A 57,671-nucleotide genomic window follows, 5' to 3' on the forward strand; every position below is an offset into this window, starting at 1 on the left:
CGTCACGCCCGCACCTTCATCGACCGCATCCTGCCGGAGCTGGCGAACGAGGGGATCTCGGTCATCCGGTGGTCGGAGGTCACCTCCGACGAGCGAACCCGTCTGACACGGTATTTCACCGAGCAGGTGTTCCCCGTCCTCACCCCGCTGGCCGTGGATCCCGCCCACCCGTTCCCGTACATCTCCGGACTGAGCCTCAATCTCGCTGTGACGGTGAAGGACTCGACCACGGGCGGCGAGCACTTCGCCAGGGTGAAGGTCCCGGACAACGTCGATCGGTTCGTGCAGTTGCACCGAGGCGACGTCGGCGCCGTGCCCGCGTTCCTTCCCATGGAAGAGCTCATCGCGGCGCATCTCGACGTTCTGTTCCCGGGACTCCAGATCGTCGAGCACCACGCCTTCCGCATTACGCGCAACGCCGATTTCGAGGTGGAGGAGGATCGGGACGAGGACCTCCTGCAGGCCCTCGAGCGCGAACTCGCGCGCCGCCGTTTCGGATCGCCCGTGCGCCTCGAGGTCGCGGACGACATGACCGACCACATGCTCAGCCTGTTGCTGCGCGAGTTGGACGTCGATCCCGGCGATGTCATCCAGGTGCCGGGACTGCTCGATCTGTCGTGCCTCATGCAGCTCTACGGCGTCGACAAGCCCGTCCTGAAGGACGCACCGTTCGTGCCGGCGACGCACCCCGCCTTCGGAGAGCGCGAGACGCCCAAGTCGATCTTCTCCACGCTGCGCGACGGGGACGTGCTGCTGCATCACCCGTACGACTCGTTCTCCACCAGCGTGCAGCGCTTCATCGAGCAGGCGGCAGCCGATCCGCACGTGCTCGCCATCAAGCAGACCCTCTATCGGACGTCGGGCGACTCCCCCATCGTCAACGCGCTGATCGCCGCGGCAGAGGCCGGCAAGCAGGTCGTGACTCTCGTGGAGATCAAGGCGCGCTTCGACGAACAGGCCAACATCGCCTGGGCACGCAAACTTGAGCAGGCCGGCGTGCACGTGGTCTACGGGTTGGTCGGCCTGAAGACCCACTGCAAGACGTGCCTCGTCGTCCGCCGCGAAGGCGACACCATTCGCCGGTACTGCCACATCGGCACCGGCAACTACAACCCCAAGACCGCCCGACTCTACGAGGACGTGGGTCTCATCACGGCCGCCGACGAGATCGGCGCCGACCTCACCGACCTGTTCAACTCGCTCACCGGTTACTCGCGCAAGGAGCAGTACCGGAACCTCCTCGTCGCGCCGTTCGGTGTGCGGGCGGGAATCGTCGAGCGCATCGAGGCCGAGGTGCGGGCGCACAAGGACGGCGCGAAAGCCCGAATCCGCCTGAAGGCCAACGCACTCGTCGACGAGCAGGTGATCGACGCGCTGTACTGGGCGTCCACCGAGGGCGTCCAGGTCGAGGTGGTCGTGCGCGGTATCTGCGCTCTCAAGCCGGGCGTACCCGGTCTCAGCGAGAACATTCAGGTGCGGTCGATTCTCGGACGGTTCCTCGAACACTCGCGTGTGTTGCACTTCGAGGCGATCGACGAGTTCTGGATCGGCAGCGCGGACATGATGCACCGCAACCTCGATCGACGCGTGGAGGTCATGGCTCAGGTGAAGGACCCGAAGCTGTCCGGTCAGCTGAACTCGATGCTCGACTCGGCCATGGACGTCACGACCCGCTGCTGGGTACTGCAGTCCGACGGCGCCTGGACGGCGTCCCCCGCGAGCGGCGAGACGGTGCGGGATCACCAGGTGTCCCTCATGCGCCAGCGTCGCTACACCGGATCGTGAGGTGGGTCGATGACCAGCTCACGCGCATCGAAGACGCCTGATCCGGTCCTGGCCGCGGGTGCGGTGCTGTGGCGTCCGGGCCCCGAGGGCGACGAGCCGATGGTGGCGCTGGTGCATCGACCGCGCTACGACGACTGGTCCCTTCCGAAGGGCAAGGTCGAGGCCGACGAGGTACCCGCTGTCGCCGCCGTCCGAGAAGTGTGGGAGGAGACCGGTTTCCGGTGCGTTCTCGGACACGGTCTCGGAACCACCACCTACCCGCTCCCGCGCTCGAAGAAGATCAAGCAGGTGGACTACTGGGCCGCTCGAGTCGTGGACGGCGAGTTCGCCGTCAACGACGAGGTCGACGAACTGCGGTGGCTCACACCCGCCGAGGCTCGTGATCTCGCGACCTACGAGGCGGACCGGGACGTCGTCGGCCGTTTCGCGCAGCACCCGGTCCCGACGAGTACGGCTGTGCTGGTGCGCCATGCGCGGGCGGGGAGCAAGGCTCGCTACAAGGGGGACGACGCCGAACGGCCTCTCGACAGCGTCGGGGTCCGCCAGGCGGCCGCACTGGTTCCTCTGATCCAGGCCTACGGCGGCACCGACGGATTCACCGCCGAGCGTGCTCGGTGCGTCCAGACCATCGCGCCGTGGGCCGAGTCCGTCGGAGTCGATCTGGCCCTGGAGCCCACGCTGACCGAGGAGGGGTACGCGCAGGATCCCGACAAGGGACGTCAGCGCGCACGCGAGATCATCGCCTCGACGTCCGGCGTCCCGGTGATCTGCAGTCAGGGCAAGGTGATTCCGAACCTGATGGAGTGGTGGGCCGAGAGCGACGGCGTCGAACTCTCCCGCACCCGATCACGCAAGGCCAGCGTCTGGGTGCTCAGCTTCGTCGGTGGTGTGCTGGTGGCAGCGGACTACACCGATTCGCCACTCCCGCGTAGCCGGCACGACTGAACTGCCGGTACGGCCGACACGAACACGAAGGAGCCCCGGACCGATGGTCCGGGGCTCCTTCGTGCCGAACGGGAACGTTACTTGCGTGCAGTACGTTTCGCCGGCGCCTTCTTGGCGGGCGCCTTCTTCGCGGGCGCGGCCTTCTTGGCCGGGGTGGTCTTCTTGGCTGCGGTCTTGGCCGGTGCCTTCGTCGCCGTGGTCTTCTTCGCGGCGGCCGTGGTGGTCTTCTTGGCTGCCGTCTTGGCGGGTGCCTTTGTGGCGGTGGTCTTCTTGGCCGCCGTCTTGGCCGGTGCCTTGGTGGCCGTGGTCTTCTTCGCCGCCGTCTTGGCCGGTGCCTTGGTGGCCGTGGTCTTCTTCGCCGCCGTCTTGGCGGGAGCCTTGGTCGCCGCCTTCGCGGGAGCCTTGGCCGCGGTCTTCTTCGCCGCTGCCGTCTTCTTCGCTGCCGCAGTCTTCTTCGCGGGGGCTGCGGAGGCGCCACGCTTCACGGCGGGGCCCGTGGCGGACAGCTTCTGGCCACCGGCGATGACGGCCTTGAACTGAGCACCGGGACGGAACGCGGGAACGGACGTCGGCTTGACCTTGACGGTCTCGCCGGTGCGCGGGTTACGAGCGACGCGGGCCGCACGGCGACGCTGCTCGAAGACACCGAAGCCGGTGATGGTGACCGACTCGCCGCGGTGCACGGCGCGCACGATGATGTCGACGATGTTCTCGACAGCGTCCGTGGCGCTCCGGCGATCCGCGCCTGTCTTCTCGGTCAGGGCGTCGATCAGTTCTGCCTTGTTCATCGGTGATTCCTCCGCATACTGATTGGCCCGTCGTCGGACCGACTGAGTACCACGGTAAACCGGAAATGCGCACGAGTCCACGAGCCACGCCAAAACAGTCTGTTCGGCTGTAATCGTCGCAGCCACAATGAGTGTCGCGGGAAGGACCTTTTCGGCCCGGAATCACCGAGCCTGATCGGGCGCCGGAAGTGTCTTCGGCTTCCATTCCGGACGCGACTTCTCGAACTCGGAAATGGCCTCTACCTGGCGTAACGTCAGCGCGACGTCGTCCAGCCCCTCCAGCAGACGCCACCTCGTGTAGTCGTCAATATCGAAGCGCACCACCAGTGTTCCGGCGCTGATCGTCTTCGTCTCGAGGTCGACGGTGAGTTCCGTCCCGGGGCGCTCGTCGAGCAATTTCCACAGCAGTTCCACATCAGATTGCTCGACAACGGCGGCCAGCAGACCCGCCTTTCCGGCGTTTCCGCGGAAGATGTCGGCGAATCTGGACGCGATCACGGCCCGGAATCCGTAGTCCGAGAGTGCCCACACGGCGTGCTCCCGAGAGGACCCGGTGCCGAAATCGGGTCCGGCGACGAGAACCGAACCCTTGTCGAACGGCGGGGCGTTGAGGACGAAACCGGGATCGGTGCGCCACCCCGCGAAGAGCCCGTCCTCGAAACCCGTTCGGGTCACGCGCTTGAGGTACACGGCGGGGATGATCTGGTCGGTGTCGACGTTGCTGCGGCGCAGCGGGACACCGATTCCGGTGTGCGTGGTGAACGATTCCATGACGAGCTCCTGACGGGGCGTACGAGGGACGGGGCGGACGGATTCTCGGTCGACTCAGCCGAGATCGCCGGGAGCCGACAGCCGTCCACGCACCGCGGTGGCGGCGGCGACGGCCGGCGAGACGAGGTGCGTACGGCCGCCCTTGCCCTGACGCCCTTCGAAGTTGCGGTTCGACGTCGAGGCCGATCGCTCACCCGGAGCGAGCTGATCGGGATTCATGCCGAGACACATCGAGCACCCCGCCTGGCGCCATTCCGCCCCTGCGGCAGTGAAGATCGCGCCCAGTCCCTCGTCCTCGGCCTGTGCGCGCACGCGCATCGAGCCGGGAACGACGAGCATCCGCACACCGTCGGCAACGGTACGGCCGTCCAAGATCTTCGCTGCCACACGGAGATCCTCGATCCGACCGTTGGTGCAGGACCCCAGGAAGACGGTGTCGACCGCGATGTCGCGCAACGGCGTGCCCGGCTCGAGACCCATGTAGGTGAGCGCCTTCTCGGCGGACTGACTCTCGCCCTCGTCGAGGATCTCGGCCGGATCGGGTACCGACGCACTGAGGGGGGCGCCCTGGCCCGGGTTGGTGCCCCACGTGACGAACGGAGTCAGCGCCGACCCGTCGATCCGCACTGCCTTGTCGAAGACGGCACCGTCGTCGGTGACGAGCGTGGACCAGTCGGCGACGGCCTGCTCCCACAGCTCACCGGAGGGAGCGTGCGGCCGACCCTTGATGTACTCGAACGTGATCTCGTCGGGGGCGATCATGCCCGCGCGCGCGCCCGCCTCGATGGACATGTTGCAGATGGTCATCCGCGCTTCCATCGACATCTTCCGGATGGCCTCGCCGCGGTACTCGATGACGTAGCCCTGCCCACCGCCCGTACCGATCTGTGCGATGACCGCCAGGATCAGGTCCTTGCTGCCGACGTCGTCACCGAGCTCGCCGTCCACCGTGACCGACATGGTCTTGAAGGGGCGCAACGACAGTGTCTGGGTCGCCAGCACGTGCTCGACCTCACTGGTGCCGATGCCCATCGCGAGGGCGCCGAACGCGCCGTGCGTCGAGGTGTGGCTGTCCCCGCACACGACAGTGGTTCCCGGCTGCGTCAGACCGAGCTGGGGCCCGATGATGTGCACGATGCCCTGCTCGATGTCGCCCATCGAATGCAGGCGGATGCCGAACTCCTCGCAGTTGCGCCGCAGGGTGTCCACCTGCGTCCGGGAGACGAGATCCGCGATCGGCTGGTCGATGTCGACCGTCGGGACGTTGTGGTCCTCCGTCGCGATCGTCAGATCGGGCCGGCGCACGGGCCGACCGGCCAGACGCAGTCCGTCGAACGCCTGCGGGCTGGTGACCTCGTGCACGAGGTGGAGATCGATGTAGACGAGATCCGGCTTGGTCGCGTCACCCTCACCACCGCCGCGAACGACGACGTGCTGATCCCAGACCTTCTCCGCCAGGGTCTTCGCTGCCATGACTCCACCTTTCGACCGACGACGATCACCATCTCACGTTGTGAGACGCTAGTATCGCTACATGGGACAGCATAGCGGCATCGGCGTTCTGGACAAAGCAATGAGCGTTCTGCAGGCTGCGTCACTCGAACCGTGCAGCCTCGCCGACCTGTGTTCCGCCACCGGACTCCCCCGCGCCACCGCGCATCGGCTCGCCATCGGACTCGAGACGCACCGCATGCTGAGCCGTGACGCCGACGGACTGTGGCGACCGGGGCCGGCGCTCGCCGAACTCGCGCACACCGCCGAGGACCCCCTTCTCGACGCCGCGGCCACGGTGCTGCCACGGCTGCGCGAGATCACCGGGGAGAGCGTGCAGGTCTACCGCATCGACGGCACGGTGCGCGTGTGCGTGGCCTCCATGGAACCTCCCACCGGGCTGCGCGACACCGTGCTCGTCGGCGCCCGCCTCCCCCTCACCGCCGGCTCCGGCGCCAAGGTGCTGTTGGCGTGGGCCGACCCCGCACTACAGCGCAGCGTCCTCCCCGACGCCGCCTTCGGTGAGCGGGTGCTCGCCGAGGTACGCAAGCGCGGCTGGGCGCAGAGCGCCGCCGAGCGCGAGCCCGGCGTCGCCAGCGTCGCCGCACCGATCCGCGGACGCGACGACCGCGTGGTCGCCGCGATCTCCGTGTCCGGCCCGATCGACCGCATGGGGCGCCGCCCCGGAGCGCGCTGGGCCGCCGACCTTCTCGCGGCCGCGGACGCCGTGCAGAAACGCCTCTGAGGCGGAGCGTCTCTGTCGGGCTACCGGAACTCGTGCACCGTCGGCTGCGGCGTGGACAGCCAGTTCCTCACGTTGCCCCGGTGCAGGCGCAGCACACCGCCCACCATGCCCACCGCGGACTTGGCGAGGTACTTGCGGTTGCCCATCATCGCGATGGCCGTTGCTCGGCCGAAGTGGTTGATGAACGCGCGCTCGGTGACATAACTGCCGAATCCTTCTGCTGCAGCACGGATGCAGAAGTCGACGTCCGCACCCCACCCCGTGGACCCGAAATTGCGTTCGTCGTATCCGCCGAGCGCAAGCCAGGTGTCCTTGGTGATGGTCATGGCGGTTCCGTCCACGGCGTAGCACGTGCGGTACCTGTCGACCGGAACGTAATCCTCGGCCGGCCCGGAGTACGTCGTCTTCATGTCTCGGTGGCCGTACGCGTCGTCGTAGACGGGCACGACGATGCCTGCATCGGTCGGCAGTTGCGGATCGGTCACCGCGTCGAGGAACCCGCGGGACAATCGCGTGTCGTTGTTCAGCGTCATCGCATGGGTGTGGCCGTCGCTGAATGCGATGCGGAACCCGAGGTTCGATCCGCCGGCCCAGCCGAGATTGCGGCCGGGCGTGACGACGCGCTCGTCGGCGAGCGGGACGTAGTCACCGCGGTTGTCGATGATCACGAAGGTGGCGTTCTCGCGTCGCAGATCCTGGACCACAGCGTGGGTGTAGTCGATCTGGCCGTAGACGGGAACAGCGATGAGTAGTGAGGACACCCAGTGAACCTACGACACACCGACACGGCCTCACCACCGGAGCGTGAGGGCACAGCTTCCCCGGAAACGACTCGAGGACCACCGCATCGCGGTGGTCCTCGACTGTTGTAGCCCCGACGGGATTCGAACCCGCGCTACCGCCTTGAGAGGGCGGCGTCCTAGGCCGCTAGACGACGGGGCCAGGATCTTCATCTGTGAATCAGGTGGAGCAACCGGACGAGCATAACCGGCCGAGAGCATCCGACGAAATCGGGTGTTTCTCTGCTGGGGTACCAGGACTCGAACCTAGAATGGCGGTACCAGAAACCGCTGTGTTGCCAATTACACCATACCCCAATGGCCTGGTCCGGCCGCGTTCTCCGGGCCGTTTCGAGCCGTGGAGAACACTACCAAACACCATCCCGCATTCACCAAATCAGCTGGTCAGCGGGCTGAGTCGGTCGACTGCGACCCGTCGGGCTCGCCGAAGGTGACCTCGATCTCCTCGAAACCCTTGCTTCGCTGCGCCTCCGCCTGTGCCGTGTACGCGTCTCGATCACCGTCGGTCAGTTCGACGTTGTCCGTGAACGGGGTGAGCAGAGCGCGCGGGTGCAACCTGTCGGTCCGCACGACGTTCACCTCGATGCACAGCACCAACACCAGCGAGGAGATGTAGAGAAACGCGAGCAGCCCGAGGACGATCGCGAATACACCGTTGGTGGTGTCCGCACCGCCGACGACGCGTTGGACGTACAGCCCACCGAAGGACTGCAGGGCCTGCCACAGCAGCGCGCCGATGACGGCTCCGGGAAGCACGTCGCGCACGCTCACCGCACGCGTGGTCCCGAGCCGGAACGCCACGACGAACGTGGCGGTGTTGAGCACGATCGCCGCGATCGTGACGAGCACCTGTGCGACCGTGCCGAAGAAGCCCGCCGCGTTGAAACCGTTCAGGACCGTGACGCCGATGACGGCCGTCCCGACGGTCAGCAGCAGGCCGAAGCCGCGCACCCGCGCCCGGACGGGATCGGGGCGATCGTTCTTCGGGACGGACCAGGCGACGTTCATCGCGTTCTGTGCGGCCACCGCCACACCCAGGCCGCCGTAGAGCGATCCCAGGACACCGATGACGATGGCCCCGGTCCCCCCGCTCAGCCCTTCCGGTTGGCCGAGTTGTTCACCGATCAAGGGGATCTGGCTCATGGCCGAATCGATGATCCGTTGCTGCAGTTCGGGATCACCGGCCAGGACGATGCCCAGGACGGTGGAGAACAGCAGCAGCAACGGGAACAGCGAGATGAAACCGAAGTAGGCGATGAGCGCTGCCAGGTAGCCACCCTGGTCGTCGAAGAACTTGTAGAACACGGCCAACGGGAATCCCATGGCGGGATGCCGCTGCTGAAATCTGTCGATCCGATCGGTGAAGCTCATCACCGCACCCTTTCGCCCGAACTGCCCCGAGTCACCTCAGACGATCGACGCACGGGCCGACCGCAATCGGGCCAGCGTCAGCTCCCGGCCCAGCAGCACCATCGACTCGTACAGCGGTGGGCTGATGTGGGAACCGGTCACCGCCACGCGCACCGGCGCGAACGCCTTACGCGGCTTCAGCTCCATCTCGTCGATCAGCGCGACCTTGAGAGCCGACTCCAAGGCCTCCGCAGTCCACTCCGGTGCGCCCTCGACCGCGCTCACCGTCGCGTCCAGAACGGGTGCCGCGTCGGCGCCCAGATTCTTGGCTGCCGATGCCGGATCGACCGTGAACTCGTCGGCGGGGGCAAGCAGGAACTTCAGCAGTCCCCAGGCGTCGGACAGCACGACGATGCGCGTCTGCACCAGTTCCGCGGCCTCGGCGAACGCTGCGTCCGACACCCCGATCGGATGGCCGTGCGTCTCGAGATACGCCCGCAGGCGCGCGGCGAAGTCGGCCGGCTCGAGCAACCGGATGTGTTCGGCGTTGATGGCGTCGGCCTTCTTCTGATCGAAGCGGGCCGGATTCGAGTTGACCGTCGAGATGTCGAAGGCACCCACCATCTCGTCGAGCGAGAACACGTCCCGGTCCTCAGAGAATCCCCACCCGAGGAGAGCCAGGTAGTTCAGCAGGCCTTCGGGGACGAACCCGCGCTCCCGGTGCAGGAAGAGATCGGCCTCGGGGTCGCGCTTCGACAACTTCTTGTTGCCCTGCCCCATCACGAACGGGAGGTGCCCGAACTGCGGAATGCGTTCTGCCACACCGATGCGCACGAGGGCTTCGTACAGCGCGATCTGACGCGGGGTCGAGGACAGCAGGTCCTCACCGCGCAGGACGTGCGTGATCTTCATCAGCGCGTCGTCCACGGGGTTCACCAACGTGTACAGCGGGACACCGTTGCCGCGCGTGAGCGCGAAGTCGGGGACCGTGCCGGCGCGGAACGTCGTCTCGCCGCGCACGAGGTCGTTCCACGACAGATCGTGATCGGGCATACGCAACCGGACGACGGGCTTGCGTCCCTCGGCGCGGAAGGCCTCCCGCTGTTCGTCGGTCAGCGTGCGGTCGTGATTGTCGAAGCCCAACTTCGGATCCCGGCCGGCCGCGAGATGCCGCGCCTCCACCTCCTCCGGTGTGGAGAAGCTCTCGTACGCCTCCCCCGCGTCGACGAGCTGCTGCACCACGGCGAGGTGCTGATCGCGGCGCAACGACTGCCGGTACGGCTCGTACGGCCCACCGACCTCGGGACCCTCGTCCCAGTCGAGTCCGAGCCACCGCAGCGCGTCGAGCAGCGCCTGGTACGACTCCTCGGAATCACGTGCGGCGTCGGTGTCCTCGATGCGGAACACGAATGCGCCGCCGTGATGGCGGGCGAACGCCCAGTTGAACAGCGCCGTGCGCACCAGCCCGACGTGCGGGGTTCCGGTGGGCGACGGGCAGAACCGGACGCGGACGTCGGATGCGGGAACGCTCGCGGCGGTCACTTGTCCACCACCGGATTGGTCAGCGTGCCGATGCCCTCGATCTCGACGGACACGCTCTCGCCCGCCACGATCGGCCCCACGCCTTCCGGGGTGCCGGTCAGGATGACGTCGCCGGGAAGCAGCGTCATCACCGACGAGATCCACTCGATGATCTTCGGCACGTCGTGCAGCAGGAGCGACGTACGGCTGTTCTGCTTCACCGCGCCGTCCACCGTGGTGGTCAGAGCGAGATCCGAGGCGTCGAGCGAGGTCTCGATCCACGGGCCGAGTGGGCAGAAGGTGTCGTAACCCTTGGCGCGGGTCCACTGACCGTCGTGGCGCTGGTTGTCGCGGGCCGTGACGTCGTTCGCAACGGTGTAGCCGAGCACCACGTCGAGAGCGCGTGCTGCCGGGACGTCCTTGCACGGACGGCCGATGACCACCGCGAGCTCACCTTCGAAGTGGACCTCGGACGACGTCGGCGGACGCACGATGTTCGCACCGGGTCCGACGATGGACGTGTTGGGCTTGATGAAGATGACCGGGTCCTCGGGTGCGTCCGAGCCCATCTCCGCGGCGTGCGCCGCGTAGTTCTTGCCGATGCAGATCACCTTGCTGGCCAGAATGGGCGCCAGCAGGCGGACATCGGCCAGGGACCAGCTCCGGCCGGTGAAGGTGGGTGTGCCGAAGGGATGTTCCGCGATCTCTCGCGCCGTCCTCTCGTCTCCGTCGCCTTCGATGGCGACGAATGCAACACCGTCGGGACTCGCTACTCGACCAAGACGCATGGCGGAAGTCTATCGAGCGGCGTCGAGCGGACACCGGCGGGCGACGAACGACGATCACGTACGGGGTAGCATCGGCGACCGGGAGTTCAACAGGCGAGAATGTTATCCCATATAGTGAGAACGGAGCCGGTATGAGTCGCGCCCAGCGCTACACCACGTCCACGGCGGGTCGGTGGGCGATGCTCGTGATCGGCATGCTCGCGACGGCCTCCACGGCACTGCTTCTCAACGGCGCCGCCTTCCTCATCCCCGCACTTCGGGATCAGCGCGGACTCTCGCTCGCGTCGGCGGGTCTGGTCGTGGCGATGCCGACGGCCGGCATCGTCCTGACTCTGTTCGCGTGGGGCGCCGTCGTCGACCGCGTGGGCGAACGGCGATCCCTGATCGCTGGTTCCGTGCTGACGTCGATGGCCGCCTTCTGCGCCGCCGCGACGGAGTCCACGGTGGCGCTGGCCGTCTTCCTGCTGCTCGGCGGCATGGCCGCCGCCAGCGTGAACTCCGCCACCGGACGCGTGGTGGTGGGGTGGTTCCCTCCCCACCGCCGCGGCCTGGCGATGGGAATCCGGCAGATGTCACTCCCTCTCGGAGTCGCGCTGTCCGCGTTGCTGATTCCCGGTATCGCCCGCGATCACGGAGTGGGAACCGCGATGCTCCTTCCCGCGGTCGCGTCCGCCCTCTCCGCTCTCGCCTGCCTCGTCGGTGTGTTCGATCCGCCGCGGCCCTCCCGATCGGCCGCCTCGAGTGCCGATCTCCTCGCCAACCCCTACCGCGGGCGTCGCGATCTCTGGCGCATACACGGTGCGTCGGTCGCGCTGGTGGTGCCGCAGTACGTGGTGTGGACGTTCGCCCTCGTCTGGCTCGTGGACCAACGGGCCTGGTCCCCGGAGGCCGCCGGTGTCCTGATCACCGTCTCGCAGATTCTCGGAGCGGGAGGACGCATCGCCGCCGGCGCAGTGTCGGACCGGGTGGGCAGCAGACTCGGACCGATGCGGTGGGTCGCCGTCGGCGTCGTGGCCGTGATGGCCGCGCTGGCGATCGCGGACGCCGCCGGCCTCGCGGTATCGGTGGTGATACTCGTGGTCGCGTCGGTGGCGACGGTGTCACCCAACGGGCTCGCATTCACCGCCGTGGCCGAGCGGGCGGGTCCGTTCTGGAGCGGGCGAGCACTCGGCGCGCAGAACACCAGTCAGTTCATCGCCGCGTCGGCGGTTCCCCCGGTGTTCGGCGCCCTGATCACGCACACGTCGTACGCGGTGGCGTTCGGGGTGTCCGCGGCGATCGCGCTTCTCGCGGTACCGACCATTCCGCGAGAAGCGCGAGACCGACTACACCAGTGAGGCGATCCGATCGCCGATCGTCGCGGTCGTGCCCGGGTCCCCGGCGGTGCGCGTCGCCAGGTCCTGCGCGACGGCGGACTCGACGCGCGCCGCCGCCTCGGTCTCGCCGAGATGTGCGAGGAGGAGCGACACCGACAGGATGGCGGCCGTCGGATCGGCGATTCCCTTGCCGGCGATGTCCGGCGCACTGCCGTGCACGGGCTCGAACATGCTCGGATTCGTCCGCGTCGCATCGATGTTCGCGCTCGCGGCCAGACCGATACCACCGGCGACCGCGGCCGCGAGATCGGTGATGATGTCGCCGAAGAGATTGTCGGTGACGATCACGTCGAAGCGGCCCGGGTCGGTCACCAGGTGGATCGTCGCCGCGTCGATGTGCTGGTACGCCACCTCGACGTCGGGGAACTCTGCGGCGACCTCGTCGACCGTCCGCTTCCACAGCGATCCCGCGAACCCCAGCACGTTCGTCTTGTGCAGCAGGGTCAGGTGCCTGCGACGACCCATCGCTCGCGCGAAGCCGTCACGGACCACGCGCTCCACACCGAACCGCGTGTTGAGGCTGACCTCGGTGGCGACCTCGTGCGGAGTGCCGACGCGGATGGTGCCGCCGTTGCCCGTGTACGGGCCCTCGGTGCCCTCCCGCACGACGACGATGTCGACCGGCTTGTTGCCCGCCAACGGACCGACGACACCCGGGTACAGCTTGGACGGGCGCAGGTTGATGTGGTGATCCAGCGCGAATCGCGCGGTCAGCAACAATCCGCGCTCGAGCACACCGCTGGGCACCGACGGATCACCGATGGCGCCGAGCAGGATGGCGTCGTGGCCGCGGAGCTCCTCGAGAACCGACGGCGGCAGGATCTCCCCCGTCGCGTGATAGCGCCGTGCACCCAGGTCGTACTCCGTGGTCTCCGCACCGGGCGCGACCACCTCGAGCACCTTGAGCGCCTCGGCCACCACCTCCGGTCCGATGCCGTCTCCGGCCACGACACCCAGCTTCATCGAAGTCCCCTCGTTCGGCGTCGACATCAGGACAGGTCGACCAGCTCGATGGTCGTCGCGCCCACGGAGGCGGCGATGGCGTCCCGAACGTCCTGCGCCACATCTCGATCGACGCGCAGCAGGATGGTGGCGCCACCGCCCTCCGCGTCCTGGCTGAGTGCCGCGGCGGCGATGTCGACACCGGCGTCGCCCAGGGCGGTGCCGATGCGTCCGAGCGAGCCGGGACGGTCGTCGTACGTCACGATGAGGTTCTTGCCCTCGGCGCGCAGATCGAAGTTGCGGCCGTTGATGTTGACGATCTTCTCCACGTGCTGGGGACCGGTGAGGGTGCCCGCGACGTTGACGACGGTCCCGTCGCCGTAGACCGCTCGGACGTCGACGACGCTCCGGTGGTTGGGGCTCTCGCTGGCCTTGGTCACGTCGGCCGTGACACCACGCTCCTCGGCGAGCGACGGTGCGTTGACGAAGGTGACCGCGTCCTCGATGACGGCGGAGAACAGTCCCCGCAGCGCCGACAGCTTGAGGATGTCGACGTCCTCGGACGCCAGCTCACCGCGCACGTCGACGGACAGCGACGTCGGGAGCTCGTCCGACAGGGCACCCAGCAGGACGCCCTGCTTGCGCACGATGTCGAGCCACGGCGCGACCTCCTCGCCGACGGCACCGCCGGAGACGTTCACCGCGTCGGGCACGAACTCGCCGGCGAGGGCGAGCAGGACGGACTTGGCGACGTCGGTGCCGGCGCGGTCCTGGGCCTCGGTGGTCGAGGCACCGAGGTGCGGGGTGACGACGACCTGCGGGAGCTCGAACAGCGGGCTGTCGGTGCAGGGCTCGCTCGCGTAGACGTCGATACCCGCGGCGAAGACGTGGCCGCTGGTGATCGCGTCGGCGAGAGCCTGCTCGTCGACCAGTCCACCGCGGGCGGCGTTGACGACGATGACGCCCTTCTTGGTCCGGGCGAGCGCCTCCTTGCCGATCAGACCCTTGGTCTCGGGGGTCTTCGGCAGGTGTACGGAGAACATGTCGGCACGCTCGAGAAGCTCGTCGAGGCTGACCAGCTCGATACCGAGCTGCGCGGCACGAGCCGGCGAGACGTAGGGGTCGTACGCGATGATGTGCGTCTCGAACGCGGCGAGACGCTGCGCGAAGAGCTGACCGATACGGCCGAGCCCGACCACGCCGACGGTCTTGCCGAAGATCTCGACGCCGTTGAACTTGCTGCGCTTCCACTCGTGCTGACGCAGTGTGGCGTCGGCGGCGGGGATCTGGCGAGCAGCCGAGAGCAGGAGCGTCACCGCGTGCTCGGCGGCGGTGTGGATGTTGGACGTGGGGGCGTTGACGACGAGCACGCCGCGCTCGGTGGCTGCGGGGACGTCGACGTTGTCCAGGCCGACGCCGGCGCGGGCGACGATCTTGAGCTTGGTTCCGGCAGCGAGCACCTCGGCATCGACCGTGGTCGCGGAGCGGACCAGGATGGCGTCGGCATCGGGGACCGCGGCGAGGAGGGCCGGACGATCCGGACCGTCCACCCACCGGACCTCGACTCCGTCGCCGAGAGCCTCGACGGTGGACTGCGCAAGTTTGTCGGCGATGAGGACGACGGGGCGGCCTGGCTGGCTCACGTGGAGAACTCCCTGATCAGGTGACGGAGAAGAGGTGTGGTTCCGGATTCGTGCGGGCGTCAGCCTAGTGGCCGAGCCGCGACCCGACGCAGGGCACCCGAGGTCGAGGAACTCGACCGCGGGTGCCCCGTGTCAGGAATGCGAGAGTCAGGCCGTCTCGGTGATGGGACGGTCGACCCAGCTCATGAGGTCGCGCAGCTTCTTGCCGGTGACCTCGATGGGGTGCTCGGCGTTCTGCTTGCGCAGGCCCTCGAGCTCGGTGTTGCCGTTCTCGACGTTGGCCACGAGGCGCTTGGTGAACTCGCCCGACTGGATGTCGGCCAGGATCGCCTTCATGCGCTCCTTGGTGCCGGCGTCGATGACGCGCGGCCCGGAGAGGTAGCCACCGAACTCCGCGGTGTCGGACACCGAGTAGTTCATGCGCGCGATGCCGCCCTCGTACATGAGGTCGACGATGAGCTTGAGCTCGTGCAGCACCTCGAAGTACGCCATCTCGGGCGCGTAGCCGGCCTCGACCATGACCTCGAAGCCGGTCTTCACCAGCTCCTCGGTACCGCCGCACAGCACGGCCTGCTCACCGAAGAGGTCGGTCTCGGTCTCTTCCTTGAACGTGGTCTTGATGACTCCGGCACGCGTGCCGCCGATGCCGCGGGCGTAGGACAGCGCGAGAGCCTGGCCCTCACCCTTCGGATCCTGGTCGACGGCGATGAGGGCGGGAACACCCTTGCCGTCGACGAACTGACGGCGCACGAGGTGGCCGGGTCCCTTGGGGGCGACCATGCCGACGGTGATGTTGGCCGGGGCCTCGATGAGCTTGAAGTGGATGTTCAGGCCGTGGCCGAAGAACAGCGCGTCGCCGTCCTTGAGGTTGGGCTCGATGTCGTCCTTGAAGATCTGCGCCTGGGCGGTGTCCGGAGCGAGCAGCATGATGACGTCGGCCCACTCGGAGACCTCCGCCGGCGTGCCCACGCCAAGGCCCTGCTCGGCAGCCTTGTCACGCGACTTGGAGCCTTCCTTCAGACCGATACGGACGTCGACGCCCGAGTCGCGCAGGCTGAGCGAGTGCGCATGGCCCTGGCTTCCGTATCCGATCACAGCGACCTTGCGGCCCTGGATGATCGAGAGATCGGCATCGTCGTCGTAGAACATCTCGACTGCCACTGTGGTTTCCTCCTACATCTGTCCCGGTCGCATGTGACCGGGTAATCGAAACTACTGGGTTGGGTGACTAGCGGGACGCGGTGATGGACTTCGGTCCACGACCCACCGCGACGACGCCGGACTGGACGATCTCGCGAACACCGTACGGGTCGAGCATCCGGAGCAACGCCTCGAGCTTCGAGCGGGTACCGGTCGCCTCGACGGTGACTGCCTCCGGCGAGACGTCGATGACCTTGGCGCGGAACAGGTTCACCGTCTCTATGACCTCGCTCCGCACGCTCGCGTCGGCGCGGACCTTGATGAGCACGAGCTCACGGGCGACCGACGAATCGGCTTCCTGCTCGACGATCTTGATGACGTTGACGAGCTTGTTCAGCTGCTTCGTCACCTGCTCGAGCGGGAACTCGTCGACCGTGACGACGATGGTCATGCGCGAGATCTCGGGAACCTCGGTGCCGCCCACCGCGAGGGAGGCGATGTTGAATCCGCGGCGCGAGAACAGCGACGCCACGCGTGCGAGCACGCCCGGCTTGTCCTCGACGAGCACGCTCAGGGTGTGACTGGTGCTCACAGGTCGATGCCTTTCGAATTCGCGCCCTGGGCCGCCTCGGTGACGTCGCCGACCGAGCCGGGCTCCTGCGCCGCTTCCTCGTCGTTGTCGAACAGAGGACGGATGCCGCGGGCGGCCATGATCTCGGAGTTGCCGGTGCCCGCAGCGACCATCGGCCACACCTGGGCGTCCTTGCCGACGATGAAGTCGATGACGACCGGGCGATCGTTGATCGCACGCGCCTGCGCGATCACCGCGTCGACGTCCTCCTCACGCTCGCACCGCAGTCCGACGCATCCCAGCGCCTCGGCGAGCTTGAGGAAGTCGGGGATGCGGACGGCGCCGTGCGTGCCGAGCTCGGTGTTGGAGTAGCGCTCCTCGTAGAAGAGCGTCTGCCACTGCCGCACCATGCCGAGGTTGCCGTTGTTGATGACGGCGACCTTGATCGGGATGCCCTCGACCGCACAGGTCGCGAGCTCCTGATTGGTCATCTGGAAGCAGCCGTCACCGTCGATGGCCCAGACCTCGGTGTCGGGCAGACCCATCTTGGCGCCCATCGCGGCCGGGACCGCGTAGCCCATCGTGCCGAGTCCACCCGAGTTGAGCCACGTCCGCGGCTTCTCGTAACTGATGAACTGAGCGGCCCACATCTGGTGCTGTCCGACCCCGGCGCAGTAGATCGCGTCGGGTCCGGCGAACTTGCCGATCGACTGAATCACGAACTCAGGCGACATCGCACCGTCCGACGGACGGTCGTAGCTCAGCGGGTAGGTGCGCCGCACGTTGTCGAGGTAGGTCCACCAGTCGGCGAGATCCAGCGCGGTGCCGGTGGCCTGGTCCGCGCGGATCGCCTCGATCAGCTCGACGATGACCTCGCGGCAGTCACCCACGATCGGCACGTCGGCGAACCGGTTCTTGCCGATCTCGGCGGGATCGATGTCGGCGTGGACCACCTTCGCCTCGGGGGCGAACGAGTCGAGCTGCCCGGTCACGCGGTCGTCGAAACGAGCACCGAGCGTGATGAGCAGATCGCTCTTCTGCAGTGCGGCGACCGCGGCGACCGTTCCGTGCATGCCGGGCATGCCGAGGTTCAGGTCGTGGCTGTCCGGGAAGACGCCCCGCGCCATCAGTGTCGTCACGACGGGGATGCCGGTGAGCTCCGCCAGCTCGAGGAGCTCGGGCGACGAGTTCGACTTGATGATGCCGCCGCCGCAGTACAGCACCGGCTTCTTCGCTGCCGCGATGAGCCGCGCGGCCTCACGCACCTGCTTGCCGTGCGGCTTCGTCACCGGGCGGTAGCCCGGCAGCTTCATCTCCGGCGGCCACGAGAAGGTGGTCTGCGCCTGCAGGACGTCCTTCGGGATGTCGACGAGCACCGCGCCCGGTCGTCCGGAGGACGCCAGGTAGAAGGCCTCGGCGATCATGCGCGGGATGTCGAGCGGGTCGGTGATGAGGAAGTTGTGCTTGGTGACGGGCATCGTGATGCCCGAGATGTCGGCTTCCTGGAAGGCGTCGGTACCGATCAGCGCGCGGCCGACCTGTCCGGTGATGGCGACGACCGGGACGGAGTCCATCTGCGCATCGGCCAGCGGCGTCACCAGGTTGGTGGCGCCGGGACCGGACGTCGCGATGCACACGCCGACGCGGCCGGTGGCCTGCGCGTAGCCGGTGGCGGCGTGGCCGGCACCCTGCTCGTGTCGCACCAGCACGTGCCGGACCTTCGCCGAGTCGAGCAGCGGATCGTAGACGGGAAGTACGGCACCACCGGGAATGCCGAAGACGACGTCGACCTCGAGCTCCTCGAGTGCGCGGACGACGGACTTCGCTCCGGTCACGCGCTCGGGCGCGAGGGGACGACGCTGCGGCGTCGCGGACGGAGTGGGACGATCGGCGGCGGGCGGAGCCTTGCGTGGTGCCGGGCCGGGCCGGGCGGTGGGTGCGCTCACTGGTGCTTCCTTAGAACTTCATCCGGGCAAGAAAAAACCCTCGCCAGCAGATGCTGTACGAGGGTGGCGCGTCGTGGCTGAGCGTGAAGACGTTTCGGCTCAGGCGACGACGCGCCTGCCGATTACGAGGAACTCTTCACGCTTCACGCGTGTGACGTTAGGCGCGTGATGCGGTGCCAGTCAAACTTACCGAACTCGTTGTCCCATTATGTGGGATGGCGTTATGCAGTGCGAAGATGGAGGGGTGTCGTCTTCGCAGCAGTCCGAACCACCGGTGACAGTCTCCCATACCGAGAGCCCCACTTCCGACGCCTCCCCCGCGGCCCCCACGGTGTTCCGCATCCCGGCCCTGGCGCTGTCCGGCGTGGCGCTGTTCCTGTTCGGGGTCACGTTCCCCGTGGTCGGGGCGCCGGAGCTCTTCGGGTGGATGCTCGCGCTCCCGGTCCTGCTGGGGTACTGGATCATCCGCGTCCGGACCACCGTCACTCCGGAGCGGTTCGTCTCGCGCCGGGCGTTCCGTTCCACCACGGTGCCGTGGTCGTCCGTGACGGGACTGCTGTTCCCGAAGCTCGGGTGGGGCAAGGCGACCCTCGAGGACGGCTCGACCGTCCGGATGCCGGGCGTGACCGTCGACAAGCTCCCGCTTCTGTCCGCGGCGAGCGGCGGCGCGGTGCCGGATCCGTCGCCGGTCGAGGAGCCCGCTCAGGACGAACCGGTCGAGGCCGAGTCCGCCGTCGAGCAGCACGAGGCCGAACCGCGGGCCTGAACGACCACAACTCGGCCGGATCGACGGAATCCCGTCGATCCGGCCGAGTTGTGGACGGTGACGCACGGATCAGGCGAAGGGGTCGGCGCCGTTCAGGAAGATCCACAGCGCTGCAGCACCGCCGATGCCGATGGCCAACGCGAGGAACGACCCGATGAAGGGGCGGCGCGCCCATCCACGTCCGCCGTCCACGGCGATCCGTCCGGGGCCCGTGAGGATGATGGACGCCGACGCCAGCACCAGCAGCGTCTCGTACTCGACACCTGCAGGGGCGAAGAACTGCAACCCCGGCTCGCCGACCTGACGCACGAGCCAGGCGTTGATCATGACGGCGAGGACTGCGGCACCCGCGAGAGGCGTGGCCAGGCCGAGGATCAGCAGCGCACCGCCGGCGACCTCGCCGACCGCACCGAGAATGGACAGCAGACGTGCCTGGTCGTAGCCGGACCCGGCGACGATCTCCTGGAAGCCCGAGAGCCCGGGACCGTCGAACCATCCCGTGAGCTTCTGCAGACCGTGCACAAGCACGATCGCGCCGACGCTCACGCGCAGGATCAGCAGTCCGAGATCGAGCGTGCCGCGACGCTCCGGGACCACCTCGGGCCGCACCTCGGCCGGGGTCGCCGTGCGGTCGGTTCCTGCCACCGGGATCGCGCGCGTCGCGCTGTCGTCGTAGGCCGGTTCGGTGCGACTCGCCGTCGTCGTGTCACCGGGGTAGCCGGTGAGCTTCTCGGTGGGATGCGCGGTACGCGACCGGTCGGCGTCGAGTTCGTCGTCGGTGCGCGGGAGCTGTGCTCCGCTGCCCCCGCCTATCCGCTCGGTCGGCTGGTCGTAGGGACTCGCCGCCGGCTCGTAACCGGACGGGGAACGGCCTGTGTCATCGGACTTCTCACTCACGTGCATCAGCGTAGATGCGGCGGGCCCGTTCCCGGCGCAGGCGCGACCCGTACCGTGGGATCTCATGACAGTGGGTGGGACTCGGCGCGCGGCCCGGCGATCGTTCGTGCTCGGCGCGGCGGTGATGGCGATCGTCACGGCCTCCGCGGGATGCGCACGCTTCGACGACTCCGCCTCGACGGAGTTCTCACCCGAACCCACGTTCGGCGCTGCCGACATCGAACCGGTGGAGCCGGGAGCGCCGGGTTCCAGCACGCCGCCCGCGCCGTCGCCGGCCACCGGCCCCTGCGTGGATCCGGATCCCAACGTGGTCGCGACCTGTCTCGACACCCTGTCCGGCCTCGTCGTCCTTCCCGGCGGGGCATCGGCCCTGGTCGGCGAGCGTCGCACCGGCACCATCTTCCAGGTGGCTCCGGGCCAGGCGCCCCGACCCGTCGTGACCGTCCCGGTGGACGGCGACGGCGACGGCGGACTGCTCGACATCACGCTGTCCCCCACCTACGACGAGGACCGCCTCCTCTACGCGTACATCACGACGGCGACCGACAACCGCGTGGTGCGCATCGCGGCGGGAGACGTCCCGAAGACCGTGCTCGCCGGCATCCCCCGCGGGACCACCAGCTCGGGTGCCCTCGATTTCTCGTCACCCGACGAACTCCGGGTGATCACCGGCGACGGGGGCGATCCCGCCGCTGCGGCGAACCCGGCGTCGCTTGCAGGCAAGGTTCTGGCCGTCACCGACCCGCGTGTCGACTCCACCTCGGCTCCCCGCGTCGTCATGAGCGGCATCGGCCGCGCCGGCGACGTCTGCATCGACGCCACGGGCAGCACCTGGGTGACCGATGCGACGGCCACCGAGGACCGGCTGTCCCGCATCACGCCCGAGGGTGCCGTCGTCAGTCCCGTGTGGACGTGGCCGGACAAGCCGGGCGTCGGCGGATGCGCGGCCGCACCCGGCTCGGTGGCCGTGTCGATGTCCGGTGCCCGTGCGCTGGCACTGGTTCCCGTGGACCCGGACACCAACGCGGTGACGACGCCGCCGACCCTCACCGCACAGGACCGGTACGGCCGCCTGCGTGGTGCGTCGCTCGGCGCTCAGGGCCAGGTGTGGGTGACCACCGTGAACAAGGACGGCGGCCAGCCGGTGCCGACGGACGACCGAGTGGTCATCGTGCCGGTGCCGGCCGGCGGCGGCGGGAGCGACTAGCGGGAAGGCCGGAGGTCGTTCTAGCTGCAGGCGGCGATGACGAGTTCCTTGACTCGCGCGGGGTCGGCCTGGCCCTTGGTCGCTTTCATGACGGCACCGACGATGGCCCCGGCGGCCTGCACCTTGCCGCCGCGGATCTTCTCCGCGACGGAGGGGTTGGCCGCGAGCGCCTCGGACACAGCCGTCTCGAGCGCCGAATCGTCTTGCACGACAGCGAGTCCGCGTGCCTCGACGACGGCGTCGGGGTCACCCTCACCATCGAGGACACCGTCGACCACCTTGCGGGCGTTGGCGTTGGTGAGTGTGCGGTCGGCGACCAGCGCGGCGACGCGGGCCACCTGGGCCGGGGTGATCGCCAGGTCCGCGAGTTCGACGCCGCGGGTGTTGGCCTGCTGCGACAGGTACGCCACCCACCAGCTGCGGGCGGCGTCGGGTGTCGCACCGGCGTCGACGGTCGCGGTGATGAGGCCGAGCGCATCGGCGTTGACGACGTCGCGCATGACGAGATCGGACCAGCCCCACTCCTTCTGGATGCGAGAGCGGGTGATCCACGGCGCCTCGGGAATGGTGGCGCGCAGTTCCTCGACCCAGGCGGCGTCCGGGGCGACCGGCTCGAGATCGGGCTCCGGGAAGTAGCGGTAGTCCTCCGCGGTCTCTTTCTTGCGACCGGGCGCCGTGCTGCCGTCGGCCTCCTGGAAGTGCCGCGTCTCCTGCACGATCTCGCCGCCGTCCGCGAGAACTGCTGCCTGACGGCGCATCTCGTAGCGGACGGCGACCTCGACGCTCTTGAGGGAGTTGACGTTCTTGGTCTCGGTCCGGGTGCCGAACTCGGTGGCGCCCTTCTCCATCAGCGAGACGTTGGCATCGCACCGGAGCGAGCCCTGGTCCATCCGCACGTCGGACACGCCGAGCTCGCGGATCAGTTCCCGCAGCGCGGTGACGTAGGCGCGGGCCACCTCGGGCGCGCGGTCCCCGGCGCCCTCGATGGTCTTGGTGACGATCTCGACGAGAGGTACACCGGCCCGGTTGTAGTCCAGCAGTGAGTGACTCGCTCCGTCGATACGACCGGTGGCGCCGCCGACGTGCAACGACTTGCCGGTGTCCTCCTCCATGTGGGCGCGCTCGATGTCGACCCGCCACGTGGACCCGTCGTCGAGCACCACGTCGAGGTAACCCTCGGTGGCGATCGGCTCGTCGTACTGCGAGATCTGGTAGTTCTTCGGCTGGTCCGGGTAGAAGTAGTTCTTCCGCGCGAACCGACCCCACGGCGTGATGGAGCAGTTCAGCGCGAGGCCGATCCGGATGGCGGACTCGACGGCAGCCGCGTTGACCACCGGCAGCGCACCCGGCAGGCCGAGGCACACCGGGCACACCTGGGTGTTGGGCTCGGCACCGAACTCGGTGGGGCACCCACAGAACATCTTGGTGGCGGTACCGAGCTCGATGTGCACCTCCATGCCCAGCACAGGGTCGTACCGGGAGATCACCTCGTCGTAGTCCATCAGGCTCGTCGAGTGCGATGAGGTGGCAGCAGTCATGGTGCCGAGTTTACTGCGGACCGGTGGGCCGAACCCCCTCGGTGTCAGCCGAAGAAGGCGGCCGCGTCCAGGTAGCGACTCTCGGGAACCCGCTTGAGCTGGCGGACGGCCTCCTCGAGGTCCACCAGGCCGATCTCGGCGCCCTGGAGGGAGACCATCTTGCCCTTCTCCCCCGCGTGCACGGCGTCGACGGCGTTGACGCCGAAACGGGTGGCGAGGACGCGGTCGTACGGAGTGGGCTTGCCGCCGCGCTGCACGTGGCCCAACACCGTGGTGCGGACCTCCTTGTTGATGCGGCGTTCGATCTCGACGCCCAATTGCTGTGCGACACCGGTGAACCGGACGTGGCCGAACTCGTCGATTCCTCCGTCGCGAATCTCCATCGACCCCTCCTTGGGCGTCGCTCCCTCGGCGACGACGCAGATGAAGTGGGAGTCCCCGCGCTGGAACCGCTTCTTCACCAGATCGCACACCTCCTGGACGTCGAAGGGCTGCTCGGGGATCAGTGTCATGTGCGCACCGGACGCGAGGCCGGAGTGCAGCGCGATCCAGCCGGCGTGCCGTCCCATCACCTCGACGAGCATGACGCGCTGGTGGGACTCGGCGGTGCTGTGCAGCCGATCGATCGCGTCGGTGGCGATGGTGAGTGCCGTGTCGAAACCGAACGTGACGTCGGTGCAGTCGATGTCGTTGTCGATGGTCTTGGGAACCCCGATGACCGGCACGCCCTCCTGCGACAGCCAGTGTCCGGCGGTCAACGTGCCCTCGCCGCCGATGGGGATGAGCACGTCGATGCCGTTGTCGTCCATCGTCTGCTTGATCTGGTCGAGCCCCGCCCGCAGCTTCTCGGGATTGACGCGTGCGGTCCCCAGGATGGTGCCGCCCTTGGTGAGCAGTCGATCGTTGCGATCGTCGTTGCGCAGTTGGATACGACGGTCCTCGAGCAGGCCGCGCCAGCCGTCGAGGAATCCGACCACCGACGACCCGTAGCGGGCGTCCGCCGTGCGTACGACGGCCCTGATGACCGCGTTGAGTCCCGGGCAGTCGCCGCCGCCGGTCAGTACTCCGATACGCATGGGTCGGTGCCTCTCGTTCGCGGGTGTCGACGCGGGGTCGCCGCGCACGATGCTCGTCACCATCTTGCTACCTCCGGCGCGCGGAGGCACGGTCGGATCAGATCGCGGACGGCTGGGGAAACTCTCCCCGTGCGGCTTCGTACGCCGCACCGACCCGGTAGAGGCGATCGTCCGCCATCGCCGGAGCCATGATCTGCAGCCCGACCGGGAGACCGTCCGCGAGACCGGACGGCACCGACATGGCCGGGTGACCGGCCAGGTTGGTCGGCAGGGTGCAGAGGTCGTACAGGTACATGGCAATGGGGTCGTCGACTTTCTCGCCCAGCGCGAACGCCGTCGACGGGGTGGTGGGCGACACCAGGACGTCCACCTTCTCGTAGGCACGATCGAAGTCCCGGGCGATGAGCGTCCGGATCTTCAGAGCCTGGCCGTAGTACGCGTCGTAGTAGCCTGCCGACAGCGCGTACGTCCCGATCATGATGCGGCGCTTGACCTCCGGGCCGAACCCGGCGGCACGCGACATCGCCATGACCTGATCGGCACTGTGCGTTCCGTCGTCACCGACCCGCAGTCCGTAGCGCATCGCGTCGAAGCGGGCGAGGTTGGACGACACCTCCGACGGGAGGATGAGGTAGTACGCGGCGAGGGCGTGATCGAAGTTGGGGCACGACACCTCCACCACCTCGGCGCCCAGCGAGGTGAGCACCTCGACGGCGGCGTCGAAGGAGGAGATGACCCCCGGCTGATAGGCGTCCGAGTGCAGTTCCTTGACGACGCCGACGCGCACGCCCGTCAGATCTCCACCCGCGCCGCGGCGCGCCGCCGCGACGACGTCCGGCACCGCCGCGTCGACCGACGTCGAGTCGCGGGGGTCGTGTCCGGCGATGACCTGGTGCAGCAACGCGGTGTCGAGCACCGTCCGCCCGCAGGGACCGCCCTGATCCAGGGAGGAGGCGCAGGCGATGAGCCCGTACCGGGAGACGCCGCCGTACGTCGGCTTGCACCCGACGGTTCCGGTGACGGCGGCCGGTTGCCGGATCGAGCCACCGGTGTCGGTACCGATGGCCAACGGTGCCTGGAACGAGGCGAGCGCCGCGGCCGAACCGCCGCCCGATCCACCCGGCACCCGAGTGGTGTCCCACGGGTTCAGGGTGGGTCCGTACGCGCTGTTCTCGGTGGACGACCCCATCGCGAACTCGTCCATGTTGGTCTTGCCCAGCAACGGGATTCCCGCGGCACGCAGCCTCGCGGTGACCGTGGCGTCGTACGGCGATACCCATCCCTCGAGGATCTTCGAGCCGGCGGTGGTGGGCATGTCCGTGGTGGTGAACACGTCCTTCAGCGCCAACGGGACGCCGGCCAACTCCGACGCGGGCGTCTCACCCGCGTCCAACGCGTCGTCGACGCGCTGGGCGGCGGCGATCGCCTCGTCCCCCGCGACGTGCAGGAAGGCGTGCAGCGTTCCGTCGACCTCGGCGATGCGATCGAGGTGGGCGCGAGTGACCTCCACGGCGGAGACCTCGCGGGTGCGGATCTTCGCGGCCAGGTCGGACGCGGTGGACCGGATCAGATCGGTCTGCTCGGCGGCGGTCATCACTCTTCTCCCAGGATGCGCGGCACCGCGAAGCGGCTCTGTTCGGACGCGGGCGCCTCGGCGAGGGCACTGTCCGGGCCGAGACCCGGGACGATGACGTCAGGCCGAGTGACGTTGGTCACAGCGAGCGGACTCGCGGTGGCGTCGACGTCCGAGACGTCGACCTCCGACACCGCCTTCACGTGGCCCAGAATGGCGTCGAGCTGACCGGCGAACGCATCGAGTTCGTGCTCCTCGAGCGCGAGCCGGGACAGTCGTGCGAGGTGGGCGACCTCGTCGCGGGATATGGCAGACACGTCCGTCAGGCCCCCTTCGATTCGTAACGCATGCCGAGCAGCCTAGTTCGTGGCGACCACCCCACCGTCACGGCCTCGCGTCGCGGCGAGGGACGGCGATCCCGGCCGTCCTCCACCTTCTCGTGGGCCGCGTGCGACTCGATGGAGACGGCGTCGAGTGCGAGGATGTCGGCGTGTCGTATCTCCTGCGGGTCCAGTTGCCCGACCGTCCGGGCAGTCTCGGGTCGCTCGCCGTCGCCCTGGGTTCGGTGGGGGCCGACATCCTGTCGCTCGACGTCATCGAACGCGGAGCCGGATTCGCGGTGGACGATCTGGTGGTGGACGTCGCGCCGGGCGCCCTCCCCGACACACTCATCACCGCGGCCGAGAAGCTCACCGACGTCCGCGTGGACTCCATCCGTCCCTACGCCGGCATCCTGGACACACACCGCGAGCTCGAGCTCATCGATCAGGTGGCCACGGCGCACGACGACCGTCTGCAGGTGCTCGTGGACGGTGCGCCGCGGGTCTTGCGCGTCGGATGGAGCACCGTGGTGGGCATGTCGGATCACGGTCCGGCCGTCATCGTCGGCAGCTCCGGGGCGCCCGAGTCGCGGGCCGACGACATGCCGTGGATGCCCCTCGAGAAGCCGGCAGTCCTCGACCCGACCGGAGCATGGGTTCCGCAGTCGTGGAAGGACATGGACACCACACTGGCCGCGGCGCCACTCGGATCGTCGGGCACCGTGCTGGTGCTCGGACGACCCGGCGGACCGGACTTCCGACCGTCAGAGATCGCCCGGCTCGGCTACCTGGCCGGCATCGTCGCCACCGTCCTCGGCTGAGTCCGCCCCGGCGACCAGCGCGCGGGCCGCGTCGGGCCCCTCGCCGAGCAGCGTGCGGAACCCGTCCTCGTCGAGCACCGGAACACCGAGTTCGAGCGCCTTGTCGTGCTTCGATCCGGGCGCGTCGCCGACGACCACGAACGCCGTCTTCTTCGACACCGACGAGGCCGCCTTGCCGCCGCGGGCCAGGATCGCCTCCTTCGCGTCGTCACGCGTGAACGTGGCGAGCGATCCGGTGACGACGATCGACAGACCGTCGAGCGTGCGCTCGATACTCTCGTCGCGTTCGTCCTCCATGCGCACGCCCGCCGCCGACCACTTCTCCACGATGGCACGGTGCCAGCCGACGTCGAACCACTCGACGACTGCGCGGGCGATGGTGGGGCCCACCCCGTCGGCGGCGGCCAGTTCCTCCTCCGTCGCCGCCCGAATGGCGTCGAGTGACCCGAAGCGGGCGGCGAGGGCGCGGGCGGCGGTCGGCCCGACATGGCGGATCGACAATCCGACGAGCACCCGCCACAGGGGCTGATCCTTGGCTCGCCCCAGGTTGTCCAGCAATCGCCGACCGTTCGCGGACAGCGCTCCCGCCTTGGTACGGAAGAGATCCGTCCGGGTGAGCTGGTCCTCGGTGAGATCGAACAGATCGCCCTCGTCCTCGATCACGTGTGCGGACAACAGCGCCGTCGCGGCCTCGTACCCCAGCACCTCGATGTCGAACGCGCCACGGCCCGCGACGTGGAAGACCCGTTCCCGCAACTGCGCCGGGCACGAACGCGAATTGGGACAGCGGATGTCGGCGTCGCCCTCCTTGGCCGGTGCGAGCTCGGTTCCGCACTCGGGGCAGTGCGTCGGCATGACGAACTCCCGCTCGTCCCCGGTGCGCGCGTCGACCACCGGACCGAGCACCTCCGGGATCACCTCGCCCGCCTTGCGGATGACCACGGTGTCTCCGATCAGCACGCCCTTGCGCACGACCTCGGACGCGTTGTGCAACGTCGCGAGGGACACCGTCGACCCCGCCACGAGCACCGGCTCCATGAACGCGAACGGCGTCACTCGCCCGGTGCGACCGACGTTGACCCGGATGTCGAGCAACGTCGTGGTGGCCTCCTCCGGCGGATACTTGAAGGCGATGGCCCAGCGGGGTGCGCGTGACGTGGATCCGAGTCGGCGGTGCAACGCCATCTCGTCGACCTTCACCACGAGGCCGTCGATCTCGTGCTCGACCGAGTGCCGATTCTCGCCCCAGTACTCCATGCGTTCGACCACCGCGTCGACGCCCTGCACCAGTGCGGTGTGAGTCGAGACCGGCAGACCCCAGGCGGCGAGCGCGTCGTACGCGACGGACTGGGCGGCGGGGGCGAAGCCCTCCATCCGGCCGAACCCGTGACAGATCATGCCGAGCCGCCGCCGCGAGGTGACCGCGGGGTTCTTCTGCCGCAGCGACCCCGCGGCGGAGTTGCGCGGGTTGGCGAACGGCGGCTTGCCCTGCTCGACGAGAGAGGCGTTGAGCGCCTGGAAGTCCTCGAGCCGGAAGAACACCTCGCCCCGCACCTCGAGCAGCGTCGGGACCGGGAACTCGTCCGACGGGGTGAGCACCTCGGGGATGTCGTCGATGGTGCGCGCGTTGAGCGTCACGTCCTCCCCGGTGCGTCCGTCACCGCGGGTGGCGGCGCGCACCAGTCGGCCGTTCTCGTACACCAGATTGAGCGCGACACCGTCGATCTTGACCTCGCAGAGGTAGTGCAGGTTCTCCCCCGCCTCCACCTCGACCCTGCGCGCCCAGGCACGCAGCTCGTCCGCGTCGAACACGTTGTCCAGGGACAACATTCGCTCGAGGTGGTCGACAGCCGTGAAGTCCGTCTCGAAGCCGCCACCGACGAGCTGCGTCGGCGAGTCGGGCGTCCGGAGATCCGGATGCTCCTCCTCCATCGCCTGCAGGCGCTTCAGCAACTCGTCGAACTGCCCGTCCGAGATGATCGGCGCGTCCCGCACGTAGTACCGGAACTGGTGACCGCGGACCTCCTCGGCCAGCGCGTCCCACTCCTGCTTCTGCTCGGGTGAGGCCGGGACCAGGTCCGGCGGTGTCTCGATCTCGTCCACGATCGCAGACTATCGGAGCGCTCCGACACCGTTCCCGGTGACGAAGGCCGGTGTCACAGCGCGTCGGGATCCTCGGTGAAAGCAGCGCGGACGTCGCGCAGCACCGTCAGAGCGTGCCGGGCCCACGGCAGGCTCGCGCCGGACAACCCACACGTGGGTGAGACGGCGACGCGCTCGGCGAGGTACCGCCTCGGGAAGCCCAACCGATCCATCAGTTCCACTGCGGGCGCCGCACTCTCGCGCCACGCCGGGTACTTATCCGGGTCGGTTCCCGGCACCACCCCCAGGACGGCGACACCGCCGCTCTCCAGGTAATCGCCGACCGCGTCGTACCGCGACGTGGGCAGCAGGGACAGATCGAACGAGACGCCGTGCACCCCGCTGCGTCCGAAGACCTCGAACGGGACGTCGGCGGAGCACGTGTGCACGATCACGGGTCGGTTCACCCGCTGCACCACCGAGCCCAGCAGGTCGGCCACCTCCGGCGCCGGCACCGCGGCGATCTGCTCGAGGCTCGTCACGCCCTGCAGGCGACCGGCCAGCACGGCCGCGATGCGAGGTTCGTCGAACTGGACGACCACCTCGGCGCCGAGCCGCCTCGCGACCTCGTCGGCGTGCGCGGCCACTCCCTCGGCCAACGACCCGGCGATGTCGCGCACCGCACCGCGGTCGGTCAAGGCGCGGTGACCGAACGCCAGCTCGATGTCCGCGGCCATCGTCAGCGGGCCCGCGGCCTGCACCTTGACGGCGCGGCCGGATCCGCGCAGCCCGGCCAGTTCCCACTGCTCCTCGAGAACGTCGAGGTCCTCCGTCAGGAAGTCGCGGGCCCGGCGGCTCGTCGTACTCGGCCGTCGGCTCACGCGGTATCCGCTGGTGGCCGCATCGATCTCGATGTCGACCAGCAGCACGCCGGTGCGTCCGATCATGTCGGCGCCGAGACCTCGCGCCGGGAGTTCCACGACGTGCGGCAGGTCGGGGAGCTCGCCGATCACCGTCGTGACGGCGTTCGCGATGTCCGTTCCCGGCCACGAGCCGACGCCCGTCGCCACGCCTGCCAGAGCGGCAGCAGGATCCGTCACGGGCAAGCGGACGCGGTGAGTGGCGACTCGGCGGAGGTTCCCGCGATGGTGCCGCTGCCGACCACGATGTCGCCTGCCGGGTCGGGGCGGTACAGCACGGCTGCCTGACCACGTGCGACTCCGGTGAGCGGGGACCGCAGACCGATGCGCAGGGTGTCGCCGACGACACGAGCGACGGCGTCCGCGAGTCCGCCGTGTGCCCGGACCTGGACGACGCAGTCCACGTCGCCCTCGGGCGCCGTGCCGGACGTCCAGACGGGTGTGCTCGCATCGATGCCGTACACGTCGAGGCGGCTCGCCGAGCCGACCCGAACGGTCCCGGTCTCGGGCTCGATGGAGGTGACGTACCGCGGCTTGCCGTCGGCGGCCGGTCCCTCGACGCCCAGGCCCTTGCGCTGGCCGACGGTGAACCCGTGCACACCGTCGTGCTCGGCGAGCACCGCGCCGGAGTCCGCGTCGACCACCGATCCGGGGCGCACGCCGATACGGGCGCCGAGGAACGCCCGGGTGTCGCCGGACGGGATGAAGCAGATGTCGTGACTGTCGGGCTTGTCCGCGACGGCGAGACCGCGGCGGGCGGCCTCGTCACGCACCTCCGCCTTCGGGGTGTCCCCGATCGGGAACAGGGCACGGGACAGCTGGCGCGCGGTGAGGACGCCCAGCACGTACGACTGGTCCTTGTCGGCATCGACCGCACGACGCAGCACGCCGTCCTCGAGCCGGGCGTAGTGGCCGGTGGCGACCGCGTCGAAACCGAGCGCCTCGGCCCGATCGGCGAGCGCCGCGAACTTGATCTTCTCGTTGCAGCGCAGGCACGGGTTCGGGGTCTCGCCTGCGGCGTAGGACGCGACGAAGTCGTCGATCACGTCCTCCTTGAACCGATCCGCGAAATCCCAGACGTAGAACGGGATCCCGAGCACGTCCGCGGCGCGGCGCGCGTCCCCGGCGTCCTCCTTGGAGCAGCACCCGCGCGACCCGGTGCGCAGAGCGCCGGGAGCGGTGGACAGCGCCAGGTGCACCCCGACCACCTCGTGGCCGGCATCGACGGCACGCGCCGCCGCCACGGCGGAATCGACGCCGCCGCTCATCGCTGCCAGAACTCTCATGTCACCACTCTTCTCGTCTCGACGTTCTCGTCATCTCGAACTGGACGCCATGCCGGCGGCCCGCGCACGTTCGACGACGCGCGGCAGGACCTCGAGCAGTGCGTCGACATCGGCGTCGGTGCTGGTGTGGCCCAAGGAGAACCGCAGTGATCCGCGGGCATCGGCCGCATCGACGCCCATCGCCAGCAGCACATGACTCGCCCGCGCGACACCCGCCGTGCACGCGGATCCCGTCGAACACTCGACACCGGAGGCGTCGAGCAACATCAACAGTGAATCGCCCTCGCATCCGGGGAACGTGACGTGCACGTTGCCGGGGAGTCTGTCCGCGCCGCGGGCACCGTTGACCGACGCGCCGGGCACCGCGTCGAGGACACCCTCGATGACACGCTCGCGCAACGCCACGAGCCGCGCCTCGGTGTCGGCCCGTCCGGCGACGGCGATTTCGAGGGCGGCCGCCATGCCCACGGCACCTGCCGTGTCGGGCGTCCCGGACCGGACGTCGCGTTCCTGACCGCCTCCGTGCAGCAGTGATTCGCAGGGCACCGAGCGTCCGAGCAGCAGCGCGCCGACGCCCTGGGGTCCGCCGAACTTGTGTGCCGCGATGGACAGCGCGGAGAGACCACTGGACGCGAAGTCGAGCTCACGGACACCGGCCACCTGGACCGCGTCGCTGTGCATGGGCACGTCGAACTCGGCCGCGATGGCAGCGAGTTCGCGGATCGCCATGATGGTGCCCACCTCGTTGTTCGCCCACATGATCGACACGACGGCGACCTCGTCGGCGTGCAGCTCGAGTTCTCGGCGCAGCGTCGACGGGAGGACGCGGCCGTCGGCCTCGACCGGCAACCAGGACACCGCGGCGCCCTCGTGACGTTCGAGCCACTCCACGGCATCGAGCACGGCGTGATGCTCGACCGAGCTGGTGATCACGCGGACGCGACGAGGATCACGCGTTCGGCGTGCCCAGAAGATACCCTTGACCGCCAGATTGTCGCTCTCGGTGCCGCCGGAGGTGAAGATGACCTCGGACGGACGAGCGCCCAGCGCCGCGGCGATGGACTCCCGCGACTCCTCGATGCGGCGGCGGGCCGTGCGCCCCGATCCGTGCAGGGACGACGCGTTTCCCACGGTCCGATGGATCTCCGTCATCGCCTCGATCGCCGCGGGGACCATCGGAGTGGTCGCGGCATGATCGAGGTACACCGGCGTTCCGGGCACACGTGGGGGCTGTGGCATGACGTGGTCCAGGATAACCGGTCGCGGACCCCGCCTCTCCCCCGCGCGAGCACGCCCGAACTGCCGTGCGTCAGCTCGCCCGCACGACGGTTCCGGCGTACTCACCGGGGCGGACCGGCTGGGCGAGCCGATCCCGGCGCGGCAGTCGCGTGCGGGTGACGCGCAGGGGCGGAACTGCCGTCTCGTCCTGGTGTCGGCGCACGGCCAACTCCGCGCTGCGCGCCAGCAGTCGACGATCGTCGATGGGCGCGATGTCCTCGCACACCCGCACGGCGGCACGGACGCCCTTCAGCCGCAGGATCCTCGACATCGACTCGCCGATGGTCTCGTCGCCCACGAAGGCGGTGGCCGTCGTCGGACGGTGGTCGACGTCGCGGTAAGTGACCGCGATCGGCCGCACCACCGCACCGGCGTCGATGGCCGCCTGGAACAGGGCGGGACGGAACGATCCGTAGGCGGTTCCGCACCAGGTGGTGCCCTCGGGGAAGACGACCACCGTGGCTCCCGATCGCAAGGCCTCGGTCACCTCGTCGACGGTGCCGGGCAGGGAGCGGAGTCGCTCACGGGCGATGGGGACGACCCGCACGATGCGTGCGAGCAGACCCAGGACGGGCCAGTCCACGAGGTCCGCGCGGGCGACGAAGCGGCACGGGAGACAGGCTGCCAGCACCAGGACGTCCGTCCAGGACACGTGATTGGCGACGACGAGCGTTCCGACGCCGGTGGGCTCGGCCGTGCGGTCGCCGTCCAGAGTCACCCGGACACCGAGCGCGCCGAGGAGTCCCCTGGCTCCGGCACGTGCGGCGGCGCGTCGACCGCCCGCCGGCAACACCCGGCCCGCCAGCAGGAGCGGGACCACGGCGAGCAGCACCGCCACCAGGACGCAGCGCACCACCACGCGTGCGGTGCCCACGGTCGCCGAGACCGCCGGATGGCACCCCGTCCCGCACGGGCTGGCGGGCATCCAGGCGTGTGTCGTCACGCGTGCGACTCCGCGGTCGCCGCGGCCGAGCGGAGCCGGTCGAGATAGCGGACGTTGGCGTCCTTCATGTGCAGGAGGGTGACGAAGTCCGCGACGCCGAAATCGGGATCGTGGGCCGGCTCCCCGCAGATCGAGGCGCCCATGCGCAGATAGCCGCGCATCAGGGCCGGCACCGAGGTGCGGGCGGGCGCCGTCATGTCGGCGAGGGCGACACCGTCGACGCGCACGGGGGTGCGGGGGTACGCGCGGACCTCGGAGCGGTGCCGCTTCTCGACGAGGTCGTACACGCCCTTGACGTGCGCGCCGTCCGGCTCCCCGTCGCCGAGTGCCATGGGGACCGACACACAGCCCATCACCCGGTCGTAGCCACCGAGGTCGATGTACCGGAGGATCCCGGACCACATCAGCGCCAGCACCGAGCCGGATCGATGGCCCTCCAGGACGCACGCACGACCCATCTCGACCGTCCGCAACTCGTGTGCACGCAGTTCGCTGATGTCGAACTCCGTCGCCGTGTAGTACCCGCCGGCGCGCTCCGCACCGTCCGGGGTGAGCATGCGGTAGCAGCCGACACGATCGCCGGTGCGGTTGTCGACGACGAGCAGGTGATCGCAGTGGTCGTCGAAGCGGTCGGCGTCGAGGCCGCCGTCGAAGGTGGTCGACTCGTACCCCGCTTCCGAGCCGAACACGGTGGCGCGCAACCGCTGCGCCGCGAGCACGTGTTCCGGGGTGGATCCGAGAACGAGTGAGTGGTGCTTGTCGGAGACGAGCACGTGCTCGTCGGCCGAGGACGGGGTGATGACGGTCGGTGCCGAGTCGCACACATCTGATGTCATGGCACATAGATCTATCGAGCCCACTCGACGGCACTCACAACACGACGTGACCGGAAGGTGCACGAACGACGAAAGCCCCGCTACCGACGAACGGTAGCGGGGCTCTCGGGTACTGCTGAGGGGATCAGCCCTTGCGCTTCTTCACTGCCTCGGCGAGCTGAGGCGTGACGTCGAAGAGGTCGCCCACGACGCCGAAGTCCGCGATCTCGAAGATCGGTGCTTCCTCGTCCTTGTTGACGGCGACGATCGTCTTGGACGTCTGCATGCCGGCGCGGTGCTGGATCGCACCGGAGATGCCGAGCGCGACGTACAGCTGGGGCGAGACGGTCTTGCCCGTCTGACCCACCTGGAACTGGCCCGGGTAGTAGCCCGAGTCGACGGCTGCACGCGACGCGCCGACGGCCGCACCGAGCGAGTCGGCCAGGTCCTCGACGACGGAGAACTTGTCCGCGCTGCCGACACCGCGACCACCGGAGACGACGACCGACGCCTCGGTGAGCTCGGGGCGGTCGCCGCCGGCGACGGGCTCACGCGAGGTGACCTTGACGACGGCCTCCTCCTGCGCGGGAACCTCGACGTCGACACGCTCACCGGCACCGGCCTGCGGCTCGGCGTCGATGGCACCCGGGCGGAGCGAGATGACCGGGACGTCGCCGTTGGTCTTCGCCTCGACGGTGAACGCGCCACCGAAGATGGAGTACGTGGCGGACTTGTCGGCGTTGATCGCCACGACGTCCTGGTGCAGTCCGGCACCGAGGCGAGCGGCGAGACGACCCGCCACCTCCTTGCCCTCGATGCCACCGGACGTGAGGATCGCGGCGGGCGAGACCGACTCGGCCAGGGACGACAGCACGTCGACCTTGGGCGTGACGAGGAAGCCGTCGACGTCGGCGGACTCCGCGACATAGATCTTCGCGGCGCCGGCCTCGGTGAGTGCGGCGGCGATCGCGTCGGTGGTGCCCGGCGCTCCCGTGACCACCGCGGACGGCTCACCCAGAACGCGGGCGGCCGTGATGAGCTCGCTGGTGACCTTCTTCAGTGCCCCGTCTGCGTGCTCGACGAGTACGAGTACCTCTGCCATGGTGTTTCTCCTGTACTGCAGTGAGACGAATGTGTGCTGGTGACGGGGATCTAGATGATCTTCTGCGCGACGAGGTACTCGGCGACCTTGGTTCCGCCGTCGCCCTCGTCGTTCACGCGCTCACCAGCGGTCTTCGGCGGCTTCGGGGTCACCGTGGTGACGGTGGTGCCGGCGTTCGCGACGCCCACGGTCTCCGGATCGACGCCGATGTCGGCGAGGGTGAGGACCTGCACCCTCTTCTTCTTGGCGGCCATGATGCCCTTGAAGGACGGGAAGCGCGGCTCGTTGATCTTCTCGGTGACGCTGACGATCGCGGGGAGATCCGCCTCGAGGCCGAAGATGCCCTCGTCGGTCTCGCGCTCGCCGCTGACCTTGCCGTCGGCGACGACCAGCTTGCGCATCTGGGTCAGCTGCGGGATGCCGAGGTACTCGGCGATGATGGCGGGGACCGCGCCGATGCGGCCGTCGGTCGCCTCGTTGCCGGCGATGACCAGATCTGCGGCCTCACCGTTCTCGAACTCCACCTGGCCGAGTGCGGCAGCGAGAGCCCACGCGGTCTGGATGGCGTCGGAACCGTGCATGGCCGGATCGTTGACGTGCACAGCACTGTCCGCGCCCATGGAGAGGGCCTTGCGGATGGCCTCGGTCGCGCGGTCGGGTCCTGCCGAGAGAACCTTGACCTCGCCGCCGTCGCGCTCCTTGATCAGGAGTGCCTCCTCCACGGCGCGCTCGTTGATCTCGTCGAGCACGGCATCGGCCGCGTCGCGGTCGAGCGTGTAGTCGCCGTCCGAGAGCTTGCGCTCGGACCACGTGTCGGGAACCTGCTTGATCAGTACGACGATGTTCGTCATGGGTCTTCGTCGACCTCCTGTGTCCTGTCTCGGTGAATCAGGTCTTGATCTCGTAGCGCGGGGCCCGAAACGTATTCGGAGTTCACGCTGCGCGCGGTGGGCCGAAGCCCCGGAACCGACGTGTCACGGACGTTACCCCATTCGTGGTTACTGATGGGTAACTTACTCCTGTCGCGCCGAGAAATCACCCCCCGGGGCCCCTCGGACCGCCGACCGGCGTCGCTCGACCGGGCAGGTGGGAACTACTGTCGCCCGGATGAACGACGCCGCGACCGACACGACAGTGTCGACCGAGACACCCCTCCCGCTCACCGGCGAGCGCACCGTGCCCGGCATCGCCGAGGAGAACTACTGGTTCCGTCGGCACGAGGTCGTGTACCGCCGTCTCGCACCGGCCTGCGCCGACCGAGTGGTGCTCGAGGCGGGCTCCGGCGAGGGCTACGGCGCCGACTTGATCGCGCGGACGGCGACACGGGTGATCGGTCTCGACTACGACCGCAGCGCCGCCGAACACGTCGCTCGCCGGTACCCGTCGGTCGCCATGACCCGAGGCAACCTCGCGATGCTGCCGCTGCGCGGCGAGAGCGTCGACGTCGTCGTCAACTTCCAGGTGATCGAACATCTGTGGGACCAGGCCGAGTTCCTGCGGGAGTGCCTCCGGGTTCTGGTTCCCGGCGGCGTCCTCCTCGTCAGCACTCCCAACCGCATCACGTTCTCCCCCGGCCGGGACACCCCGCTGAACCCCTTCCACACCCGCGAGCTCGCAGCTGCGGAACTACGGGAACTACTGTCCGACACGGGATTCGAGATCGACTCGATGACCGGAGTGCATCACGGCGAGCGACTGCGCGAACTCGACGCGACCCACGGCGGATCGTTCATCGACGCGCAGATCGACCGCGCGCTCGCCGGTGAGCCGTGGCCCGCGACCCTGGTCGCCGACGTCGCCGGCATCACCGTCGACGACTTCGACCTTCACGCCGAGGCGATCGACGAGAGCCTGGATCTCGTCGCGGTGGCCCGGAAACCGTCCAGCACGTGACGAGCGCGACCTCGGCCGACGAACCGGGCATGTTCGCGCTCGTCCTGCACTCCCATCTCCCGTGGCTCGCCCACCAGGGGCGGTGGCCCGTCGGGGAGGAGTGGCTCTACCAGTCGTGGGCAGATTCGTACCTGCCCGTGGTCCGCGAACTGCGGACCCTGGCCGACGAGGGCCGCACCGATCTGCTGACCCTCGGCGTCACCCCGGTACTCGCCGCCCAACTGGACGATCCGTACAGCCTCGACGGGATGCATCACTGGCTCGGCAACTGGCAGCTCCGCGCCGCCGAAGCCGCCGGGTCCCGTGACCCGGACCGCCGCGCGCTCGGTCACCGCGAACACCGGCGATCGGCTGCCGCTCTGCACGAGTTCGAGACCCGCTGGCGCCACGGCGGCGCCCCCCGACTGCGCGAACTGGCCGACTCCGGCGCCGTCGAACTGCTCGGTGGGCCGTCGATGCACCCGTTCCAACCTCTGCTCGACCCACGACTGCGGACGTTCGCGCTCCGCGAGGGACGCGCCGACGCCGTACGCCGGTGGGGCCGCGGCACCGAGGGCATCTGGGCACCCGAGTGCGCCTTCACCGCAGGGATGGAACTCGATTACGCCGCCGCGGGCGTCGGACACTTCATGGTCGACGGCCCGGCTCTGCACGGAGACACGACGTGCGGCCGTCCGGTCGGCGACACCCACGTCGTCGCGTTCGGTCGCGATCTCCCGGTCAGCTATCGCGTGTGGTCCCCGAAGTCCGGTTATCCCGGTCATTCCGCGTACCGCGACTTCCACACCTACGACCACGACACCGGGCTGAAGCCGTCCCGGGTCACCGGCAGAAGCGTCGCGGGCCCGGACAAGGCGCCGTACGACCCGGAGCGCGCCGCAGCAGCCGTCCGCACGCACGTCGAGGACTTCGTCGACGTGGTTCGCCGCCGGCTGCGCTCCGAACACGCGCGCACCGGGTCCCCGGCACTGGTGGTCGCCGCCTTCGACACCGAGCTCTTCGGACACTGGTGGCACGAGGGTCCGGCATGGTTGGCCGGCATCCTGCGTGCGCTCCCCGAGGCCGGCATCCGCGTCGGGACACTCGCGGGCGCGAAGCGAGACGGCTACGTCGGTGATCCCGTCGACCTCCCGGACACCTCCTGGGGCAGCGGGAAGGACTGGCGGGTGTGGGCGGGCGATCCCGTCCGCGACCTGGTCGATCTCAACGCCGAGGTCACCGCCACCGCGCTCGACGCCGTCGACGCGGCACCCCCCGGCGGTCTGCGAGACCGTGTCGCGGACCAGATCCTGCGCGAGACGATGCTCACCGTCTCGAGCGACTGGGCCTTCATGGTGAGCAAGGACTCGGCCGCGCAGTACGCCCGCGACCGCGCCCACAAGCACGCTCACGCGGTGCGCGAGATCGCCGACGCCCGCGTGCACGGGCATCACGCACGAGCCGCCGACCTTGCATCCGGGTGGAACCAGGCGGACGATCTGTTCCCGGACCTCGATGCGCGGCGTCTGCAACCGACGGGTCGGGAGGTGCGGGCGTGAAGGTCCTGATGATCTCGTGGGAGTACCCGCCCGTGGTGGTCGGCGGCCTCGGTCGCCACGTCCACCATCTCGCGGTGGAACTGGCCGCGGCCGGACACGAGGTGGTGGTCCTCTCCCGCCGCCCCACGGGTTCCGACGCGGCGACCCACCCCACCGTGAGCACGGTCGCCGAGGGCGTGCTCGTCGTCGCCGTGGCCGAGGATCCGGCGCACTTCACCTTCGGAGTGGACATGCTGGAGTGGACGCTCGCGATGGGTCACGCGATGGTGCGCGCCGGCCTCGCACTCTCCAAGCCCGGCATCGGCGAGGGGTGGGTTCCCGACGTCGTCCATGCCCACGACTGGCTGGTGGCGCACCCGGCGATCGCGCTCGCCGAGTACTACGACGTCCCGCTGGTCTCGACGATCCACGCGACGGAGGCCGGACGCCACAGCGGATGGGTCTCCGGCCGCGTGAACCGCCAGGTGCACTCCGTGGAATGGTGGCTGGCGCACGAATCCGATTCCGTCATCACGTGTTCCGCGGGAATGGAGGACGAGGTGGTCCGCCTCTTCGGTCCGCTTCCGTCCCCGGTCCACGTGATACGCAACGGCATCGACACCCGGACCTGGACATACCGTCCTCGCGCGGCGCGCACCGGCGCCCCGTCCCTGCTCTTCGTGGGTCGGTTGGAGTACGAGAAGGGGGTGCAGGATCTGATAGCGGCACTCCCCCGTGTCCGACGGACGCACCCCGGCACCACGCTCACCGTCGTCGGCGACGGGACCCAGCTCGACCACCTCGTCGATCTGGCGCGTGTGCACCGGGTGCGCCGGGCGGTGACGTTCGTCGGATCCCTCGGCCACGACGGCGTTCTCGGGCATCTGCACCGGGCGGACGCGCTGGTGCTGCCGAGTCGATACGAGCCCTTCGGCATCATCGCCCTCGAGGGCGCCGCGGCCGGCACACCGCTCGTCGCCTCCACCGCGGGCGGCCTGGGCGAAGCCGTCGTCGACGGCGTCACCGGGATGTCCTTCGTTCCCGGCGATGTCGGCTCCTTGGCGACGGCGGTGCGGCGCACACTCGACGACCCCGCTGCGGCACGTACCCGGAGTGACGCGGCACGTGCGCGACTCACGTCCGACTTCGACTGGCACTCCGTGGCCCGCGAGACCGCCACGGTCTACTCCACCGCGAAGCGCCGGGTGCGCTTTCCGCTGGGCAGGCCCACGATCAGCGAACGTCCACTGCCCGAACGGGACTGAGTCACTCGCTCCCGAGCGACTTCTTGCGGGCGATGTCCTCCAGTGCGGCGATGTACGCCGCGCGGTCCTCCGCGCCGGCCTCCCAGTCGGTGCGACGGTTCCGGACCACTCGTGCGGGTGCGCCGACCGCGATCCCGTAGTCGGGCACATGCCCCTTGACCACCGCGTGCGCGCCCAGGACGCAGCCGCGACCGACGACGGTCTCCCGCAGCACGGTCACCTTCGCGGCGATCCACGTGTCCGGGCCGATCCGCACGGGCGACTTGACGATGCCCTGATCCTTGATCGGCACCGTGATGTCCTCGGTCCGATGATCGAAATCGCAGATGTAGCACCAGTCGGCGACGAGGGTGGACGCACCGATCTCGATGTCGAGATAGGTGTTGACGACGTTGTCCTTGCCGAACACCACCTTGTCACCGATGCGCAGCGACCCCTCGTGGCAGCGGATCGCGTTGCCGTCACCGATGTGCACCCAGCGACCGATCTCGAGTCGCGCCAGCTCGGGCGTCGCGTGGATCTCGACGTTCTTGCCGAGGAAGACCATTCCGCGCAACACCACGTGCGGGTTCGCGGCCTTGAAACGCGCGAGGCGGTAGTACCGCACCAGGTACCAGGGCGTGTACGCCTTGTGGCCGATCACCCAGCGCAGCGACGCGAGCGTGAGGAAGCGCGCCTGGTCGGGGTCACGTCGCCGCGATCCTCGCCACCGGGTGCGCAACGGCGCGTTCCACATGCTGGTCATGGGCGGCACATTACTGTCGGCGCCGCCGCAGGGAACCCGGGGGCCGACCACCGGGGGTCGGAACCGTGACGCATCGTTTCAGCCGTTAGTCTCGTGCGAGCCGATCACCCGACATCAGGAGAGTGCATGCACGACGAGAACCCGCGTACCTCGGTGCGCACTCGTCGAGCCGGTGCCGCTCTCCTCGCGGTCGGCGCCCTCGCCCTCGGGGCCTGTGGCAGTGACTCCCGGCCCATCGACATCCTGGGCGACGAGGGCTGGCGCGGCGGTCTCGCCGACGCCCACAACTCCGCCTCCGTGACCACCGAGGGCAGTCGCTCCCTCGCTCTCGACTGGACCCGCCCTCTCGGCGCTCCCACGTCCACACGTCCCTCCGTCGCGCCCAACGGTCAGATCACGGTGACGATGACCGGAGACGCCGGCTGCGCGCTCGGATCGTTCCAGGGCGAGACCGGACGCAAGCGGTTCTGCAACTCGCTCGGACCCTCCGGCGTCTCGTCGACCGCGGTCGCCGACTCGGCGTCCAACCTCTACGCCGGTGACGACGGCAGCATGAGCTCGATCAACCAGAACGGTCAACTGCGCTGGCGCACACCGGTCTACGGGGTACCGCGCACCCCGCAGTTCCTGCCCGACGGCAACGTCCTGGTGGTCACCCAGTTCGGTCAGATCAACGTGCTGAGCAACCAGACCGGGAACGCGGTCGCACCCGTACTGGACCTGAACCCCAATCCCACGCCCCTGGACGCGCCGAACACCACGCTGCGGCCCGCGGACGACGGTCTGCTGGCCTGCCTGGGCGGTGGGCCGGACTGCGCCGTCGCGGCGGCACCGGCCGTCGACCTGGAGTCCTCGACCGTCTACCTCATCCTGTGGCGCGCCGGCGCCATCGCTCCCCAGCTCGTGGCGCTCTCCTATACCGGCGGGGACTCCCCCGGGCTCACCGAGGCGTGGTCGTCGCCCCTGCTTCCCGCCGCCGTGACATCGAGCCCCGTGGTGTCACCCGACGGTGACCGCGTGTACCTCACGGACGTCGAGGGCACCGTGCGGGCGTACTCCACCGAGGACGGCTCCGAGATCTGGTCCTACTTCGTCGGTGACCGTGCGGCAGGAAGTGTGTCCGTCGCTGCGGACGGCACCATCGTCCCCGCGGGCGGCGCGGGGTCGCATCTGCGGGCGATCCGCGATGCGGGCGAGCGACCCGAGACGCTGTGGGAGCGGCCAGATCTCGTGACACAAGGTTCCTCCGCACTGGCGGGTGGCACCACGGGCTTCACGGTGGTCGGCGACGGTGACGGGCTGGCACTCGTCACCTTCGACACGGCCACCGGCGAGACGGTCGACACGGACGCGCTCCCCGGCGCCGAGGGCTACAGCCCCGGAGTCGTCGTCGGCTCGGACGGCGAGGTGGTCGTCCCGACCGCGCTGGGATCCCTCTACTCGTTCCGCTGAGGCCCGGTGCGCGGCCCGCACACGAAGGCCACCCCCGAGCGCCCGATCCGGGTGATCACGAGCCCCAGCGGCACGGTGCCCCGGAGATCGAGCCGGGGGCGCAGCAACGCAGGATCGACGTCGATGCCACGGACGAGAATCTCGAGCGACCCGCATCCCAGCTCCGCGAGCCGCTTGCGCAACACCTTCTCGGTGAAGGGCAACCTGTCGAGGATCTCGAAGCCCGTCGCCCCCTCCGGTATCGCGTCTCCCGTGAGGTGCGCGATGCGTGGATCCAGTTGCCACAGTCCATGTCTCGCGGCGTAGTGGCGCACGAGACCGGCCCGCACGACGGCGCCGTCGGGATCGACGATGTACCTGCCCGGGGCACGATCGTCGTCGATGGCGTCCGAGTCGGCGTCCGTCACCTCCCACGCGGAACCGTCCGACCGGAGCACCGTCGCGCGGCGACGCACAGCGGGGTCCGCCACCTCCCCCAGCCAGAGGCACGCCTCGCGGACGGCGCCGTCGAGGGAGACGAGTTCGACCTCGGCCCGCGTGTGTCGGTTCGCGAGGTCGAGACGGTCGATGTCGAGACCCGGTGCGCACTTGACCACCAGGTCGCGGCCGGCATAGGCGTCGAGGAGGTCCGGTAGCGGGGGTTCGAGGGCTGCGGGGTCGTGACGGCGGCGGCCGCCGGCGCGGCGGCCGGGGTCGGCGACGACGACGGTGCCGCGCGTGGTGGGGACGACCGCGTCGGCACGCAGCACGGCCACGTCGGGAACGTTGTGTCGTGCCATGGCCAACCGCACCGGATCGAGATCGCTACCCACCACGATGTCCGCGACCGAGTGCAGGGTGTGCAGTTCGGTGCCGATCGAGCAGGTGACGTCGTGGATGCGACGTCCGCGCAGCCGCTCGGCCCGGTGCCGGGACACCTGTTCGGTGGTGGCCTGCTGCACCGCGTCGTCGGTGACCAACCACGTTCCGGCGAACGGCAGCTTGGTCGCGGCCTTGCGACGCAGGGTGACCGTCTCGATCAGCGCGGCGGCGCGGTCACCGAAGGCGCTGCGGATCCGGCCGATGTCCGAGACCAGCGTGGCGGGCGTCAGCGCACGGTCACCGACCGCGGCCAGCGCGTCGGACGCCCCGGCCAGGTACTCGACGTCGTCGAGGTCGAACGAGTATCCCACCGACGCGTCAGAGCGCGCCGGTGTCCGGCTTCGTGCCCGTGATCATCACGTTGTAGAAGTAGCCACGGGGCACGACGTGGTGCAGCACGTTCTCGTCGAGCCAGGACAGCGACTTCCAGCCGTTGAACGCGAACCTCGCCCAGCCCCAACCCAGCTTCTCCGCCGGCACCGCCGCCTCGAAGGTGCGGACCGGCCAGCCCAGCAGCGCTGCGGCGAACTCCTCGGTCTTGGCCTGCACGTCGTCCGCACCGGCGGCGACGGCGATGTTCTCGAGCTCCGTCGGGTCGAAGGTGTGCAGATCGACGACGGCCTCGAGTGCCGCGGCACGGGACGACTCGTCCAGCTCCTGCTGCGGGCGACGCCAGTCCGCGAGGAACGGCAACCGCGTCGTGCGGGTCGTGGCCTCCCACGTGAGACGCCCCAGCCACCGCGCGTAGAAGTTGCCCACCGTCGTCGGCTCGCCCGCGAACACGAACCGGCCGCCGGGCTTGAGCACGCGCAGCACCTCGCGCAGAGACTGCTCCACGTCCGGGATGTGGTGCAGCACCGCGTGACCGACGACGAGATCGAACGTGTCGTCCTCGTACGGGATGGTCTCGGCATCGGCGACGCGGCCGTCCACGTCGAGGCCCAGGTTCTCGGCGTTGCGCAGCGCGACCTTGACCATGCCCGGCGACAGGTCCGTGACCGACCCGGTCGCGGCGACGCCGCTCTGCATGAGGTTGAGCAGGAAGAAGCCGGTACCGCAGCCCAGTTCCAGCGCGCGACCGTACGGCAGGGCCTCGGATCCGGCCACCGCGTCGAAACGGCCGCGGGCGTAGTCGATGCAGCGCTGGTCGTAGGAGATCGACCACTTGTCGTCGTAGGTCTCCGCTTCCCAGTCGTGGTAGAGCACCTGGGCCAGCTTGGTGTCCGACCGTGCGGCCTGCACTTCCTCGGCACTCGCGTGCGGGCGCGGCGCCGGATCCGACGGTGCGGTCGAGGCGGCGGTGTCGGTGTGCGGTTCACGAGCGGTCATGGAAGGGAACCCTATCTGAACGAGTGCGGGAGGCTAGTTGCCGGTGAAGTCGGCCTTGCCCGGGCCGTTCTCGAGGAACGACGCCATGCCGATCGCGCGGTCCTCGGTTCCGAACAGCGAGGCGAAGACGTGCGCCTCGATCTTCAGGCCAGTCGCGAGGTCGGTGTCCAGACCCTCGTCGATCGCCGCCTTGGCTGCGGCGAGGGCGCGCGAGGCACCGCGGACGAACTGACCGGCCCACGTGCGCGCCGCCTCGTACACGGCATCGGGGGCCACCACCTCGTCCACGAGACCGACGGCGAGCGCCTCCTCGGCCCCGACGAAACGGCCGGTGAACACCATGTCCTTCGCGCGGCTCGGGCCGATCAGCCGGGCGAGTCGCTGGGTGCCGCCACCGCCGGGAATGACGCCGAGCAGCACCTCGGGGACGCCGAGCTTCGCGTTGTCGCCCGCGATGCGGCGATCGGCACCGAGGGCGACCTCCAGACCGCCGCCGAGGGCGTATCCGGTGATGGCGGCGACGGTGGGCTTCGGGATGGACGCGATCGCTCCGAGACCGGCCTGCAGAGCGCCGATCGCGTCGGTCATCTGACCCGCGGACATCTCCGCCATCTCCTTGATGTCCGCGCCGGCGGCGAACACCTTCTCACCGCCGTACACGATGACCGCCTTGACGTCCGGATCCTCGGCGGCGGCCCGCGACACCTCGAGGAGCTCACCCTGCACCTGGCGGTTCAGAGCGTTCATCGGCGGCCGGGAGAGCCGGATGGTGCCGATGCCGTCGGTCACGTCGAGAGTCACGAATTCAGCCATGGCCAGCACGCTAGCTGTTCGACGTCCGCTCGGTGCGTGGGGGGAGGTCGGCGCGATACTCGTCGGCGCCGTCGAAGTTCACCCGCACGGATCCACCCGATCCGCTGATGACGGGCTGCACCGGCGCCAGATCGGCCTCTGCGGCCATGGCCTCGGCCACCGACCCGTGACCGGCGAGATGCCGCAGGCACGCCCAGGTGGGCGGCATCAGCATGCGGTCGCCGCGACGGAACTCGTCGAGGGCATCCGCGGGCCGCACCCACGCGGCGTCGACGGCCTCGGACGTCTCGCCGTCGGGACGTTGCCCGGACGGGAGCGCCGCGACGAAGAAGCGGGTGTCGTACCGACGGGTCGTCTCGCCCTCGGGCGTGATCCAACGGGCGTGCGGGCGCAGCAGATCGGAGCGCACCACCAGGCGGGTCTCGGCCAGGAACTCACCGAAAGAGATCTCATGCTTCTCGACGGCACGACGCCGGTCGGCGTGATCGGACGTGTCCGCGACGACGGTGTGCGCGTCGGGCCCGGCGAACAGGACACCGCACTCCTCGAAGGTCTCGCGCACCGCGGCGAGCACCAGGGCCCGCGCCGCGGCGTCGTCGTCGGTGCCGAACCGTGCCGCCCACCACGCGGGTGACGGGCCGGCCCACCGGTCCTCCCCGTCCGCGGGCGTGCGATCGGTCGGATCCACACCGCCGCCCGGGAAGACCGTCATGCCGGCGGCGAACGCCATCCGTCCGACTCGCCGCTGCAGGAAGACCTCGAGCCCTGCCGGCGCATCGCGCAGCAGGATGACGGTGGAGGCGTCCCGCAGCGCGACCGGTTCGGTCACCGCGCTCGCCGATGGGACGACCGCGACCGCTTGCGCCGCGCGAAGAAGCGCCCGTCGGTGCGCTCGAGGGCGATGGCCTGACTGAACGCGGTGGACAGGTTCTCCTCCGTGATGACGTCGTCGATGAGACCCTGCGCCACGACTCCGCCCTCCTTGAGCAGCATCGCGTGGGTGAAGCCCGGTGGGATCTCCTCCACGTGGTGCGTGATCAGCACCGTCGCGGGGGCGTCGGGGTCGAGTGCGAGGTCGGTGAGGATGGCCACGAGATCCTCGCGGCCTCCGAGGTCGAGACCCGCGGCCGGCTCGTCGAGCAGCAGCAACTCGGGGTCCGTCATCAGAGCGCGGGCGATCAGGACACGCTTGCGTTCGCCCTCGGACAGCGTCCCGAAGGTCCGGCGAGCGAGATGCTCGATACCGGCCGTCTCGAGCATGTCGACCGCACGCTCGTCGTCCACCTCGTCGTACTTCTCACGCCAGCGACCGAGCACCGCGTACCCCGCCGACACGACCAGATCGGCCACCACCTCGTCGGACGGGATGCGTCCGGCGAGAGCAGAGGACGACAGGCCGATGCGCGGCTTGAGTTCCGAGATGTCGACGTGCCCGAGCGTCTCGCCGAGCACGTGCGCGGTGCCGGAGGTCGGGTAGATCTCCGCCGCGGCGACGCGCAGCAGCGTGGTCTTGCCCGCACCGTTCGGTCCGAGGACCACCCACCGCTCGTCCAGCTCCACGTTCCAGGAGACGGGGCCGACGAGGGTCGTCCCTCCGCGGACGACGGAGACATCGGCGAGTTCGACGAGCAGGTCTGGGTCAGGAGAGGACACGCCTTCCATCTTCCCGCACGCGCGGGGTGCATCCACGGCAGGATCAGCACGCGTGTCGCACGAACAGAACTCACCGAAGTCCGCCGCCGCGTCGGGCAGGCCCTTCCCGTTGGGCGCCCACCCCGTGGAGGGCGGCGTCTGCTTCGCCGTGCACGCACCCGACGCGCACGCCGTCGAGGTGTGTCTGGTGGACGGGTCGGGCCCCGACTCACGGGAGTCGCGTCACCTCCTCACCCAGCGCACGTACGGCATCTGGCACGGTGTGGTCGCCGAGGCCGGCGTCGGATCCGTCTACGGCTACCGCGTCTCCGGACCGTGGAATCCCGAGGCCGGTCACCGGTTCGATCCGCACAAGATCCTTCTCGACCCCTACGCACGGCGCATCGTCGGCAGCCTCGGCGACGCGCGAGCCCTCCTGCCGTATCGCGACGACCCGTTCGGACCGCAGTCGACGGTCGACTCGCTGGGACACGCTCCCCTCGCGGTGGTCACCGCTCCCCTGCCGGCCTCGGACGCACCGCGACTCGAGACCGACTGGGACCGCACCGTCGTGTACGAGGTGCACGTCGGGTCGTTCACCGGTGCCCATCCGGACGTCCCCGAGAATCTACGCGGCACCTACCTCGGACTCGTTCACCCTGCGGTGCTCGAGCACCTTCGTACGCTGGGTGTGACGGCGGTGGAACTGCTTCCGGTGCACGCGTGCCTCACCGAACCCGGTGTGCGCGCCCGAGGGATGCGCAACCACTGGGGCTACAGCACCGGCTCGTACTTCGCCGTCGAACCGTCGTACGCCTCGGTCCCCGGCGCCGAGGTCACCGAGTTCCGCACGATGGTGGACACGCTGCACGAGGCGGGTATCGAGGTGATCCTCGACGTCGTCTACAACCACACCTGCGAGGGCGGTGTCGACGGCCCCTCCCTCTCGTGGCGCGGCCTGGACGCGCGCGGGTACTACCTGCTGGACGCCCGCGGTCACGACATCGATCTGACGGGATGCGGCAACACCGTCGACGCCGCGTCCCCGGCCGTCGTCCGGATGGTCTGCGACTCGTTGCGGTACTGGGTCACCGAACTGGGGGTCGACGGCTTCCGCTTCGATCTCGCCAGCACTCTGGGCAGGCCGGGCGGATGGCGCTTCGATCCGCACGCCCCGATGTTGAGCGCCATCGCCGCCGACCCGATCCTGTGCCGTGCCAAGCTGATCGCCGAGCCGTGGGACGCGACCGGGCCCGGGTACCAGGTCGGCGGGTTCGGCGGCGTGTGGAGCGAGTGGAACGACCGCTACCGAGACACGCTGCGCCGCTTCTTCGCCGGGCACGGCGGTGTGCGTGAGCTGGCGTCACGCCTCGCGGGATCCGAGGATCTGTTCGCGCCGACCGGACGCAGGCCGTGGGCGTCCGTCAACTTCGTCACCGCTCACGACGGCTTCACCGCGCGAGACCTGGTGTCCTACAACGCCAAGCACAACGAGGCCAACGGCGAGTCCAACCGCGACGGCACCGACAACAACCTCTCGGTGAATCACGGCGTCGAGGGCGAGACCGAGGACCCCGCCGTGCTCGCGGCGCGCGATCGACACGTGCGTGCGCTGCTGTCGACCCTGGCCCTGTCCACCGGGACACCGATGTTCCTGGCCGGCGACGAACTGGGACACACGCAGCACGGCAACAACAATGCCTACTGCGTGCCGCAGGAAACATCGGCCGCGGATGCGCACGCGATCGACTGGTCGAGACGGGACGACGCCCTGACGGCGACTCTGGGACGAGCACTGCGGCTGCGTCGATCGGCACCCGTTCTGCGCCAACAGGAGTTCTTCGCCGGTCGTGACACACCCAGCGGCGAACCGGATCTCATGTGGTTCGACCACGACGGGGCCGAGATCGTCGGCGATCGGTGGAACGACGATCACGCCCGGACCCTGCAGGCCTGGGTCGACGGATCCGACGTGCGCATCCCCGCGCTCCGACACGCAGGGGTCGAGGCGGAGACCTTCGATTCGGCTCTGCTGGTGGTGCACTCGGGAGGCGATGCGAACATCGTCCTCCCCGATCACCGTCGACACGGGCCGGACGAGGCACCCGGTTACGTTCCCGTCTTCGACTCCGCGACACCCGACGGTCGACCGGTGGACGCGTCGCCCGTCACCGCGGGAAGCACCGTCCGAGTGGCCGGTCCGATCGTGCTCGTCTACATCTCGACGATCCCGTCCTGACTCAGGCGGTGCGCGGGACGTCCAGCTCGGCGATCACGGTCATCGACCCGGGGGCGACCTCCGTGTAGCCGGCGTCCCGCACGCCGACGGCGGTGCCGCGCTCGCACTCGGCCACGAGGCGAGACCAGGTCTCGGCATCGGCATCACGAACGCTGACGGCCCACTGCGCGTCCTGCCACACCCGGACGTCCTCGACCGTCATGGCACCGGCAGCGAGCATCACGGCGTGTCCCACCTGGGCGGCGGTCTTGCCGACGGTCATCTCGAGCTCCGCGTCCACCCAGAGCCGCACGGCACCCTCGGCGTGCGGTCCCGGGTCGTCGGCCGGCAGGTCGGTGCCTCCCACCTGGAGCTTGCGCAGCCTCGAGTCCAGATCACCCACACGGCACGGCACGTAGGCCCGAGCCGACGCCCCGCCCGCGTCGACGGTCACGCCGTCCACCTCCTGCGCCGCCGTCCACTGCGCGCCCCGCGCGCGACGGGACACCTTGCGGATCCGCGCACCCAGCCACGCCGTGTACTCCTCGTGCCAGGGACCGCCCGGGGCGATGCGCTCGTCCAGGCACACCTGCAGCGTCGCGGACGCCGCCGCGGCCAGCAGGTCGGACCGGGCCGGCGGATCGACCTTGGGGATGTGGAGCACCAGCGGCATCGCGCGCACGTCGGCAGGATCGGGCGGATCGACTCGCGAGCCGTAGGAACCGGCCGCACTCGTCCCGGCCACCAGCACCGCGTGGCGCTCCTCGAGGGTGGACGGCCGGACGTCCTCCAGGGGACCCTCGTCGATCACGGGATGGGGATGCGGCGAACCCCGCCGTCGAGGGAGTCGGCGGCCTCGATCTCACTGCGGGTGACACCGAGGACGAAGAGCAGCGCGTCGAGGAACGGATAGGACAGCGCCGCGTCCGCGACCTCGCGCAGCGCCGGCTTCGCGTTGAAGGCGATGCCGAGACCCGCCGCGGTGAGCATGTCGATGTCGTTGGCACCGTCGCCGACCGCCACCGTCTGCTCCATCGGCACACCGACCTGTGAGGCGAACTGGCGCAGCGCCACCGCCTTCGCCGCGCGATCGACGACATCGCCGATCACGCGGCCGGTGAGCTTGCCGTCGACGATCTCCAGGGTGTTCGCCTTCACGAAGTCCAGTTCGAGCTCGTGCGCCAAGCCCTCGATCACCTGCCGGAAACCGCCCGACACCACGCCGCAGTGATAGCCGAGTCGTCGCAACGTCCGAATGGTGGTGCGCGCGCCCGGCGTGAGCTCGAGATCCTCGGCGACGTCGTCGATGACCGATGCGTCCAACCCGGCCAGGGTCGCGACTCGACGGTGCAGTGACTCCGCGAAGTCGATCTCGCCTCGCATGGCCGCCTCGGTGACGGCTCGGACCTCGTCCTCGACTCCGGCCCGCGCCGCGAGCATCTCGATGACCTCGCCCTGCACCAGCGTCGAGTCGACGTCGAACACGATGAGGCGCTTCGCTCGACGAGCCAGTCCGGACCGTTCGACGGCGACGTCGATACCGACTCCGGCAGCCACGGTCGCGAGCGCCGACCGCAACGCCTCGTCGGCCTCGTCGCTCGACAGCCCGCCCTCCTCCTGCGGACGGGCCGAGACCAACAGCTCGAGTCCCGTCACCGGGTAGTCGGCGATACCGCGGATCGAGTCGATGTTGGCGCCCTGTCGCGCGAGTTCACTCGACAGCACGCTGATGGCTCGCGCGGTGACGGGCCGTCCCAACACGACGACGACGTGGGTGGAGAGGGGCGAACGACCGTGCGCTCCCCCGACCTCGACGTCGACGTGGACACCCACCGTGCCCATGGCCTCCTCGAGGTGCTCCTGCAAACTCTCGACGTCCCCGGGGCAACTGCCCAGGACACCGAGCGTCAGGCGACCGCGAATGACCACCTGCTCCACGTCCACGACGCTGACGTCGTGTCGCGCCAGCGAGGCGAAGAGCACGGATGTGACACCGGGCTTGTCACCGCCGGTGACCGTCACGAGCACGGACGTCGGCGGGGGTGGTGTCTCCACCATCGAGGTATCTCCTTGTCACACGAAAAGCCCCTCACCGTGAGGAGAGGGGCTCGTCGCTGGAACGGTCGTGGAACGAGAGGACTACTTGTCGCGGTCGCCCGAACCTTCGTGATCGCTGGTCGCGATCGGCGCGCGGCGTGCCTGCTCGAGCACCTCGGTGGTCTTGCCTCCACCGTGGCCCGGTCCCACATGCGCTTCGTCTCGCATGCGTTCGACCATGTGCGGGTAGTGCAGCTCGAACGCGGGGCGCTCGGAGCGGATACGCGGGAGCTCCACGAAGTTGTGGCGCGGCGGCGGGCAGCTGGTCGCCCACTCCAGGGAGTTGCCGTAGCCCCACGGATCGTCGACCGTGACGACCTCGCCGTAGCGGTAGCTCTTGAAGACGTTCCAGAGGAACGGCAACGTCGAGGCGCCGAGGACGAAGGCACCGACCGTCGAGATCGAGTTGAGCACCGTGAAGCCATCGGACGGGAGGTAGTCCGCGTAGCGACGCGGGAATCCCTCGGCGCCGAGCCAGTGCTGCACCAGGAACGTGGCGTGGAAGCCGACGAAGGTGGCCCAGAAGTGCCACTTGCCGAGAGCCTCGTCCATCATCCGGCCCGTCATCTTCGGGAACCAGAAGTAGATACCGGCGTAGGTCGCGAACACGATCGTGCCGAACAGCACGTAGTGGAAGTGCGCCACCACGAAGTAGGAGTCGGTGACGTGGAAGTCGATGGGCGGGCTGGCGAGCAGCACACCGGACAGACCACCGAAGAGGAACGTGACCAGGAAGCCGACCGAGAACAGCATCGGCGTCTCGAACGTCAGCTGGCCCTTCCACATCGTGCCGATCCAGTTGAAGAACTTCACACCCGTCGGGACAGCGATGAGGAACGTCATGAAGGAGAAGAACGGCAGCAGCACCGCACCGGTCGCGTACATGTGGTGGGCCCACACGGCGATGGACAGCGCCGCGATGGCGATGGTGGCGTAGATCAGGCCCGTGTAACCGAACAGCGGCTTACGGGAGAAGACCGGGAAGATCTCCGACACGATGCCGAAGAACGGCAGCGCGATGATGTACACCTCGGGGTGACCGAAGAACCAGAACAGGTGCTGCCACAGCAACACACCGCCCGTGGCCGGATCGAACAGGTGCGCACCCAGGTGTCGGTCGGCCGCCAGTCCCAGCAGTGCCGCGGTGAGCAGCGGGAAGGCGAGCAGCACGAGGATCATCGTCACGAAGATGTTCCAGGTGAAGATCGGCATCCGGAACATGGTCATGCCCGGGGCACGCAGGCAGATGACCGTCGTGATCATGTTCACGCCACCGAGGATGGTGCCGAGGCCCGAGAGCGCGAGGCCCATGATCCAGAAGTCCGCGCCCACGCCCGGCGAGTGCACGGCGTCGGTGAGCGGCGTGTAGGCCGTCCAGCCGAAGTCTGCAGCGCCACCGGGGGTGATGAAGCCCGCCGAGGCGATGAGTGCGCCGAACAGGTACAGCCAGTAGCTGAACGCGTTCAGACGTGGGAACGCCACGTCGGGCGCACCGATCTGCAGCGGGAGGATGTAGTTGGCGAACGCGAACACGATGGGCGTCGCGTACAGCAGCAACATGATCGTGCCGTGCATGGTGAAGAGCTGGTTGTACTGCTCGTTCGACAGGAACTGCATGCCCGGGAGGGCGAGCTCCGCACGCATGAGCAGGGCGAGGACGCCACCGAACAAGAAGAAGCCGAACGACGTGACCATGTACATGATCCCGAGCGTCTTCGGATCGGTGGTCGTCACCATCTTGTGGATGAACGATCCCTTGGGCCCCATACGGGGCGGGTACGGCCGTGAAGCCGTCAGCTCGGGGACTGGCTGGGGCGCTAGGGCAGTCACTGATCCTCCTGAAAGCGCGTCTCCCCGTGCCCGAGGTGGACGCATGAAATTCGTGCGCTCTATGGATCGTAACCCCATGACACACGAACTGCGGCACGGGTCCTACGAAGTGTCGTACTTCCACCCGGGTGTCGCATTTTCCGGCCCGCGGGAGGCCCTCTTCCGAGAGCCTCCACGACCGGAGCACGGCCTGCCCGCCACTCGCCGAGCGACCGGCTTCCGGACTGCCCGTAAGGTCTCGGCCATGTCGGATCGCTCTCGTCGTCACGCTCGATCGGTCGTCGCCCTCGCGACGATTCCCGCGATGCTCGCCCTCTCTGCCTGCGGCGACACCTCGAGTGACGACGCCTCCACCATTGTGCGGACCACCACGAACGTGGCCGGAGCCGGCGTCGTCGGCATCGAACGTGGCACCGCCGGCCTGTGCGCGCTCCCGCAGCCGGTCGACTCGGTCGGTCAGCAAGGTGACACCCGGCTCGTCGTCGGCAGCGGCCGTGCGACCACGGTGCCCGCCGATCCGCAACGTGTCGTGGTTCTCACCATGACGGCACTCGACGCGTCGTGCGCCGTCGGCACCTGGGAGCGCGTCGTCGGCGCACCCACGGCGCCGCTCGCTCCCACCGCTCCCCCGTCCGGCCTGCTGCGCCCGGACTACCTCGGCACCGGCATCGCCGAGATCGCCGGCGTCGGACCCGAGGGCTCCCCCGACGTCGACGCGATCCGAGCACTGGCTCCGGACGTCATCATCGGCGGCGACGCCCTCGACCCCGCCGTCACCGCGCAACTCGACGGCATCGCCCCGACCGTTCTCACGCGCGCGTCGTCGTCGTGGCTCGAACGGTCCACGCTCGCGGCCGCGGCGATGGGACGACGTGACGCCGCCACCCGTGCGACGGAGCAGTACCGCGCACGCGCCGAGACCGTGGGCCGCGAGCAGAACTCCCGCATCACCGAGGCGTCTCTCGTGCGCTTCGGCGCCGACGGCACACAACTGCTCGGCGACGACAGCTTCGCGGGGCAGGTACTCGCGCAGGCGGGCGTGCGACGACCGGGGCCTCAGCTGGGCGAGACCCGCGCACTCCCGCAGGACGATCTGTCCGACGCGGAGGGCGACCTGATCTACGTCATGTTCGACGGACAGGCGGGGCTGGAACGCGGCACCGAGGTCATGGACTCGGACGCCTGGAAGGACCTCGGCGCCGCGACGGACAGTCGCGTGTTCAGCGTCGACGACACGGTGTGGTCGGGCGAGGGCCTCGTGGCTGCGGGCGCGGTCCTCACCGACGTGTCGAACACGCTGAACGGCTACGTCTGACGCGTCGGCGGTAGCGTTCCGGGAGTGCCGATACCCGAGTTCATCACCACCCTGCGCGCCAAGATCGGTCACGATCCGCTCTGGCTCTCCGGTGTCAGTGCCGTCGTGCTCGACGCCGACGATCGGCTGCTGCTGACGCGTCGCAAGGACAACGAGCTCTGGGCCGTGGTGTCCGGCGTCCTCGAGCCCGGCGAGGAACCCGGACCGGCCGCCCTCCGGGAGATCCTGGAGGAGACGGGCGTGACGGCCGAGCTCGTGCGGTTGACGAGTGTCGACGTCACCGAGCCCATCGTCTACCCGAACGGCGACCGCACCCAGTACCTCGACGTCTGCTTCCTCGCCCGGTACGTCGCCGGCGAGGCGCGGGTCGCGGACGACGAGAACCTCGACGTGCAGTGGTTCGCGCGCGATGCGCTGCCCGCGGACATCACCGACACCTCGACTCTCCGCATCGCGAAGGCGCTGGACCACGGCCCGGAGGCCTGGTTCCGGCGGTAGGTGGCGCCGGACCGTGCCGTTCTGCCGCGTCCTGTGTGCACCGCTGCTCAGTGTCGGGCGCGCCCGCACACCCTCACCGATTTCGGCCACCTTCACCGGTCACAACCGGTGAAGGTGGCTACAACCGTTGCAGGAGGGCGCAACGGCGCACGTGCTCCGGTTTCCGCAACCCGCTCCTGCTACAACCGAAGCGGGTTGCGGGAACCGGAGCACCTCGCACTCGAGACGTGCTCACCAGACATGACTCAGGGCACCACCCGCAAAGCGGACGGTGCCCCGAGGTGAGGTGGGTCAGAAGTCCCAGTCGTCGTCCTCGGTGTTGACTGCCTTGCCGATGACGTACGAGCTTCCCGAACCCGAGAAGAAGTCGTGGTTCTCGTCGGCGTTGGGTGAGAGCGCCGACAGGATGGCCGGGTTGACGTCGCACTCGTCCTTCGGGAACAAGCCTTCGTAGCCGAGGTTCATGAGCGCCTTGTTCGCGTTGTAGCGCAGGAACTTCTTGACGTCCTCGGTCAGACCGACCTCGTCGTAGAGGTCCTGCGTGTACTCGGTCTCGTTCTCGTACAGCTCGAAGAGCAGATCGAACGTGTAGTTCTTCAGCTCCTCGCGCTCGGCGGGCGAGCGGGTCTCGAGTCCACGCTGGTACTTGTAGCCGATGTAGTACCCGTGCACGGCCTCGTCGCGGATGATCAGGCGCACGAGGTCGGCAGTGTTGGTGAGCTTGGCCCGCGAGGACCAGTACATCGGCAGGTAGAAGCCGGAGTAGAAGAGGAACGACTCGAGCAGGGTCGAGGCGACCTTGCGCTTGAGCGGGTCGTCGCCCTTGTAGTAGTCCATGACGATGGACGCCTTGCGCTGCAGATTCGGGTTCTCCTCCGACCAGCGGAACGCATCGTCGATGTCGCGCGTGGAGCACAGCGTCGAGAAGATCGACGAGTAGGACTTGGCGTGCACCGACTCCATGAACGAGATGTTGGTGTACACCGCCTCCTCGTGCGGAGTGATGGCGTCCGGGATGAGCGACACGGCGCCGACGGTGCCCTGAATCGTGTCGAGCAGCGTCAGACCCGTGAAGACGCGCATGGTGAGCTGCTTCTCGTGGTCCGTCAGCGTGTCCCAGGACGGGATGTCGTTCGAGATCGGCACCTTCTCGGGCAGCCAGAAGTTGCTGGTGAGCCGATCCCAGACCTCGGAATCCTTGTCGTCGACGACGCGGTTCCAGTTGATCGCGGAGACGCGATCGATGAGCTTCACCATGGGTACCTACCTGCTGATCGATGACTCTGCTTCACGGCTGCACCTGCGGTGCGCCGGGGACTGCGAGAAATGCGGCCGTGGCCGCGAATTGTCACTGACGGCAACACTACCCGTTGTGGCATGCCCCGGGGGCCAACACAACACCGTGTGTCTCCGACCCGTGCGCCTCATGCGCGTTCAGAGATGCGCACGAGGCTCACAACGGGCGCAGCCCGACCACTCGCCTACCCACCCCTCACGACGGAGGACGGTCGTCACCTCACGTGCGACACCGCAAGGATCGTCGACCACCTCGTCGTATCCGAAGACCAGACGCGGGCGGCCGGCAAGTTCCGCGGCATTGTCGCGTCGACGGTCGCGGAAGGCCACGCCGGGCATCGCGTGGAACCGACGGCCGTCCAGGCGAACGATCAGGTCGACGCCGACGTTCGAATAGTCGACATCCTCGAACAATGTCCGCCCGTCGACGCGAACAGGGCTCTGACGTGCACCGACGGGAAATCCATGCGCCTGCTCGACCTCGAGTGCGTACGCGAGTTCGAGAACGGACTGCACCCCGTCGGACATGTACCGCACAGCCTGTTCGAGGGCCACACGGTAGCGGTAGGGGCGACGCTTCTCGAGTCGCTCACGGATGTCGTCGAGGCGCACGATCCGACTGCTCACGGAGGACACCAGACTCGTCATCGCTTCGCGCGCAGTCGATTCGGATGTCGCAAGGTCGATCGCCGTGTCGGCCGCACGGGTTCTCGGTAGCGGCCCGTCGTGCACGATGTGTGCATGAGCGCGGGACCGATGCACCACGACCCCGGGATGTAGAACGGACCCGACGCGGGCCACCGGTCCCGTCGCCGTCACTCGGGAGCGAACCCTGGTGGGACTCTGGCACCGCGCCGAACGGCCGTAGGGAACCGTGACATGGGCGCGTGCACCCGATGAGACTCGCCGCAGACCCCACTCCTCCGCTGCGCTCCGGTGACTGAGCAAGGAGTCCGGGCCGCCGTAGAGCAGGGCGGCGCGCAGAGTCTGTTCCCGATCGAGCGGACCTGCTGCGATGGCGTAGACGCCCCGAAGAACGATCGCCCAGCGGCCCGACTCGACGTGGCGCCGAACTCTGTCTCGGCTGTACCCGAGGCCCGTCACCTGCGATTGCGTGAACAGGCCTGACTGATCGTCCAGTAGTCGATGCAGTTCATGTTCGTCCCCCCGGATGCGCATGCGGGGATGGTGCACGACCGGTACGACACCCGTCCGTGCGCCTTTTGCGCATCGTCAGATGCGCACAAGGCGCACGGGGGCGAAGCCCACTAGAGCATGCAGCTGACGCAACCCTCGACCTCGGTCCCCTCGAGGGCCATCTGGCGCAGCCGGATGTAGTACAGCGTCTTGATTCCCTTGCGCCACGCGTAGATCTGCGCCTTGTTGATGTCGCGGGTGCTCGCGGTGTCCTTGAAGAACAGCGTGAGGGACAGGCCCTGGTCGACGTGCTGCGTCGCTGCCGCATACGTGTCGATGATCTTCTCGTAGCCGATTTCGTACGCGTCCTGGTAGTACTCCAGGTTGTCGTTGGTCAGGTACGGCGCCGGATAGTAGACGCGGCCGATCTTGCCTTCCTTGCGGATCTCGATCTTCGACGCCACCGGGTGGATGGAACTGGTGGAGTAGTTGATGTACGAGATGGAGCCGGTCGGCGGGACGGCCTGCAGGTTCTGGTTGTAGATGC

Annotated in this window: 51 protein-coding genes and 2 tRNA genes (2 of these 53 only partly in view); 14 read left to right on the top strand and 39 right to left on the bottom strand. The window is 68.9% G+C overall.

Going from position 1 to position 57,671, the window contains the following annotated elements; translation table 11 throughout:
* On the top strand, positions 1–1,785 hold the 3' portion of the coding sequence (locus tag HQ308_RS02915) for an RNA degradosome polyphosphate kinase (RefSeq protein ID WP_231476464.1). The gene continues 345 nt to the left of window position 1, outside the view; the window shows 1,785 of its 2,130 coding nt (coding positions 346–2,130); the start codon falls outside the window, past its left edge; its stop codon occupies positions 1,783–1,785.
* A 9-nt stretch (positions 1,786–1,794) separates the two neighbouring features.
* Positions 1,795–2,730 (top strand): NUDIX hydrolase, encoded by a 936-nt coding sequence (locus tag HQ308_RS02920; RefSeq protein ID WP_222645374.1) that lies wholly within the window; start codon positions 1,795–1,797, stop codon positions 2,728–2,730.
* A gap of 77 nt (positions 2,731–2,807) precedes the next feature.
* On the opposite strand, the gene HQ308_RS02925 is transcribed toward HQ308_RS02920, so the two are convergent.
* The 3 genes from HQ308_RS02925 to leuC all read right to left on the bottom strand — a co-directional run bounded on the left by HQ308_RS02925 (position 2,808) and on the right by leuC (position 5,762).
* On the bottom strand, positions 2,808–3,518 hold the full coding sequence (locus HQ308_RS02925) for an HU family DNA-binding protein (RefSeq protein ID WP_027507003.1): 711 nt from the start codon (positions 3,516–3,518) through the stop codon (positions 2,808–2,810).
* Between the two features lie 162 nt (positions 3,519–3,680).
* Positions 3,681–4,289: a 3-isopropylmalate dehydratase small subunit gene (leuD, locus tag HQ308_RS02930; RefSeq protein ID WP_222645375.1), complete on the bottom strand. Its 609-nt coding sequence runs from the start codon at positions 4,287–4,289 to the stop codon at positions 3,681–3,683.
* Between the two features lie 54 nt (positions 4,290–4,343).
* Complete coding sequence (gene leuC / locus HQ308_RS02935; RefSeq protein WP_222645376.1) at positions 4,344–5,762, bottom strand: 3-isopropylmalate dehydratase large subunit; 1,419 nt, start codon at positions 5,760–5,762, stop codon at positions 4,344–4,346.
* A gap of 61 nt (positions 5,763–5,823) precedes the next feature.
* Here leuC and HQ308_RS02940 point away from each other — a divergent pair, with 61 nt between their 5' ends.
* The gene (locus tag HQ308_RS02940) at positions 5,824–6,525 is read left to right on the top strand and encodes an IclR family transcriptional regulator (protein ID WP_027507006.1); all 702 of its coding nucleotides are present in this window, start codon (positions 5,824–5,826) and stop codon (positions 6,523–6,525) included.
* 20 nt (positions 6,526–6,545) lie between these two features.
* On the opposite strand, the gene HQ308_RS02945 is transcribed toward HQ308_RS02940, so the two are convergent.
* From HQ308_RS02945 to HQ308_RS02970, 6 genes are all read right to left on the bottom strand, one after another.
* Positions 6,546–7,286 (bottom strand): glycosyltransferase family 2 protein, encoded by a 741-nt coding sequence (locus HQ308_RS02945; protein WP_222645377.1) that lies wholly within the window; start codon positions 7,284–7,286, stop codon positions 6,546–6,548.
* Positions 7,287–7,394: 108 nt separating this feature from the next.
* Positions 7,395–7,467, bottom strand: a tRNA-Glu gene (locus HQ308_RS02950).
* A gap of 83 nt (positions 7,468–7,550) precedes the next feature.
* A tRNA-Gln gene (locus HQ308_RS02955) sits at positions 7,551–7,622 on the bottom strand.
* Positions 7,623–7,709: 87 nt separating this feature from the next.
* Positions 7,710–8,696 (bottom strand): YihY/virulence factor BrkB family protein, encoded by a 987-nt coding sequence (locus HQ308_RS02960; protein ID WP_037187043.1) that lies wholly within the window; start codon positions 8,694–8,696, stop codon positions 7,710–7,712.
* A 36-nt stretch (positions 8,697–8,732) separates the two neighbouring features.
* On the bottom strand, positions 8,733–10,217 hold the full coding sequence (gene gltX / locus HQ308_RS02965; protein ID WP_027507009.1) for a glutamate--tRNA ligase: 1,485 nt from the start codon (positions 10,215–10,217) through the stop codon (positions 8,733–8,735).
* Positions 10,214–10,984, bottom strand: a complete 771-nt coding sequence (locus HQ308_RS02970; protein ID WP_027507010.1) for a fumarylacetoacetate hydrolase family protein — start codon at positions 10,982–10,984, stop codon at positions 10,214–10,216. The genes gltX and HQ308_RS02970 overlap by 4 nt, the downstream gene beginning before the upstream one ends.
* A 131-nt stretch (positions 10,985–11,115) precedes the next feature.
* Here HQ308_RS02970 and HQ308_RS02975 point away from each other — a divergent pair, with 131 nt between their 5' ends.
* A complete protein-coding gene (locus tag HQ308_RS02975) occupies positions 11,116–12,321 on the top strand; it encodes an MFS transporter (protein WP_222645378.1) in 1,206 nt (401 codons plus the stop codon).
* Here HQ308_RS02975 and HQ308_RS02980 read toward each other — a convergent pair.
* The 5 genes from HQ308_RS02980 to HQ308_RS03000 all read right to left on the bottom strand — a co-directional run bounded on the left by HQ308_RS02980 (position 12,310) and on the right by HQ308_RS03000 (position 18,602).
* Positions 12,310–13,323, bottom strand: a complete 1,014-nt coding sequence (locus tag HQ308_RS02980; protein WP_222645379.1) for a 3-isopropylmalate dehydrogenase — start codon at positions 13,321–13,323, stop codon at positions 12,310–12,312. The two genes, HQ308_RS02975 and HQ308_RS02980, sit on opposite strands and share 12 nt — an antisense overlap.
* A gap of 26 nt (positions 13,324–13,349) precedes the next feature.
* The gene (serA, locus tag HQ308_RS02985; protein WP_056445463.1) at positions 13,350–14,945 is read right to left on the bottom strand and encodes a phosphoglycerate dehydrogenase; all 1,596 of its coding nucleotides are present in this window, start codon (positions 14,943–14,945) and stop codon (positions 13,350–13,352) included.
* Between the two features lie 147 nt (positions 14,946–15,092).
* Positions 15,093–16,094 carry a ketol-acid reductoisomerase gene (gene ilvC, locus HQ308_RS02990; protein ID WP_027507014.1) on the bottom strand — a complete coding sequence of 334 codons (1,002 nt, stop codon included), beginning with the start codon at positions 16,092–16,094 and terminating at the stop codon, positions 15,093–15,095.
* 79 nt (positions 16,095–16,173) lie between these two features.
* Positions 16,174–16,677 (bottom strand): acetolactate synthase small subunit, encoded by a 504-nt coding sequence (ilvN, locus tag HQ308_RS02995; RefSeq protein WP_027507015.1) that lies wholly within the window; start codon positions 16,675–16,677, stop codon positions 16,174–16,176.
* Positions 16,674–18,602, bottom strand: coding sequence for an acetolactate synthase large subunit (locus HQ308_RS03000; RefSeq protein ID WP_051613648.1), 1,929 nt, complete (start codon positions 18,600–18,602; stop codon positions 16,674–16,676). Before HQ308_RS03000 ends, ilvN begins: the two co-directional genes overlap by 4 nt.
* A gap of 274 nt (positions 18,603–18,876) precedes the next feature.
* Here HQ308_RS03000 and HQ308_RS03005 point away from each other — a divergent pair, with 274 nt between their 5' ends.
* Positions 18,877–19,368 carry a PH domain-containing protein gene (locus HQ308_RS03005; RefSeq protein WP_222645380.1) on the top strand — a complete coding sequence of 164 codons (492 nt, stop codon included), beginning with the start codon at positions 18,877–18,879 and terminating at the stop codon, positions 19,366–19,368.
* A gap of 69 nt (positions 19,369–19,437) precedes the next feature.
* On the opposite strand, the gene HQ308_RS03010 is transcribed toward HQ308_RS03005, so the two are convergent.
* Complete coding sequence (locus HQ308_RS03010) at positions 19,438–20,271, bottom strand: DoxX family protein (RefSeq protein WP_197027855.1); 834 nt, start codon at positions 20,269–20,271, stop codon at positions 19,438–19,440.
* A 58-nt stretch (positions 20,272–20,329) separates the two neighbouring features.
* On the opposite strand from HQ308_RS03010, the gene HQ308_RS03015 reads away from it, so the two are divergent.
* The gene (locus HQ308_RS03015) at positions 20,330–21,472 is read left to right on the top strand and encodes a PQQ-dependent sugar dehydrogenase (protein WP_027507017.1); all 1,143 of its coding nucleotides are present in this window, start codon (positions 20,330–20,332) and stop codon (positions 21,470–21,472) included.
* Positions 21,473–21,492: 20 nt separating this feature from the next.
* Here HQ308_RS03015 and gatB read toward each other — a convergent pair whose 3' ends face one another.
* The 4 genes from gatB to gatC form a co-directional block, all read right to left on the bottom strand.
* Positions 21,493–23,010 carry an Asp-tRNA(Asn)/Glu-tRNA(Gln) amidotransferase subunit GatB gene (gatB, locus tag HQ308_RS03020; RefSeq protein ID WP_222645381.1) on the bottom strand — a complete coding sequence of 506 codons (1,518 nt, stop codon included), beginning with the start codon at positions 23,008–23,010 and terminating at the stop codon, positions 21,493–21,495.
* 44 nt (positions 23,011–23,054) lie between these two features.
* On the bottom strand, positions 23,055–24,086 hold the full coding sequence (locus tag HQ308_RS03025; protein WP_027507019.1) for an ATP-dependent 6-phosphofructokinase: 1,032 nt from the start codon (positions 24,084–24,086) through the stop codon (positions 23,055–23,057).
* A gap of 97 nt (positions 24,087–24,183) precedes the next feature.
* Positions 24,184–25,680 carry an Asp-tRNA(Asn)/Glu-tRNA(Gln) amidotransferase subunit GatA gene (gatA, locus tag HQ308_RS03030; protein WP_037187049.1) on the bottom strand — a complete coding sequence of 499 codons (1,497 nt, stop codon included), beginning with the start codon at positions 25,678–25,680 and terminating at the stop codon, positions 24,184–24,186.
* The gene (gatC, locus tag HQ308_RS03035; RefSeq protein WP_027507021.1) at positions 25,680–25,976 is read right to left on the bottom strand and encodes an Asp-tRNA(Asn)/Glu-tRNA(Gln) amidotransferase subunit GatC; all 297 of its coding nucleotides are present in this window, start codon (positions 25,974–25,976) and stop codon (positions 25,680–25,682) included. Before gatC ends, gatA begins: the two co-directional genes overlap by 1 nt.
* Positions 25,977–26,149: 173 nt before the next feature.
* On the opposite strand from gatC, the gene HQ308_RS03040 reads away from it, so the two are divergent.
* Complete coding sequence (locus HQ308_RS03040) at positions 26,150–26,800, top strand: amino acid-binding protein (protein ID WP_027507022.1); 651 nt, start codon at positions 26,150–26,152, stop codon at positions 26,798–26,800.
* Here the strand turns inward: HQ308_RS03040 and ligA are convergent.
* The 8 genes from ligA to HQ308_RS03080 form a co-directional block, all read right to left on the bottom strand.
* Positions 26,744–28,894, bottom strand: coding sequence for an NAD-dependent DNA ligase LigA (gene ligA / locus HQ308_RS03045; RefSeq protein ID WP_222645453.1), 2,151 nt, complete (start codon positions 28,892–28,894; stop codon positions 26,744–26,746). The two genes, HQ308_RS03040 and ligA, sit on opposite strands and share 57 nt — an antisense overlap.
* Positions 28,895–28,956: 62 nt before the next feature.
* Positions 28,957–29,982 (bottom strand): methionine synthase, encoded by a 1,026-nt coding sequence (locus HQ308_RS03050; RefSeq protein ID WP_222645382.1) that lies wholly within the window; start codon positions 29,980–29,982, stop codon positions 28,957–28,959.
* Positions 29,979–31,088 (bottom strand): tRNA 2-thiouridine(34) synthase MnmA, encoded by a 1,110-nt coding sequence (gene mnmA / locus HQ308_RS03055; RefSeq protein ID WP_222645383.1) that lies wholly within the window; start codon positions 31,086–31,088, stop codon positions 29,979–29,981. Before mnmA ends, HQ308_RS03050 begins: the two co-directional genes overlap by 4 nt.
* A gap of 30 nt (positions 31,089–31,118) precedes the next feature.
* A complete protein-coding gene (locus HQ308_RS03060) occupies positions 31,119–32,327 on the bottom strand; it encodes a cysteine desulfurase family protein (RefSeq protein ID WP_222645384.1) in 1,209 nt (402 codons plus the stop codon).
* Positions 32,328–32,397: 70 nt separating this feature from the next.
* Positions 32,398–33,309, bottom strand: coding sequence for a lysophospholipid acyltransferase family protein (locus HQ308_RS03065; RefSeq protein ID WP_222645385.1), 912 nt, complete (start codon positions 33,307–33,309; stop codon positions 32,398–32,400).
* Positions 33,306–34,145, bottom strand: a complete 840-nt coding sequence (locus HQ308_RS03070) for a GNAT family N-acetyltransferase (RefSeq protein WP_056445480.1) — start codon at positions 34,143–34,145, stop codon at positions 33,306–33,308. The genes HQ308_RS03065 and HQ308_RS03070 overlap by 4 nt, the downstream gene beginning before the upstream one ends.
* Before the next feature lie 124 nt (positions 34,146–34,269).
* Positions 34,270–35,226 carry an electron transfer flavoprotein subunit alpha/FixB family protein gene (locus tag HQ308_RS03075; RefSeq protein WP_027507028.1) on the bottom strand — a complete coding sequence of 319 codons (957 nt, stop codon included), beginning with the start codon at positions 35,224–35,226 and terminating at the stop codon, positions 34,270–34,272.
* A gap of 50 nt (positions 35,227–35,276) precedes the next feature.
* Positions 35,277–36,077, bottom strand: a complete 801-nt coding sequence (locus tag HQ308_RS03080; protein WP_222645386.1) for an electron transfer flavoprotein subunit beta/FixA family protein — start codon at positions 36,075–36,077, stop codon at positions 35,277–35,279.
* A 256-nt stretch (positions 36,078–36,333) separates the two neighbouring features.
* On the opposite strand from HQ308_RS03080, the gene HQ308_RS03085 reads away from it, so the two are divergent.
* Genes HQ308_RS03085 through HQ308_RS03095 form a run of 3 tightly spaced genes read left to right on the top strand, consistent with a single transcriptional unit; the run spans position 36,334 to position 39,901 of the window.
* A complete protein-coding gene (locus tag HQ308_RS03085) occupies positions 36,334–37,119 on the top strand; it encodes a class I SAM-dependent methyltransferase (protein ID WP_222645387.1) in 786 nt (261 codons plus the stop codon).
* A 29-nt stretch (positions 37,120–37,148) separates the two neighbouring features.
* Positions 37,149–38,657 (top strand): glycoside hydrolase family 57 protein, encoded by a 1,509-nt coding sequence (locus HQ308_RS03090; protein ID WP_222637827.1) that lies wholly within the window; start codon positions 37,149–37,151, stop codon positions 38,655–38,657.
* A complete protein-coding gene (locus HQ308_RS03095) occupies positions 38,654–39,901 on the top strand; it encodes a glycosyltransferase family 4 protein (RefSeq protein ID WP_222645388.1) in 1,248 nt (415 codons plus the stop codon). The genes HQ308_RS03090 and HQ308_RS03095 overlap by 4 nt, the downstream gene beginning before the upstream one ends.
* Before the next feature lies 1 nt (position 39,902).
* Here the strand turns inward: HQ308_RS03095 and HQ308_RS03100 are convergent, their stop codons facing one another.
* Complete coding sequence (locus tag HQ308_RS03100; protein WP_222645389.1) at positions 39,903–40,646, bottom strand: acyltransferase; 744 nt, start codon at positions 40,644–40,646, stop codon at positions 39,903–39,905.
* A gap of 126 nt (positions 40,647–40,772) precedes the next feature.
* Between HQ308_RS03100 and HQ308_RS03105 the strand changes: the two genes are divergently transcribed.
* Positions 40,773–42,098 (top strand): PQQ-binding-like beta-propeller repeat protein, encoded by a 1,326-nt coding sequence (locus HQ308_RS03105; RefSeq protein WP_222645390.1) that lies wholly within the window; start codon positions 40,773–40,775, stop codon positions 42,096–42,098.
* On the opposite strand, the gene HQ308_RS03110 is transcribed toward HQ308_RS03105, so the two are convergent.
* From HQ308_RS03110 to HQ308_RS03130, 5 genes are read right to left on the bottom strand one after another with little or no spacing between them, the layout of a single operon-like run.
* The gene (locus HQ308_RS03110) at positions 42,083–43,270 is read right to left on the bottom strand and encodes a class I SAM-dependent methyltransferase (protein ID WP_222645391.1); all 1,188 of its coding nucleotides are present in this window, start codon (positions 43,268–43,270) and stop codon (positions 42,083–42,085) included. The two genes, HQ308_RS03105 and HQ308_RS03110, sit on opposite strands and share 16 nt — an antisense overlap.
* A 7-nt stretch (positions 43,271–43,277) precedes the next feature.
* Complete coding sequence (locus tag HQ308_RS03115; protein ID WP_027507036.1) at positions 43,278–44,288, bottom strand: class I SAM-dependent methyltransferase; 1,011 nt, start codon at positions 44,286–44,288, stop codon at positions 43,278–43,280.
* A 33-nt stretch (positions 44,289–44,321) separates the two neighbouring features.
* The gene (locus tag HQ308_RS03120; protein ID WP_056446209.1) at positions 44,322–45,101 is read right to left on the bottom strand and encodes an enoyl-CoA hydratase/isomerase family protein; all 780 of its coding nucleotides are present in this window, start codon (positions 45,099–45,101) and stop codon (positions 44,322–44,324) included.
* A 10-nt stretch (positions 45,102–45,111) separates the two neighbouring features.
* Positions 45,112–45,930: an NUDIX hydrolase gene (locus tag HQ308_RS03125; RefSeq protein WP_222645392.1), complete on the bottom strand. Its 819-nt coding sequence runs from the start codon at positions 45,928–45,930 to the stop codon at positions 45,112–45,114.
* On the bottom strand, positions 45,927–46,763 hold the full coding sequence (locus tag HQ308_RS03130; protein ID WP_027507055.1) for an ABC transporter ATP-binding protein: 837 nt from the start codon (positions 46,761–46,763) through the stop codon (positions 45,927–45,929). The genes HQ308_RS03125 and HQ308_RS03130 overlap by 4 nt, the downstream gene beginning before the upstream one ends.
* 43 nt (positions 46,764–46,806) lie before the next feature.
* On the opposite strand from HQ308_RS03130, the gene glgX reads away from it, so the two are divergent.
* Positions 46,807–48,972, top strand: a complete 2,166-nt coding sequence (gene glgX / locus HQ308_RS03135; protein ID WP_222645393.1) for a glycogen debranching protein GlgX — start codon at positions 46,807–46,809, stop codon at positions 48,970–48,972.
* A 1-nt stretch (position 48,973) separates the two neighbouring features.
* Here the strand turns inward: glgX and HQ308_RS03140 are convergent, their stop codons facing one another.
* From HQ308_RS03140 to ctaD, 3 genes are all read right to left on the bottom strand, one after another.
* Entirely contained in the window at positions 48,974–49,762 is a 789-nt protein-coding gene (locus HQ308_RS03140) for a peptidyl-tRNA hydrolase (protein ID WP_374198517.1), read from the bottom strand.
* Positions 49,759–51,009 carry a phosphoserine phosphatase SerB gene (serB, locus tag HQ308_RS03145; protein ID WP_027507041.1) on the bottom strand — a complete coding sequence of 417 codons (1,251 nt, stop codon included), beginning with the start codon at positions 51,007–51,009 and terminating at the stop codon, positions 49,759–49,761. The genes HQ308_RS03140 and serB overlap by 4 nt, the downstream gene beginning before the upstream one ends.
* A gap of 81 nt (positions 51,010–51,090) precedes the next feature.
* On the bottom strand, positions 51,091–52,878 hold the full coding sequence (ctaD, locus tag HQ308_RS03150; protein ID WP_027507042.1) for a cytochrome c oxidase subunit I: 1,788 nt from the start codon (positions 52,876–52,878) through the stop codon (positions 51,091–51,093).
* Between the two features lie 244 nt (positions 52,879–53,122).
* Between ctaD and HQ308_RS03155 the strand changes: the two genes are divergently transcribed.
* Both HQ308_RS03155 and HQ308_RS03160 read left to right on the top strand, forming a co-directional pair.
* On the top strand, positions 53,123–54,193 hold the full coding sequence (locus HQ308_RS03155; RefSeq protein WP_222645394.1) for an ABC transporter substrate-binding protein: 1,071 nt from the start codon (positions 53,123–53,125) through the stop codon (positions 54,191–54,193).
* A gap of 24 nt (positions 54,194–54,217) precedes the next feature.
* Positions 54,218–54,691 (top strand): NUDIX domain-containing protein, encoded by a 474-nt coding sequence (locus HQ308_RS03160; protein ID WP_027507044.1) that lies wholly within the window; start codon positions 54,218–54,220, stop codon positions 54,689–54,691.
* Positions 54,692–54,982: 291 nt separating this feature from the next.
* Here HQ308_RS03160 and nrdF read toward each other — a convergent pair whose 3' ends face one another.
* The 3 genes from nrdF to nrdE form a co-directional block, all read right to left on the bottom strand.
* The gene (gene nrdF, locus HQ308_RS03165) at positions 54,983–55,948 is read right to left on the bottom strand and encodes a class 1b ribonucleoside-diphosphate reductase subunit beta (RefSeq protein ID WP_056445506.1); all 966 of its coding nucleotides are present in this window, start codon (positions 55,946–55,948) and stop codon (positions 54,983–54,985) included.
* Between the two features lie 177 nt (positions 55,949–56,125).
* Positions 56,126–57,166: a type IV toxin-antitoxin system AbiEi family antitoxin domain-containing protein gene (locus HQ308_RS03170; RefSeq protein WP_222645395.1), complete on the bottom strand. Its 1,041-nt coding sequence runs from the start codon at positions 57,164–57,166 to the stop codon at positions 56,126–56,128.
* 89 nt (positions 57,167–57,255) lie between these two features.
* A protein-coding gene (gene nrdE, locus HQ308_RS03175) for a class 1b ribonucleoside-diphosphate reductase subunit alpha (protein ID WP_222645396.1) crosses the window boundary here: on the bottom strand, positions 57,256–57,671 show its 3' end. It continues 1,747 nt past the right edge of the window; the window shows 416 of its 2,163 coding nt (coding positions 1,748–2,163); the start codon falls outside the window, past its right edge — the gene reads right to left on this strand; its stop codon occupies positions 57,256–57,258.

This window comes from Rhodococcus sp. BP-241, from assembly GCF_019836145.1.
GTDB lineage: Bacteria > Actinomycetota > Actinomycetes > Mycobacteriales > Mycobacteriaceae > Rhodococcoides.

Excerpts from the sequence above, each read along its gene's own strand:
- HQ308_RS02960 (WP_037187043.1), bottom strand. The coding sequence starts at position 8,696 with ATGAGCTTCACCGATCGGATCGACAGATTTCAGCAGCGGCATCCCGCC.
- HQ308_RS03100 (WP_222645389.1), bottom strand. The coding sequence starts at position 40,646 with ATGACCAGCATGTGGAACGCGCCGTTGCGCACCCGGTGGCGAGGATCG.
- HQ308_RS03075 (WP_027507028.1), bottom strand. The coding sequence starts at position 35,226 with ATGGCAGAGGTACTCGTACTCGTCGAGCACGCAGACGGGGCACTGAAG.
- ilvC (WP_027507014.1), bottom strand. The coding sequence starts at position 16,094 with ATGTTCTACGACGACGATGCCGATCTCTCGATCATCCAGGGCCGCAAG.
- gatA (WP_037187049.1), bottom strand. The coding sequence starts at position 25,680 with ATGACCGCCGCCGAGCAGACCGATCTGATCCGGTCCACCGCGTCCGAC.
- leuD (WP_222645375.1), bottom strand. The coding sequence starts at position 4,289 with ATGGAATCGTTCACCACGCACACCGGAATCGGTGTCCCGCTGCGCCGC.
- leuC (WP_222645376.1), bottom strand. The coding sequence starts at position 5,762 with ATGGCAGCGAAGACCCTGGCGGAGAAGGTCTGGGATCAGCACGTCGTC.
- HQ308_RS03070 (WP_056445480.1), bottom strand. The coding sequence starts at position 34,145 with ATGACATCAGATGTGTGCGACTCGGCACCGACCGTCATCACCCCGTCC.
- HQ308_RS03025 (WP_027507019.1), bottom strand. The coding sequence starts at position 24,086 with ATGCGTATCGGAGTACTGACCGGCGGCGGCGACTGCCCGGGACTCAAC.
- HQ308_RS02920 (WP_222645374.1), top strand. The coding sequence starts at position 1,795 with ATGACCAGCTCACGCGCATCGAAGACGCCTGATCCGGTCCTGGCCGCG.
- nrdF (WP_056445506.1), bottom strand. The coding sequence starts at position 55,948 with ATGGTGAAGCTCATCGATCGCGTCTCCGCGATCAACTGGAACCGCGTC.
- HQ308_RS03105 (WP_222645390.1), top strand. The coding sequence starts at position 40,773 with ATGCACGACGAGAACCCGCGTACCTCGGTGCGCACTCGTCGAGCCGGT.
- gatB (WP_222645381.1), bottom strand. The coding sequence starts at position 23,010 with ATGACTGCTGCCACCTCATCGCACTCGACGAGCCTGATGGACTACGAC.
- HQ308_RS02925 (WP_027507003.1), bottom strand. The coding sequence starts at position 3,518 with ATGAACAAGGCAGAACTGATCGACGCCCTGACCGAGAAGACAGGCGCG.
- HQ308_RS03010 (WP_197027855.1), bottom strand. The coding sequence starts at position 20,271 with ATGCACGTGAGTGAGAAGTCCGATGACACAGGCCGTTCCCCGTCCGGT.
- HQ308_RS03130 (WP_027507055.1), bottom strand. The coding sequence starts at position 46,763 with ATGGAAGGCGTGTCCTCTCCTGACCCAGACCTGCTCGTCGAACTCGCC.
- HQ308_RS02980 (WP_222645379.1), bottom strand. The coding sequence starts at position 13,323 with ATGAAGCTGGGTGTCGTGGCCGGAGACGGCATCGGACCGGAGGTGGTG.
- HQ308_RS03115 (WP_027507036.1), bottom strand. The coding sequence starts at position 44,288 with ATGACCGCTCGTGAACCGCACACCGACACCGCCGCCTCGACCGCACCG.
- HQ308_RS03155 (WP_222645394.1), top strand. The coding sequence starts at position 53,123 with ATGTCGGATCGCTCTCGTCGTCACGCTCGATCGGTCGTCGCCCTCGCG.
- mnmA (WP_222645383.1), bottom strand. The coding sequence starts at position 31,088 with ATGAGAGTTCTGGCAGCGATGAGCGGCGGCGTCGATTCCGCCGTGGCG.
- HQ308_RS03170 (WP_222645395.1), bottom strand. The coding sequence starts at position 57,166 with ATGCGCATCCGGGGGGACGAACATGAACTGCATCGACTACTGGACGAT.
- HQ308_RS03085 (WP_222645387.1), top strand. The coding sequence starts at position 36,334 with ATGAACGACGCCGCGACCGACACGACAGTGTCGACCGAGACACCCCTC.
- HQ308_RS02970 (WP_027507010.1), bottom strand. The coding sequence starts at position 10,984 with ATGCGTCTTGGTCGAGTAGCGAGTCCCGACGGTGTTGCATTCGTCGCC.
- HQ308_RS03060 (WP_222645384.1), bottom strand. The coding sequence starts at position 32,327 with ATGCCACAGCCCCCACGTGTGCCCGGAACGCCGGTGTACCTCGATCAT.
- HQ308_RS03015 (WP_027507017.1), top strand. The coding sequence starts at position 20,330 with ATGACAGTGGGTGGGACTCGGCGCGCGGCCCGGCGATCGTTCGTGCTC.
- serB (WP_027507041.1), bottom strand. The coding sequence starts at position 51,009 with ATGGTGGAGACACCACCCCCGCCGACGTCCGTGCTCGTGACGGTCACC.
- HQ308_RS02975 (WP_222645378.1), top strand. The coding sequence starts at position 11,116 with ATGAGTCGCGCCCAGCGCTACACCACGTCCACGGCGGGTCGGTGGGCG.
- HQ308_RS03120 (WP_056446209.1), bottom strand. The coding sequence starts at position 45,101 with ATGGCTGAATTCGTGACTCTCGACGTGACCGACGGCATCGGCACCATC.
- HQ308_RS03080 (WP_222645386.1), bottom strand. The coding sequence starts at position 36,077 with ATGACGAACATCGTCGTACTGATCAAGCAGGTTCCCGACACGTGGTCC.
- HQ308_RS02940 (WP_027507006.1), top strand. The coding sequence starts at position 5,824 with ATGGGACAGCATAGCGGCATCGGCGTTCTGGACAAAGCAATGAGCGTT.
- HQ308_RS03090 (WP_222637827.1), top strand. The coding sequence starts at position 37,149 with ATGTTCGCGCTCGTCCTGCACTCCCATCTCCCGTGGCTCGCCCACCAG.